Origin of the sequence: Burkholderia sp. MSMB2157WGS (assembly GCF_001532755.1) — a bacterium.
In the GTDB taxonomy this organism is placed as follows: Bacteria; Pseudomonadota; Gammaproteobacteria; order Burkholderiales; family Burkholderiaceae; genus Burkholderia.
The window spans coordinates 115,343-156,839 of the sequence record NZ_LPJG01000047.1 but is presented as its reverse complement, the minus strand read 5'-3'; the positions used below and the strand labels follow the sequence as shown (position 1 = coordinate 156,839).

The following is a 41,497-nucleotide window of genomic DNA, read 5'->3' as shown; positions in this document are numbered from 1 at the left end:
TCGCGACGGCCGCGCCTGCCTTGGCCAGCTCCAGCGCGATTTCCTTGCCGATGCCGCTCGCGGCGCCCGTGACGACTGCGGTCTTGCCATTCAGGTTGCTCATGTTCGAATTCCCGTAGTGAAAGGATTGACAGGGAGAAGGACTACGGACGTGTTACTGGGCCAGGTAATCGTAGACGACTTCGCCGAGGCCCAGCGTCAAATCCGCGACGAGGTGGCGCGCTTCGACGATCTCGAGCACGGGCAGATCGGCCACCGGCGCGAGCGCGTGCGGCGCCAGCTCGAGCGATGCGGGGCCCGTCCACGCGCCCTTCATCTTGATGTCCTGCATGTAATAGCGCACCAGTTCGCAGACGCGTGCGGTGCCGTCGACGTGCGGGATGATCTTCAGCAGGAAATTGGGGCCAGCGAGCCGCTTCGTCTGCTCGTCGATGTCGAGCTCCTTGTGCTTGTAGCCCATCGTGCCGGTCGCGACGCGCACCTTGCCGTAGTCGAGCGTGCCCAGGATGTGATCGGTGTTCACGTGCAGCGTGGGCGACGCGAGCTTCTTCGGGAAACCCCACAGCTCGCGGCCGCCGGCGATCGGCGGGTGATCGTCGAGATACATCGCCAGCGTATAGCCGCCCGCCTGGCCGTTGTATTCGACGGGGATCACCTGGCCGCTTTCGGTGTAATCGCCGAAGCCGGTCGAATCGGCCATGCGGATGAATTCGTAATGCACGAGCGGCTCGGTGACCTGCAGCGGCTCGGGGACGATTTCGCGGAGGCGGTCCGGATCGGTGCGGTACGTGATGATCAGAAACTCACGATCGACGAAACGGTACGGGCCCATCGGGAACGCAGGGCTGGTCAACGGCATCGCAAACGCTTTCGATCGGACATCGCTGGGTTTCATGCGGACTCCTTGTTGTTGATCGCTTCGTGGATGAGTGGTCGTAATCGTATGCCTGTGCGTTGCCGTTGTGCGATGCCGCATCTGGAATTAATTGTTGCCGATTTCGAATAATTCGACGCGTAAATATTGAGATGAACGATGCAAACGGCCTGACGGCACGCCGGCCGGGCGATGGTGGCACGTGTCGATGACGCCATCATGTGAAAAAGGTGAGCCTTTACGGGAGGCGTGGTGAGCTTTTACGGGGACGTTCGCGCGGCAATATGACAATTGTGTGAACTTGTGTTGCAGTGCAGGCTCTAAGTGCGTTCGCCGCTCGGCCTTGGTTCGAGCGACTGCCGCATTAAGCATCGCTTAAGCGGCCACGCCCTAGCATTCGTTCGCCTCCGGCCGGGCAACCGGCCGATCTTTTACGCGCCACGCAACCGGATTCATGCAGAACCTCAATCTCGCCCTCTTTTCCGCCATCAATGCCGGGGGTGCACCGCACCCGGGCGTTGCCCGCCTCGCGATCTTCGCCGCCGACTGGCTCGTCTATGCGCTGCCCGCGATGCTGCTGCTGACCTGGATCGTCGGCGCGCGTCCCGCGCGGCGCCAGGCGATCGAAGCCGGCGTGGGCGTGTGCGTGGCGCTCGTGCTCGCGCAGCTGCTCGGGCACGTGTGGTTCTCGCCGCGCCCGTTCATGGCCGGCGTCGGCACGCAGCTGATTCCGCACGCGCCGGACAGCTCGTTTCCGAGCGATCACATGACGTTCGCGTGGAGCATGGCGGTCGGGCTGCTGCTCGGCGGCACGACGCGGGTCACCGGTTTCGTGATGGCCGCGATGGCCGTCGCGATCGCATGGGGGCGCATCTATGCGGGCGTGCACTGGCCGTTCGACATGGCGGGTGGCGTGCTGGTCGGCACGGCGGGCGCGCTGGCCGCGCACCTGTACGGGCAACGCGTGACCGCGCTGCTCGAACGGCTCGGCGATTTGGTGTACGCGGCCGTGATGGGGCGCCGGCAGGCGCCGTAAGCGAAAGAAAGCGGCAGGACGCGGTCAGCCGGACGAGCCGGCTGTGCGGGCCGATTCGGCCGAGGCGGACGGGCCGCCGCCCGCGTCGTGCAGTTCGGGCGTATCGGCCGGATGCCGCGCGGCATCGCGGTCGCGGGCGCTTTCCGTCAGGATCGCGCACATCGCGACGAACAGCGCGAGAACGACTGCGGCGAGGCCGCAATAACCGGCGATCTTCAGGTGGCGAAGGAAAGGCGAAGCGTGGCTTTCTTTTGTCATGACCGGGCGCTCCTGGGCGGGCTGCGGCGGCTGTCGCCCGACAGCGGCGTCGCAGACGTAGATATATACCAGCCGCGATGCCGATGCCAAGCCCGCCGCTGCGCCGGCGCCACGATTGTTTCAGCCGCCCGGCAAGCGGGCGCGCATCTTCCGGTCAGTCTTCCAGCGTTTCATGCACGGCCGCCGCGCCGCGTTTCCAGTAGGCCGCCGCGCGGATGCGCGACTTGTCGACGCCGCGTTCGCCGGTCAGGTGCTGACGCACCGCGCGCATCGACAGCGCTTCGCCGGCCGCCCAGACGTAGCCGTCGCCGGACGACGGCAGCGGCAGGTCGCGCACGGCATCGAGCAGCGCGTCGCCGTTCGCCGCGTCGGTTTCGGCGCGAAAACGCCAGATTTCATGCACGTCGGCGCGCGTATCGAACGAGATCTGCGCGGTGCGATCCGCGACTTCCAGCACGACCGCCGCCCGCGTGCCGGCCGGCAATTCCTCGAGACGCCGCGCGACGGCCGGCAGCGCCGTATCGTCGCCGATCAGCAGATGCCAGTCGAAATCGGTCGGGACGACGAACGAACCGCGCGGGCCGCCGATGCCGAGCCATTGGCCGACGCGCGCCTGTGCGGCCCATTGCGAGGCAGGGCCCGGATGGTTCAACACGAATTCCAGATCGAGTTCGCGGGCGGCGCGGTCGAAGCGGCGCGGCGTGAAGTCGCGCGCGACCGGCTTGGGTTCGCCTTCCGGAAACTCGGGGCCGTTCGCGCCGAGCGTCGGCAGCGCGGGCCGCTCCGCGCCCGGCGGCGGGAAAAAGACCTTCACGTGATCGTCGAACGATGCGGATTCGAAATCGGCGAGGTCGGGGCCGCCGAGCGTGACGCGCAGCAGATGCGGCGTCACGGTATGCACGCGCAGCACCTGCAGCAGGCGGAACTTGAGGGTGTGGCGCACGCGGGTGACGGTGCGCTCGGACGTGTTCTGCATCGATCCGTTCTCCTTGAGTGGTGGCAGGGCGGCGCGGATCACGCGCCGCCGCCTTCGATTTCGGCCGTCGCGCGGCGCATGATGGCCGCGATGCGGCGCTGTTCGTCGGCATCGGCGGCGCTCTTGTGCAGCAGCGCGCGCTTGAGGGCGAGACGCGCCTCGACGAATTCCGGCAGCCAGCCGGCCTGCGACTCGTCCTGCGCTTCGCTGCCCGCCGATTCGCCGGCGAACGCGCGGCGCATGAATTCCATCTTGCGAGCGAGGTGCGTGAGGCGCGCGAACAGCGTGTCGACGCGCTCGCGCTGCGCGTCGAGATGTGCGCGGCCTGCGTCGGTCAGCGCATAGCGCTTGCGGTTGCCTTCCGCTTGCGACGCGACGAAGCCGACTTCCTCGAGATACGTGAGCGCCGGATACACCATGCCGGGGCTCGGGCTGTAAAAACCGTTCGAGCGCGTGTCGAGCGCCTTGATCAGTTCGTAGCCGTGGCTCGGCTGTTCGGCCACCAGCGCGAGCAGCAGCAGCTGGAGATCGTCGGAGCTGAACTGGCGGCCGCGCGGCATGCCGTCGTCGCCGAAATCGCCAAAGCCGCCGCGCCCGCCCCGGCCGCCGAACGGGCCGCCGCCGCCAAACGGGTCGTGGCCGCGGCGATGGCGGCCGATCGCGTGCAAGACGCCGGCGAACCAGTCAGGGCCGGCATGCGCACCATGACCGTCGCATCGGGCATGGCCGCGGAAGTGGTTGTGTCGCATGATCGTGTCCTATGTATCGTAAAACATATCTAAAGATATATATCGAAAGATAGGGCGTCAAGGAGAATTATTGGGGTGGGATGGGAGTGCGGGGCGGTGCCGATTGGCGCGTTGTCGGGTCTCAATACCCAAAACGGTGTCCGAAGTCGATTCGAAGCCGGTTACGGCCACGCGCTATACCGCGATGCAGGCGCATGGGTAAGAAGGAGCCGGCGAGCTGCCCAACGCGCCGGGCTTGGCGACGTAGCGGTAGCGCCGAGGTGCGCCTCGAACGCTTGAAAACGCACGACAGGGGGGCGATGCGATGGTCATGTGCGTGGTACTGGGCGATCCGCGGCTTCGCGTGGATGCTGCTCCCACGTGCCGGCAGCGTGCTTGCGGATTCAACCGCCCCTTTCCACGAACAGCGGGTCGATATTCGCGTTCAGGCGCTCGGCCCCGCGCCAGGTTCGGCTGTCGACGATTTCGCCGACCATCCCGACGATCATCCGTTTCCCCTCGAGCACCGCTTGCGAATGCGAGCGCGCCGTATTTTCACAGAGCGCCCAGGTGATGCAGGCGCCCCGGATCGGACTCCACGAGATCGACTCTTCCCAAAACGCATTGCCGCTGACCGCGCAACATGGCGTGACGGTGTCGGCGATACCTCGCCGGGCGAGTTCCATCGAGAGATGCATCGCATCGAGTTCGAACAGGATGTCGAGTTCGACGTTGCGACGGGCCATCGCGTGCTCGACGGTCGAGCGGATGACATTCTGTTTTCCCGCCAGCGCGAGTTTGCGATCGCCGAGACGCGCCAACGGCACCGCCTTGTCGGGCCTCAAGCCGGCGTCCCTGGCGCTCACGAGAACGAGGGGCTCCCGAACGAGGGGGGTATGGACATAGCCCTGCGGCGGCGACGCTTCGAACGGGACGATAGCGAGATCCAGCATGCCGGAATGCATGACATCGCGCAGCTCGTGGCTCACGCCCTCGTGAACTCGAAGCCTCACGCGCGGATAGTCGGCGACCAACCGCGCCACGAAATTCGTTGTGAAGAGATTGCGCCAGGACGGTGCAACGCCTATCGCCAACTGGCCCGCGGCGCGGTCGCCGACCTGCTCGACCAAGGCGGTCAACTGCCGAAGAATGGGTCTTGCTCGCTCCGCCAGCAGCATGCCGGCCTCGGTCGGCTGAACGCCGCCGCGCGTTCGCGTAAAGAGCTTCGCGCGAAGTTGATGCTCGAGCAGCGCGATGTGGCGCGACAGCGCCGGCTGGGAGAGCCGCAAGTCGATGGCGGCCTTGTTGATACTGCCGAGTTCGGCCACACGCAAGAAGTACTCGATAAGACGGGAGTCCACTGGCGCCTCCGTGAGTTCCGGCTCGATCCATTGCAGAAGTAAAGCAGGCGTAACGCGGTTATTCAATAAGCGGATAACAGCGATAGAAACTCCACATTATCGGGATAACGAAGCGCTCGCTAGCATTGAAGCAATCGCATACGAGGTCATCGACAGAAACAGCCCCATGGCAGCCCCTTATATCGAGCATTTCAGGAGCCTGTGCCTCCGCAGCAAGGAGGTGACGCTCGCCGCACTCGGCGGGCGGAAGGGTAGCCCGTGACGGCGGCAACCACGACCCATGCCGGTTGGAGCGCCCGCCGCGGCTGGGTCGCGCTCGCCGTCGGCTATCAATGGTTTTACAACGGCGCCAATTTCCTGGCTTTCAAGGTCGCCGGGAACGCGTTGCATCCGCTGATGGTGGCGACATTGCGCTTCTCGCTTGCGGCGCTCGTCGTTGCGCCTTTCGCGCTGGCTCGCTGGCGCCGTTCGCCTGCGTCGGTCCGCGAGTCGGGTGGGGCGGCGTCGATCGGCGTCATCATGCTGGTGGCCAGTCAGGCGCTCGCGATCTGGGGCACGCATTTTCTGCCGGCAGGGGTGGCCGCGGTATTCGGTTCGTCTTCGCCGCTCTTTCTGGCGTTGTTCGCATGGGCGGTGTTTCATCGGCCGCTGAGAGGCCGTCAGGTCGCCGGGGTCGCCATCGGCTTTGCCGGTCTCGCGCTGATGGGTTGGACCTCTGCTACCGGCGGCGACTTCCGCCCGATGGGCGCCGCACTTGCGCTTGCCGGGACGGCCGCGTGGGCAGCCGGATCGCTGCTCGCGCCGCGACTGGCGTTGCCTCGCGACCCCGTCATCGGCCTGGCGATACAGCTGATATCGGCCGGTGCGGTGCTCGGCGCGATCGTCGCGGTGTCGGGGATCGCTGCGACGACGCATCTTGCGCGCGTATCGCCGGCGGCATGGGCTGCACTCGCGTTTCTCGTCGTGGCGAGCACGCTGATCGGTTACGCCGTGTTCCTGACGCTCAACGCCCGGGTCTCGACGACGCTCGCCAACACCTTCAACTATGCGGCGCCGGTGATCGCGCTGGGTCTCTCGGCGCTTTTGCTGCACGAGCCGTTGACGCGCGTGAAGCTGATGGCCGGCGGCATCGCGTTGGTGGGTGTGGCGCTGATGATCGAACGCAAGTAGCCCGGCGAACGGCAGCCCTTTCGCCTTCGGCAACCCTCTGAAATCAACCGGAGCTTCGGATCATGACGGAGACATCTCGACACTCGCTGGTATCGCGCACGCTCGACGTGACGGGTCGGCCGACGCACTATCTCGAGAGCGGGCCGGCCGAGGGACCGCCGATATTTTTTCTGCATGGCTGGCCGAGCTTGAGCTTGATGTGGCGCGCCCAGATGGAGGCCTTTGCCGCCGACGGCTGGCACTGCGTTGCGCCGGATCTGCGCGGCTACGGCGGCTCTTTTGCGCCTGAAGCCCACGACGCCTATACCATCGAGGCCGTTGTGAAGGACATGACCGAACTCCACGATCATCTCGGCGGCGAGCCTGCGATCTGGGTGGGGCACGATTGGGGTAGCGTCGTGGCCGCCGAGTTGTCCGCACGTGAGCGCGAGCGCAGCCGTGGCGTCGTGCTGACGTCGCTGGCCTATCAACCCGACGGGCACGCGCTGAGCACGGTCGTTCCGCTGATCGACCGGACGATTTATCCTGCCGACGCGTATCCCGATGGCCAGTGGGACTACTACCGCTACTACACGACGCATTTCGACGCGGCGGTAGCCGACCTGGATGCGGACCGGACAGCATCGCTGGCGTCGATTTTTCGACCGGGCGACCCTGACGGGATCGGCAAGGTGTCGCCAAATGCGGTCGTCACGCGCAATGGAGGGCGTTTCGGTGCCGCGCATCGTGCGCCGCCGACTCGCCCCGATCCGGCTCTGTGGCCGCCGGCGGACTTCGAAGCGCTGGTAGCGTCGTTCGATACGCATGGCTTCCGTCCCGCCTGCGCGTGGTATCTGAACGATGAGGCCAACATCGCTTACGCACGCAGCGCGCCGGATGGCGGCCGTCTGTTGCAGCCGGTACTGTTCGTCAACGGCGAATTCGATCAGATTTGCAGCATCACCGGAAATCGCCAGGGCGACCCCATGCGTGCGGCATGCGCGGACCTGACCGTGACGACGATGCCGGCGGGACACTGGTTGCCGCTGGAATGCAAGGCCCGGCACATCGAAGCGCTCCGTGCGTGGCTTCGGAGCAAGAACCTTTGATGCAGCGAGACATCGTTCGGCTCGCGAACCGTAAAATGCCGGAATCAGCGCCGGCCGCGACGGCGGCGTCAGGCATGGTCAGCGACACATGGATCCGAAGATGGGCTGGATTGATCGCATCAACGCACGATTGACCCGCTTCGCCCGCCGCCATGAGCCAGCGAGGTACATCGAGCCCGATGGTGTGCGGCTGGTTTTCCCGAACGGCACGGAAAAGCGGCTGCCCTTCGCTGTGCTCGTCGGCGCGCGGGCCGAACTGCGCGACATCTTCGTGGGCGACATCGTTGTCCTGATGCTGCGCTTCGACGACGGCACGCGCGTCGAGTTCGGGCAGGACGATCCGAACTGGTGGGCGCTGATGGAGGGGCTCGACCGCTCAGGCCGCATCGCCAGGCCCTCCGCCGAATGGCAGCCCGAGGTGATCGCCGCCTCGGGCGATTCTGCCGCCATCGACTTGATGTAGCGGACTGGGGATATCGACGTGCTCTGCGCCCCCCTGGCGGCGAGCGGGCGTGCGATGATCCGGTGGATCCGGTGGAAACGGATCGCGATACCTCGTCTTCGCCGCTACCGGCCGGGCCATCCGAGCTTCTGTGCCTGGTCGAGCGAGGCTCGCACGACGAGGCGATGGAAAGGCGCGATCACGCCGAGATAGGCGCGGCCCAGCAGACGATTGTAGAAGACGAGCGTAGTGAGTATCAGTTGCCGGGGCCGATCCTCGGCGGCAGGCTGCACGAGAACCGACACGCGGAAATCGAGATGGGCGTCGTCCTCGCCCAGAATGATCTCGTCTTCGTGCCGTTCGAACACGCGGAAAATACTGAGCCGATCGTCCTTCGCGGCTTTCAGGTCGATCGTCGTTTTAAGGCCGAACGGCCGGACGGCCATGTCGCGAACTCCCTGCAGCATGGCGATCCATTGGGGTTGTCCTGCAAAGACGTATCGAGCGAGAGACTCAGCGTCGTTGCAGGCCGTCGCCGGCAACTCCACCGAAAACGCGTCGACAAAATCGGCGGTGCCGTACGACCGGCTCAGCCTCGAGGTCGCCGGTGGGCCGACCTGCTCGGCCTTTTTCGGTTGCTTCTGCATGCCCACGCTCCATGCACTCAAGTTGTCCGGCTGCCTCGGCGCGCCCCGAATGGACGCAGTCGGGAGAATAAGCGCGACGTGCTCCTGCTCGAGCCGAAGCAAACCCAACGTAGTGGTCCGGCAACGAGCATCGGGCCGGATCACCCCTCCGGCGCGGCCCACCTTTGGCCGCTGACCTCTGCCAGCGCTTCGAATACAGCCGGCGTGCGTTCCAGGCGGGCGATCGTTCGTGCGCCTTCGAGGGCGGCCACCAATGCGGCTGCGGCAGAGGACGCGCGCGCGGGAGCGAAACCGCACCCCCTGAAATGCGCCGCAATAATCGCGGTCGATTCGGCAAATCCGCGCGCCACGCGTTGGGTCAGCTCGGCGTCGAGCGCGGGCAGCTCATTCGCGAGATTCTGCATCAGACATCCATACTGGAAATCGGAATCGACCATTTCGGCCGCGAACGCGCTGAAAAGTCGATGAACGAAATCCAGCGCATCGCCCGCCGTACTCGCCGAGATATCCCGTAAGACAGCCATTCGCTTCGCAACATAGTTGTCGATGGCTTCTTCCGCGAGTTGCGCCTTGCCCCGTGGGAAATGAAAGTAGAACGACCCTTTAGGCGCGCCGCTTTCTTCGAGTATCTGGGTCAAGCCGGTCGCGGTGTAGCCCTGGATGCGGAATAGTCGCTCGGCCGTGGCAATGGCGCGAGCGCGCGCGTCAGTCTTGCGTGTCATGCCGACAAGCTACCACGTTCCGCTTGACGTGGCTATGGTGATCGCCATAGTATGGTGATCACCATATATCGGAGATGAGCGATGTCCCGTTATGCAATCCAGCCATCGGCATCCCGACGAGCGGTGCTGGCGATGGGCGCGGCCGGCCTGGTTGCGGCGTTACTTCGGCCGGCCCGCGCAACCCCTCAGGGAGGAACTGATTTGGGCGCGTCGACATATGGCGAAGGAACGCTTCCCGGCGGGGTTCGCTCACGCATGATCCATGGGGTCAACGGCCTCGATGTCCATGTTCTCGAGGCCGGCTACGAAAGTCCCGGCCGGCCGCTCGCGTTGCTTCTGCACGGCTTTCCGGATCTGGCTTACGGTTGGCGGCACCTTCTCCCGATCCTGGCTGACGCCGGGTATCACGTCGTTGCGCCCGACCAGCGGGGTTTCGGGCGCACCACCGGCTGGGTGAACGACTATGACGCCCCTCTGGAGCCATTCGGTCTCCTGAATATGACGCGCGATGCCCTCGGACTGGTTTCGGCGTTGGGATATCGGCGCACGACGATGCTCGTCGGGCACGACCTCGGCTCGCCGGTCGCGGCCTATTGCGCGCTGGCACGACCGGACGTTTTTCCGTCGGTCGTGCTGATGAGCGCACCGTTTCCCGGGCCGCCGGCCTTTCCGTTCGACACCGCGCAAAGCGACGCACCGTCGGCTCATCCGAACACCGAGAACCAGAAGTTGGCGGCCGCGCTGGCATCGCTCGACCCGCCGAGGGAGTATTACCAGCAATACTTGAGCACACGGCAGGCGAACGACGACATGTGGCACCCGCCTCAAGGCTTGCACGCCTTTCTTCGTGCGTTCTTCCATGTCAAGAGTGCGGACTGGCCGGGAAACAAGCCGTATCCGCTGAAGGCGCGGACCGCCACGGAGCTTGCACGGATGCCCACCTATTACGTGATGGATCTCGGCAAGACGATGCCCCAGACCGTCGCGCCATTCCAGCCGTCCGCCGCCGAGGTCCGGGCCTGCAAGTGGCTCACCGAGCCGGAACTCGCGGTGTACACGGCGGAGTATGGCCGCACGGGATTTCAAGGCGCCCTGCAGGCTTATCGGGTCTTTTCCGATCCTGATCTGAACGCCGAGTTGCGCCTGTTTTCGGGCAAGACCATCGATGTCCCGTCGCTCTTCATTGGCGGAAAGAGCGATTGGGGTACCTATTCGGCGCCGGGCGCGCTCGACCTGATGAGGACGAAGGCGACGACGAGAATGAATCGCATCGAGCTGATCGACGGCGCCGGGCACTGGATTCAGCAGGAGCAACCGGGTCGGCTCGGCGAGTTGCTGCTCGCCTTCGCCAAGGAGGTCGGCGCGGCGGAGCGTGCCGGCGATTAGTTCGGGAGCGGCGGCCGTCATGGCATCGGCTTCCGGCCCCGCGGCCTTCGAACGCCGAGTGAAACGTGAAGGACGACGGACGAACGCAGCGGCCGAACCGGCGGCGCGCGTTCGTCGTCTGCCGCGCGGAGGCCGGAACGCCGGCGGCCCGCGCCGGATCAGAACCGCGTACTGAATCCGATCCGCGCGATCGACTGCAACGCGCCGCTCGACGCGCCGTCCGCGTCCATCACGCCGTTGATCTGCGCGTGGCTGCCGCGGCTTGCGCGTTGATGCACGCCCGCGACGTACACCATCGTGCGCTTGGACAGCCAGTACTGCACGGCAGCGAGCAACTGATGCGCGTGCGCGTTGTCGAGCGTATCGTTGCCTTTCATGTACGTGTAGCTCGCGCCGATCACCCATACCGGCGATGGCCGCCAGGTGGCGCCGGCTTCCGCCGACCACGCGCCCGCGCCGTTCTGCGCGTTGTGCACGGTCGTGAAGAGCGCCTTCCCCGTGACCGTGCCGACCGTGTAGTGCACACCCGCGCCCCAGTTGCGCACGCTGGTGGGCGGCAGGCCGTCGGCCGCGCCGTATTTCTGGTTCGTATAGGCAGCGCCCGCGCCGAACGGCCCGTTGTCGTAGCTGACGCCCGCACTGACCGTGTTGTTCGCGCCGATCGATCCCGCGACGTTGCCGAAGCCGTACAGCGCGCCGAAGGTCAGGCCCGACAGCGACGGGCTCGTGTACTTGACCGAATTCGCGACGCGATTGCTGCCGGCGACGCGGTCCCAGTCGAATGCGCCGGTCGGGTTGTTCGGCAGCGCGAGCCGGTCGAACGGCCCGTTGCGAAAGCCGTACAGACCGACGAGATCCTGCGCGATCTCGTTGCCGCCGGCAGCCAGCGAATCAACCATGAACTCGTACTGGTTGCCGAGTGTCAGCGTGCCGTAACGGTCGTTCTGCAATCCTACATAAGCCGTGCGCGCGAACAGCCCGCCGCCGATGATCGAGCCGTTGCCGAGCGAATACTGGTTGACGAGCCGGAAGATCGCACGCGTGCCTGCGCCGAGATCCTCCTTGCCTTCGAAGCCGAGCAGGTTCGGAAAGAAGATGTTGTCGTCGAATTTTGCGCTGCCGTGGCCGCCTTGATTGCCGACGTAGCTGATGCCGGCATCCATCAGCCCGAACATCGTCACGCTGCTCTGGGCGAGCGCGGCGGCCGGAAGCGTGCAGGCCGCGAGCGCCAGAAAGGTCTTTTTCGTCATCTCCAAAGTGCTCCTCACAGGGTCCGATCGAGCCGGATATTTTTTAGTCGGACTACTGATTGATATGAAGAAACCCGAGCCGGGCGACCCGGCTCGTCGACAGTCGAAGAGCGCCGCGCAATGCGCATCGGCAGGTCGCGTCGATCCGCCGATGCGCCGTGCTCGGCGTGCTAGACCGTCGAATACCCGCCGTCCACCGGTACGATCGCGCCGGTGACGAACGACGCGCCGGGCGAGCACAGGAACAGGATGACTTCCGCGACTTCGTCGGCCGTGCCCCAGCGCCCGAGCGGCGTGCGCTCGAGGATGCGGCGCGACGCCTGCGTGTCGGCCATCAGAGCGCTGCTGAGCGGCGTGTCGATCCAGCCCGGTGCGACCGCGTTCACGCGGATGCCGCGATCGGCCCACGCTTGCGCGAGCGAGCGCGTGAGTTGCGCGATGCCGCCCTTGCTCGCGCTGTACGCGGGCCGGTCCTTGCTGCCGAAGTACGTGTACATCGACGCGACATTGACGATGCTGCCGCCGTTCGCCGCCAGCGCGGGCCGCGCGGCGTCGGATGCGCGCATGACCGACGTCAGGTTCACGTTCAGCACGTGCTCGAACTGGTCCATCCGGTACTCGTCCGCGTGGCGGCTGATGCCGACGCCGTTGACGAGCACGTCGAGCAGCGGCAGCGCGGCGATCGTGCGCGTCAGGGCGGCGCCGTCGGCCACGTCGAGTTCGACGCAGCGGATGCCGGCATGCACGGGCGCATGCGGGCCGGCCGCGTCGAGCCCCAGCGCGACGACCGATGCGCCGGCCTGGGCGAAGCGCAGCGCGGTGCGCGCGCCGATGCCCGAGGTGCCACCCGTCACGACGACCGACTGCCCGTCAAACGCCCACTGACGATTCATGCTCGACACTCCCGGTGGTGGAGGCGCGACGGGCCGGCCGCTGCGCGGGTGAAACGAGAATCTTGATCTGCGTGCGGTCGGCGAGCAGTGCGTCGAAGCCGTCGGCGACGGCATTCTCGAGCGAGACGGTGCGGGTGACGATCGACGTGAGGTCGAGCGCGCCCGACGCGACGATGCGCAGGAGATCTTCGTACGCATGCCGATAGCCGACGCTCGCGGTGAAGGTCAGCTCGTCGTTGACCGCGCGAAACGCGTCGAAACCCGCGTGCGGCATCAGGCCGACCATCACGACGCGGCCGCCCTTGCGCAGTGCCCGCATCGCCGATTCGAACGTGGCCTGCAATCCGGCCGCTTCGAAACTCGTATCGACGCCGAGCCCGCCCGTGGCCGCGCGAATCGCGTCCTGCAACGCGGACGCATCGAGCCCGCGCGCGTCGAACGCATGCGTCGCACCGAAGCGCGTGGCGGCCGCGAGCCGTTCGGGCGACACGTCGACGGCGACGATCGTCGTCGCGCCCTGCAGCTTCGCGAGCATGATCAACAGCAGGCCGATCGGCCCGAGCCCGAACACCGCGCAGGTCTCGCCGAGGCGCAGCTCGCCGCGCCGCAGCGCGTGCAGCGCCACGGCAGCCGGCTCCATCACCGCGGCCTGTTCGAGGCTCACGCCATCGGGCAGGTAATGCAGCATGTAGGCCGGCACGACCGCGAAGTCGGCCATCCCGCCGTCGCCCATCAGCCCGGCGAAGCCCATCGACTCGCACAGGTTGTACGACCCCGAGCGGCAGTACGCGCACTGGCTGCAGCGATACTCGGGCTCGACCGCGACGCGGTCGCCCGTGCGCAGCGTCGTTACGCCTTCGCCGATCTCGACGACGGTGCCGCAGAACTCGTGGCCGAGCGTCAGCGGCGCGGTGCGGCGCGACAGCGGATGCGGCGCGTCGACCGGAATCGCGTGCGGGCCGTCCGCATATTCGTGCAGGTCGCTGCCGCAGATGCCGCAATACGCGACCGCGATGCGCACGTCGCCGGGGCCGACATGCGGCGTGTCGATTTCCACGAGACGGACGTCGCGCGGGCCATGCCATTGAAGTGCGCGCATGTCAGCGTCCTCCGAGGTTCCGCGCATCGAGGCGGCCGGCGGCGGCGCCTGCGAGCGCGCGCTTGCGCAGTACGGCCGGCGCGGTTTCGACGAGGCCGAACGACAGCACGCACGCGAGGACCGCGCCGGCGGTCGACGTCCACATCGCGAACTGCAGGCCGTACCGGTCCGCCGCGAAGCCGGCGACGGTCGGCGCGACGAAGCCGCCGATCAGCTCGCCGGCGCCCATGATCAGCCCGAGCGCGCTCGCGATCGCGTGCGGCGGCACCGTTTCGGCGGGGATCGTCGCCATGAACAGCGTGAAGCAGCCGAGGCCCGTGTACGTGACGAACACGAGCGTGCCGAGCGCCCAGACCGAGCCGACGTGGATCAGCACGACCGGGCACGCGGCCGCGATCAGCGCGAACACGATCATCGTCGGCTTGCGGCCGATCCGGTCGGAGATCGCCGGCACCGCGAAGCCCCAGAACACCCACGCGGCGCCGAGGCAGGTCATCACGACGCCCATGTCGGACGGCGACAGGTGGCGGCTTTCCACGAGGAACACCGGCGCGAACGAGATGATCACGACGAACCACGTGAGGAAGAAGCAACTGATCAGCACGCACAGCAGGATGTTGCGTTCCTTCAGCAGCGCCCAGCGGCTGACCGTCGCGCCGGCGGCGGCCGGTGCCGCGGCGATATCGGCCTGCGCGTGGCGCACGCCGCCGGGCGGTACTTCGCGCACCCAGCGCCAGATGCAGAACGCGATCAGGAAGCCGGGAATGCACGACACGTAGAACGCCTCGCGCCAGCCGTATGCGGTGGCGATGCCGATCACGACCGGCGGGCCGATCATCGCGCCGAGCAGGCCGGCGGCCGAGCCTTGCAGCAGGCCCATGTTCAGCCCGCGGCGGCTCGGCGTCGAACTCTCGACCATCAGCGATTGCGACAGCGGCAGCACGGGGCCTTCGGCGATACCCATCAGCGCGCGAAAAGCGATCAGGCTCGCGAAGCCGCCGACGAGGCCCGACAGCGCCGAGCACACGGAAAAGCCGAGCACGGCCGCGATCAGCAGCGGCTTGCGCGTGCCGCGCGCGTCGGACCATGCGCCGGTGACGGCGCCCGACAGCGCCCACGTGAGCGCGAGCGCGGAAGACACCATGCCGAGCTGCGTGTTCGTCAGGTGCAGCTCGGCCGACATGAACGGAAACAGGAACGACAGCGCGAGGCGGTCGAAGAACACGAAGCCGAACGTCATGAACAGGATCAGCAGCAGCCTGTTCTCGTACGTCCATGCGGGGCGGGAGGAGGACGGGGAAATCATCGCGAGCCTCGCTGCGCGTCAGCGGAACAGCTTCTCGATCGCTTGCGCGCCGAGGCCGACCTTCTCGTAATGCGCCTTGCACATCGCGATGTACGAATGCACGTCGAAGTAGCCGTCGGGATTGCCGGCGTCGTCGAGCCAGATCAGCGGGCCCTTGACGATGAAGAACGCGCGCATCGGCTCGGGGTGATCGAACGCGACGAGCGTGTGGCCTTCGCCCGGCGTCTCGTACACGAAATCGCCGCGCGTCGCGGTCCATTCGTGTTCGAGGTAGCCCCATTTCCCCGACAGCGTGTACGCGAACACCTCGTGCGGGTGATAGTGCCGGTTTACGAGCCCGGCTTCCTTCGCCATCAGGATGTCGCACCATTTGTTCTGCGACGGCGAGATCCACAGCGGCCGCGACGAAACCGTTTCGGTGAACGGAACGTAATAGCGTTCGTCGTCGGTGGCCGCGTTCGGGATGTAGGCTTCGGGCAGCGCATCGGGCTTGAACGGATTGGCAATCGCCGGGATGTTTTGCCAGAATTCGGATACGGCTTTGTCGACCACGGTGTGTCTCCTGGTGTATGGGTGTCGTGGGCTCGACTTTAGCCAGCCGGTGCGCGCCGCTCTTGACTGGGCCGGACGAATTGCTTGACCGCGCCGGACATTGCATCGCACCAAAAACCAGACGGACCATCCCCCAATCCGTGCCGCCGCGCACGACAGGCGCCAGCAGGAGGCGACGTGACGAATTCGACCGTTTTTTCACGCACGCGAGGCTCGACCGCCGACGTGCCGGCGCGCGACAGGATGGCGTACTGGGATGCGTTCAACGCGGCGACGCTGGTCGGCCTGCGCTGCTCGTCGCTGTCGCCGGCCGGGCTCGACGTCGAGAAGACCGACATCGCGCTGCCGGGCCTCGGCATCGCCGACATCAGCGGGCAGGATCACGTGATCGAGCGCAGCCCAGCGCTGGTGCGCCAGTTGCCGAAGGAGTCGCTGTTCGCGTGCCAGATCGTGAGCGGGCGCGCGTATTTCATCCAGCGCGACCGATGCCTGCTCGCGGAAGCCGGCGATGTCGTCGTCTACGACACGCGCGTGCCGTATCTGTTCGGATTCCTGACGCCGATGCGGCAACTGCTGATCGACATCCCGATCGCGACATTCGACGACCGGCTCGATGCGGAACTCGCCGCGCTGCCGCTGCGGATCGCGCCGAAGCCGGGCGCGGGCGCGATGCTCGGCGCGACGTTGCGCGCGAGCGTCGAGCGATTCATGAAGACGCCGGTCGAGCGCGACGCCGAGCGGTTCGCCGAGCACACGCGCACGCTGATCGCGGAGCTCATCGACGCCGAAGTGAACGGTGCGGGTGCGTCGCGCGCGTCGCTGTCGTATCTGCTGACCGCGAAGCAGTACATCGCGACGCATCTCGGCGAACCGGAACTCGGGCCGCAGGCCGTCGCCGATGCGGTCGGGCTGTCGCTGCGGCATCTGGGCCGCCTCTTCGCGGCCGAAGGCGAGTCGATCACGCAGCACATCTGGTCGGAGCGGCTGTCGCACGCGCATCGCGAGCTGACGGATGCGCGGCTGCGCAAGACGAGCATCGGCGAGATCGCGTTTCGCTGGGGGTTTTCGAGCCAGGCGCATTTCAGCCGCGCGATCCGCGAGCGCTACGGCGCGTCGCCGATGGCGCTGCGCGACGCGGTGCGCGCGGCCGCGGAGTGATGCCGGTTTTCCGACGGTTCGGCGGCGCGGTCGACGCAAGCGGCCGTGCGAGTCAAGACATCCGTGCGGCGGTGGAGTCGGCGCTGCCGGTTCACTTCGACGAAGACGACGGCAGCGTGCTCGCCGTCGTCACCGGCTTCAGGGCGCGCTGGCTTCGTCGATTCGGCGGATGTCGTCCTGATCGAGCGTGACGCGGATCGCGTCGCCGAGCACGGCGAGTTGCGCGAGCGACGTCGCGCTCGCGATCGGTGCGGTGATCGTCGGCCGCGCGATCTGCCACGCGAGCGCGATCGCGGCCGGCTGCGTGCCGTGCTTCGCCGACACGGCGTCGAGCGCGGCGAGGATGCGCAGGCCGCGTTCGTTCAGATAGCCGGCGACGCGATCGCCGCGCACGCTCTTCTTCAGGTCGGCCTCGCTGCGGTACTTGCCCGACAGGAAGCCGCTCGCGAGCGCGTAGTAGTTGACGACGCCGAGTTTCAGGTCGCGCACGACCGGCTCGAGATCGCGTTCGTAGTCGGCGCGGTCGAGCAGGTTGTATTCGGGCTGGATGACCTGATAGGCGGGCAGCCCGTCGCGCGCGCTGATCGCGGCGGCCTCGCGCAGGCGCGCGCCGCTGTAGTTCGACGCGCCGATGATGCGCACCTTGCCCGCGTCGATCAGCGTTTGATAGGCGCCGAGCGTTTCTTCGAGCGGGGCCGTGTCGGCCAGATCGCGGTGCGAGAAATACAGGTCGATGTAGTCGGTCTGCAGGCGGCGCAGCGAATCGTCGACGGCTTTCAGGATGTTGTCTTTCGACAGCCCCGCGCGGGCGTCGAGCAGGCCGACCTTGGTCGCGATCACGACCTGCTCGCGCTTGCCCGAGCGCTTCAGCCACTTGCCGATGATCGTTTCCGATTCGCCGCCGTGATTGCCGGGAACCCACGCCGAATAGACGTCGGCCGTGTCGATGAAATTGATGCCGGTGTCGGCGAGCGCGTCGAGCAACGCGAACGATGCGTTTTCGTCGACGGTCCAGCCGAAGACGTTGCCGCCGAACGCGAGCGGCGAAACCTGGATGCTGGAGGTACCGAGGGTGCGATGTGCCATGTTCTGCTCCGATATCTGCAGGGTGACGGGAGGGGACTGCGCGACTGAAGCCGGTCGCGTTGAGACGGCGCAGCGCGTGGCGAGGTTCCGCTGGCGCTGCACCGACCTGCAGGTTTCGTGCTCGGGTGCCGGCATGGCGGACGACGCGACGGGATCGCGGCGGTGCGATCCGTTCGAGCGCCGGTCCGGCACGCACGAAATGTTGTAGTTATTACTGATTTTCGTGAAGGACGAGAGGAAGGCGATGGCCGCCGTGTTCGACGAGGTGGCGCAGGGGCAGGCATTCCGGAGGCGCTGGCGCTGGGGCCGGCGGAGGATTGGCGGCGGATGCAGGAAGCGACTCGAATGAAATCGCCCCGGGATGGCATGGTGCGAAGGCGAGATCACGATTGCGCGCCCGCCCGTCAAGGGCAAGAGCGGCGGCATCGTGCTGGACTTTTTCCCCGACGGCGCGGTGGAAGGCGACAGGGATTCCGGAGTCGACGGCCCGGCCCCGAAGGTGACCCTTTCGAAGCGCGACGCGCGGCGCAAGCTGACCGATCGCGCGAGCCTGAAGGAAATTCCCAGTCCGTTCCATGGGCGCAAGAAGCCGCCCCGGTGGAATTGACGCTGGACGCCTGGCCGGAATCTCTCCCATTCGACGCATCGCGCGATTTCGCGCCGGTCAAGGATTCGATCCGCAGCGGGCACGCTCGATCCGCTGCGGGGCGGGCAATGAAAGGAGGGACCGAAGCCCGGCGGTTCACGGCCGGCTTAGATGGCACGGGCAACGACTACGACCCGAACGACGGAATCGGCCGCGACACTTCCCTCCCTATCGCAACTGCACGGCCGCGAGAAACAGCACCATGCTGCCGATCGCGCCATCCAGCACGCGCCACGCGACGGCCTTGCGGAACCACGGGGCCAGCAATCGCGCGCCATAGCCGAGCCCGACGAACCACACGACGCTGGCCGTCATCGCGCCGATCGCGAACGCGAGCCGCCCGCCTTCCGGCTCGCGCGCGCCGGCCGTGCCGATCAGCAGGAACGTGTCGAGATACACGTGCGGGTTGAGCCACGTGAACGCGAGCGTCATCAGCACGATCGCGAGCGCGCTCTGCGGCGGCGGCGCGACCGCGTCGCCGCGCACGTCGAGCGTGTCGTGGCCCGGCTTGAACGCGCGGCGCAGCGCGTTGATGCCGAACCACGCGAGATACGCGAGGCCGACGTACAGCACCGCATGGACGAAGGTCGGATAGCGTTCGACGAGCACCGATGCGCCGCCGACGCCCGCGCCGATCAGGATCATGTCGGACAGCGCGCACAGCAGCACGATCTTGCCGACGTGCGAGCGCATGATGCCCTGGCGCAGCACGAACGCATTCTGCGCGCCGATGGTGACGATGAGCGACGCACACAGTGCGGCGCCGTGGGAAAAAGCGAGCCAGTTCATGATGAGGGGACAGCCGTGGAAGCGGTAGACGAATGAATCGGGTAGCGCTAGTCTGCGAGCAGCACGGAAATAAGAGAAGCTAAATCACCTAATGCAGATTAAGGAAATCTAATGCTCGACTACGCGTTGCTCGATGCGCTCGCGGCCGTGATCCGCCACGGTTCGTTCGAGCGGGCGGCCAAGGAGCTGAATATCACGCCGTCGGCGGTGTCGCAGCGCGTGAAGCTGCTGGAGGAGCGGGTCGGCAGCGTGCTCGTCAAGCGCGGGCAGCCGTGCGTCGCGACCACGTCGGGCGCGCTGCTGTGCCGGCATACCGAACGCGTGCAGTTGCTGGAAGCCGAACTGGGCGGCCGGATGCCGGCGCTGCCAGGCCAGATCGCGAGCGCGTGGCCGACGTTGCGCGTGGCCGTCAACGACGACAGCGTCGCGACGTGGTTCATCGACGCGGTCGGACCGTTCTGCACGGAACGCGAGACGCTGCTCGACCTCGTGATCGACGATCAGGATTACACGGCCTCGCGCATCCGCGACGGCAGCGTGCAGGGGGCCGTGACCGCGCAGGCGGAGCCGATCCAGGGATGCCGGTCGGAGCGGCTCGGGCGGATTCGCTATCGCGCGGTGTGCGCGCCGGCGTTTTACGCACGTTATTTCGACGCGGGGATCACGCGCGATGCGCTGCGTCGCGCGCCGTGCGTGATGTTCAATCCGAAGGACGGGTTGCAGGCGCGCTTCATCCGGCGCGTGACGCGTGCGGATCTCGATCCGCCGCAGCACTGGATACCGCACGTCGCGGGCTATTTGCGCGCATGCGAAACGGGATTGGGATGGGGGATGTGCCCGGACCGGATGGTCGACCGCCAACTGGCGGCGGGTGAATTGATCGACATGTCGCGCGGGCGAACCATCGACATCGATCTGTACTGGCAGAGCTGGCGTCTGTCGATCGGCTGGCTCGACGATTTCAGCGCGGCGCTGAAGGCGCGTGCCGCGCTGTTTCTCGATTGACCGGCGACGTGACGCAAGCGGCGCGCGCCGTGCGGTGTCAGAGGTGCTGCAGGCCGTCGAAGTCGACGATCTGCACGTGGCGGCCCTGCATTTCGATCAGGCCGCGCTTCTGGAACTTCGACAGCGTGCGGCTGACCGTTTCGAGCGTCATCCCGAGATAGCTGCCGATGTCTTCACGCGTCATCCGCAGGTTGAATTCCGACGGCGAGTAGCCGCGCTTCAGGTAGCGCGACGAGACGTCGAGCAGGAAAGCGGCGACGCGCTCTTCGGCGTTCAGCGAACCGAGCAGCATCGTCTGCGACGTTTCGCGCACGATCTGTTCGCTCATCAGCTTGTGCATGCGCAACTGCATCGAGCCGGCTTCCGAGCACAGCGCCTTGAGCGCGCTGTACGGAATCACGCAGACCGAGCTGTCTTCCAGCGCGACCGCGGTGCGCGGGTGCGTGTCGTCGCAGATGCCGTCGAGGCCGAGCGCTTCGCCGGCGAGGTGCAGGCCCGTGACCTGTTCGCGGCCGTCGTGGCGTGTCGCGACGGTTTTCAGCGAACCGGAGCGCACCGCGTACAGGTTGTCGAATGCGTCGCCTTCGCGGAACAGCGCTTCGCCGCGCTTGACCGGGCGTGCCGCGCAGATGACCGACTCGAGGCGGCTGAGCGCTTCGGGCGCCAGGCCCTGCGGCATGCACAGGTGCCGCATCGCGCACGACGAGCAGTGCGGGGCCTGGCGGGGAGCCCAGCTACCGGCATGGGGCGTGGCGGCGGGGCGGGTGGCGACGGGCGTCAGCATGATCGTTTACTCCGGCGTTGAATCGACGAAATCATTGTCCCACCGCAAGTTGCCGCTGTCGGGTGACAAAACGTCGCGACCGGCCACGCCCGCCGAACGCCGCTCAGGCGGCCGGCTCGTCCGCGTTGGCGGCCGCCGGAATCAGCAATACCGGCAGCGTCGCGTGGCGCACGCATTGTTCGGCGATGCTGCCGAGCACGAGGCGGCGAAAGCCGCGGCGGCCGTGCGTGCCGAGCACGAGCAGATCGGCGCCGAACGTCTTCGCGCCGTCGAGGATCAGTGACGATACGTCGTTGAGCGACGTCGCTTCGTTCAGCCGCGTTTCGCCTTTCACGCCGGCGGCCTGCATCAGCTTCGCGAAATCCTGCGCGAGCGCGTTGCCTTGCGCGACGAGTTGATCGCGCAGCACCGACGGATCGTAGCCGGGCACGTTGTAGTAGATCGCGGCGTTCTCGACGACGTAGAACGGCTGCAGCTCCGCGCCGTGCGCTTTCGCGAGCGCCAGCGCGGCATCGAACGCATGGCGGGACGTGTCGCTGCCGTCGACGGCAACCAGAATACGCTTGTACATAGTGTCTCCGAGTGGCGGGTTGAAACGCAGTCGGCCGGATGGCCGATCGGGCCGGGCAATGCTGCGAGGCAGAGTAAACCAACGGGCACGATCGTGCAGCGAGATGCCCGCCGCGCCGCGCGGCCTCGCCGTTCCTGTCGCCGTCGCGCATGGCCATGCGCGCGACGCATGCCGCACCGCGCGACGCGGGTCGTGTGTTCGGCCGCATCGTCGGCGACAACGCATGCGCACGCATCGATCCGGCACGGCGACCATGCCGATGCGCCGCACGCATCGCCATTCAATCGCAATCGCGCCGGGGCGAGCCATGACTTCGGTCAATGCATGTGCGTCGATGCGATGCGCGACATGCATGACGCCGAATGCCGATGCCCATGCGCGGAATCGTTCGCGCCCGCACCATTCGAGCGCGTATCGGCGCGCGGTCGACTCGCACGCGCCGATTCACGCCATCGATCGACGGCGGCTCGCGAACGAACGATCGATTCAAACGCCGTACCGGTTATCCCGGCGCGACCGTCAACTCGATGACGCGCTCCGGCCGGCGGCCGTGGCCGGGCCAGTACGCGCTGCCGTGCATCCGGTGAACGAGACCGTACGGCGCGTCGACCGCGGGCGGCGTGTCGAAGCCTTTCTCGATCACCCTGTAGCCGGCGCGCAACGCGAACGCCGGATGATTGCCGTCGGCTCGGCTGTCGAAACCGGCGAAGCCGTCGCCGGCTTCCGGCATCGCGTTGACGAGCGACGCGTTGCTGCGCGTGACCTGGTCGGGCGAGATCGGCCCGGCTCCGGCGAGGCGCGACGCTTCGCGGTTCTTGCCGTCGGTGTCGACCGTGCTGTCGTGCGTGTCGTCGTTGTCGAGTTCGATGCTGCGCGGACGCGCGTGCGCTGTTCGAGCGGATGATTCCATCGCGGCTCTCCTGGCGGCGATACGCTCCGGATCAAAGCAAATCCCGTTCCGGGCGCGACGGGAAAAGGCGCGCGGGCGATCGCCGCGGTCGCGCGACGCGCACTGATTTGTCATGATTTATTTCAGCTAGAAGACGCGTTTTCTACAGAGTATGATTCTTTTCCTGCGAAGCGGCGACAGGGGATGAAGTCTCGCCGCCTCTGCCCGCGCCGGGGCGCCGCAGCACCCTTACAGACGGGTAGCGAACAACAAAGCAAGGGACTAGAGGTGGCGGACTCATGCAAGCGACTACTGCCTTCACGCACCGCGGTTATCTGTTGAATTGCGCGCCCGCACGCGCCAGTGACGGTTCGTTCAAGCCCTACGTCGTGATCTCCCGATCGAGCGACGGGGAGCTCGTCGCGAACCGTTTTTTTCCGATCGAGCTCCAGTTCAACGACGAAGGCGACGCGATCGCGCACGCGCGCGACTGGGCCGTACGCTGGATCGACGCGAGCAGCATCTCGATGTGACGCCGTCGCGCCGATGCGGCGTCGGCCGTCCGGCCGATCCCCGGGGTGCCGCCCCCGGACAAGAAACGCGGTAATCTTGCGGAACCCGTCACTTTATTAGCGGCCGTGCAACCGAGCGCGGCTGCCCGCATTGGCCTATGTCGACATCACCCGCCCGTCAGTGGGGCCTCGAAGAAATCGTCGCCGGCTTGCGCGAATCGCGCGAGGAACTCCATCGCACGCGCCATCCGCGCGGCATCCGCGAACTGCCGTCGCGCGATGCGATCTGCAAGATCGTGACCGGCCTGCGCGCGTCGATGTTTCCGACGCACTACGGCGCGCCCGACCTGACCGACGAAAGCGTCGACTACTACGTCGGCCACACGCTCGAAAGCACGCTGCGCATCCTGTCCGAGCAGATCCGCCGCGCGTTGCCGTTCCTGCCGGAGCATGTCGATACGCCGTTCGCCGAGCTCGACGAACGCGCGTTCGAGATCGCGCGCGAATTCGGCCGGCAGTTGCCGGCGATCCGCGCGCTGCTCGTCAGCGACATCCAGGCCGCGTACGCGGGCGATCCGGCCGCGCAGCACATCACCGAGATCCTGCTGTGCTATCCCGGTGTGCTCGCGATGATGCACCATCGGCTCGCGCACGCGCTGCACCAGCTCGGCGTGCCGCTGCTCGCGCGGTTCATCAATGAAATCGCCCATTCGGCGACCGGCATCGACATTCACCCGGGCGCGCAGATCGGCCCGAGCTTCTTCATCGACCACGGCACCGGTGTCGTGATCGGCGAAACCGCGATCATCGGCGAGCGCGTGCGCGTGTATCAGGCCGTCACGCTCGGCGCGAAGAGTTTCCCGGCCGATGGCGACGGCGCGCTGGTGAAGGGCAATGCCCGGCACCCGATCGTCGAGGACGACGTGGTGATCTATGCGGGCGCGACGATTCTCGGCCGCGTGACGATCGGGCGCGGCTCGGTGATCGGCGGCAACGTGTGGCTCACGCACAGCGTGCCGCCCGGCACGAGCGTCGCGCAGGGCAAGGTCCGCGAAGGCGGCAGCGCCGAGAAGCCGTAACGCGGCGGGCGGTTGGCGGCGGGCGGCGGGCGGCGGCGCGCTCGGTTCGAGCGGGCGCGCCGCGCGTGCGTCAGTGCTTGCCGTCCGGCGAGCGGTGCTTGTACAGCACGTCCTGGTCCACGCGGATCAGGTTCTGGCCCGCATCGACGACGAAATCCACGCCGTTGTACGCATTGCCCGTCAGCAGCAGGATCGCGCTCGCGACGTCGTCGGGGCCCGCGATGCGCGCGAGCGGCGTCGATGCGCGGCTCGCGTGTTCGAAGTCGGCCTGCGTCTGGTCGTCGCTCGGCAGCATCAGCCCCGGGAACACCGCATTCACGCGCAGCACCGGCGCGGACGACAGCGCGAGCATCTGCGTGAGGTTGCCGAGCGCGGCCTTCGCGACCGTGTAGCTGAAATGGTCGCGATGGAAGTTTTCCTTGATCTTCTGGTCGACCACGTTCACGACGACACCCTGCGTGCCGGCCGCGCGGGCCCGCTCGTAGAACGCACGCGTGAGCAGGATCGGCGCGCGGCAGTTGACGGCCCATGCCTGGTCGAACGCCGCGAGATCGAAGCTCGGGAAATGGTCCTGCCAGAACACCGACGCGTTGTTGACCAGCACGTCGAGGCGCCCGAAGCGCGCATAGACCCGATCGATCAGCGCGGCGATCTGCGCGGCATCGGACAGGTCGGCCTGCAGCGCCGCGGAATCGTGCCCGCGTTCGGCAAGCGCGCGGGCGGCGGCCTGCGCGGCATCGGCCGAACGGTCGTAGTGCACCGCGGTGCGATAGCCGTGCGCGGCGAAATACTCGGCGAACGCGCGCCCGGCCCGGCGCGCGGCGCCGGTCACGAGCACGACGGGCGCGTGCGCCGTTTGCTTCGTCTGCTCCATCAGGTATTCGTCAGGTTGACCGAGGAAGGATTCGCGACGATCGACAGGAATTCGCGACGCGTCGACGGATCGGTGCGGAACGTGCCGAGCATGCGCGACGTGACCATCTCGACGCCCGGCTTGTGCACGCCGCGCGTCGAGATGCACTGGTGCGCGGCTTCGAGGATCACGCCGACGCCCTTCGGCTGCAGCACGTCGAACAGCGTGTCGGCGATCTGCACGGTCATCTTTTCCTGGATCTGCAGGCGCTTCGCGAACGCGTCGACGAGGCGCGCGAGCTTCGAGATGCCGACGACGCGATGGTTCGGCAGATACGCGACGTGCGCGCGGCCGATGATCGGCACCATGTGGTGCTCGCAGTAGCTCTCGAAGCGGATGTCCTTCAGCACGATCATTTCGTCGTAGCCGTCGACTTCGCTGAACGTGCGCGCGAGGATGTCGCGCGGCTCCAGCGCGTAGCCGGCGAAGAACTGCTCGTAGGCGCGCACGACGCGTGCGGGCGTGTCGAGCAGGCCTTCGCGCGCGGGATCGTCGCCGGCCCAGCGCAGCAGCACGCGCACGGCGTCTTCCGCTTCTTCACGGCTCGGCCGCGAGGCGACCGGCTGGGCCTGTGCGGTTTTCTTTCCCTTACCCATGTAGTGGCTCCATCGAAGGCCGCCTGCGGCGGCCGATATCCGGGCATTGTTTCATGCTTTCGCCGCGCGTGCGTGCGGCCGCCGCGCCCGCTTCCTCACTTCGGCCATTCGTCCTGCTCGTCGTTGAACAGCGACGCGACGACGCCGCGCAGCCACGCGGTGCGCGGGTCGTTGTGATACTTGCGATGCCAGTGCTGCTTCAGGTCGAAGCGCGGCAGCGCGAGCGGCGGCTCGACGGGCACGATGAACGCGTGCTCGGCCGCATACGCATAGCCGATCGCGTGCGGCACCGTCGCGATCAGGTCGGTGCGGCTCAGGATGAACGGCAGGCTCATGAAGTGCGGCGTTTCGAGCACCGCGCGGCGCTGCATGCGCTGCTTCGCCAGATATTTCTCGAGCACTTCCTGGCTGCGCCCTTCGGCGCGCACCACCGCATGCCCGCACGCGAGGAACTGCTCGACCGTGAACGGCGGCGCCTGCTCGAACGGATGGCCGCGCCGCATCAGGCAGACGAACCGGTGCGTGAACAGCCGCTGCTGGAAGAAGTTGTTGCCGTCGAGATCGGGGAAGTAGCCGACTGCGAGATCGATCGACCCGGCTTCGAGGCCGCGGCCGACTTCGTCGTGCGCGAGCGAGACCGAACGCAGGTTCGCGCGCGGCGCAAGCGTCGCGAACGCCTGCAGCAGCTTCGGCAGGAACACGATCTCGCCGACGTCAGACAGCGCGATCGAGAACGTGTGCGTGCTCGCGGCCGGATCGAAATCGTGCGGCGCGACGAGGCCGCGCTCGATCTGCGCGAGCGCGTCTCGGGCGGCCGGCAGCAGCGCGAGCGCGCGCGGCGTCGGCTCCATCCCGCGCGACGTGCGCACGAACAGCGGATCGCCGAAGTACTCGCGCAGCCGGCCGAGCGCCGTGCTCACGCGCGGCTGGCTCACGCCGAGCAAGTCGCCAGCGCGGCTCACGTTGCGCGTGTCGTCGAGGGCGACGAGGTAGGGAATCAGGTTCAGATCGAGCGCATCCATCGTCGGACCAGTATCGCGGAAACGTATACAACTTATCTCGGCAATCGCGTTGCCGCATAGTCGGGAAAGCGCTGAAATGCGTTCACCACTCGAACCAATGTTCAATTTCGCATAGGCCCGAAGTGTGCGCGCAAGCGCCGATCGCGGCCGTCAGGAGACAAACATGCGCACCCAGGTCGCCATCGTCGGCGCCGGCCCGTCCGGCCTTCTGCTGTCCCATCTGCTGCGCCTGCAAGGCGTCGATTCCATCCTCGTCGAAGCGCGTTCGCGCGAATACTGCGAGAACCGCATCCGCGCCGGCGTGCTGGAGCAAGGCACGGTCGACACGCTGAACGAAGCCGGCCTCGGCGAGCGGATGCGCCGCGAAGGGCTCGAACATCACGGCATCGAGCTGCTGTTCGACGGCCAGCGTCATCGCATCGACCTGTCCGGGCTGACCGGCGGGCGCGCGATCACCGTCTACAGCCAGCACGAAGTCGTGCGCGACCTGATCGCGGCCGGCGTCGAACACGGCCATCAAATGCATTTCGAAGTCAGCGACGTCGCGCTGCACGACGTCGAAAGCGAGCGTCCGTTCGTCACGTTCAAGCACGCGGACGGGCGGGCCGATCGCATCGACTGCGACTACATCGCCGGCTGCGACGGCTTCCACGGCATCGCGCGCCAGACGATTCCGGCCGAGCGGCTGAAGACGTTCGAGCGCGTCTACCCGTTCGCGTGGCTCGGCATCCTCGCCGACGCTGCGCCGTCGCTCGACGAGCTCGTGTACGCGCACCACGACAACGGCTTCGCGCTGTTCTCGATGCGCTCGCCCACGGTCACGCGCCTGTACCTGCAGTGCAAGCCGGATGAAGACCTCGCCCAGTGGTCCGACGCACGGATCTGGGACGAACTGCACACGCGCTTCTCGAACGACACCGGCTGGACGCCGACCGAGGGCCGGATCACGCAGAAGAGCGTGACGCCGATGCGCAGCTTCGTGTCGGAAACGATGCAGCACGGGCGCCTGTTCCTCGCCGGCGACGCCGCGCACATCGTGCCGCCGACCGGCGCGAAGGGCATGAACCTCGCGGTGGCCGACGTTCGCGCGCTGTCTCGCGCGCTCGGCGCGCGCTACCGGACGGGCGACGCGACGCCGCTCGACGCCTATTCGGCGACCTGTCTCGAACGCGTATGGCGCGCCGAGCACTTCTCGTACTTCATGACGAACATGCTGCATGCGTCGCCGGACGATTCGCCGTTCGTCAATCGCCTGAAGTTTGCCGAGCTGAAATACGTGACGCGTTCGCGGGCGGCCGCGCAATCGCTCGCCGAAAACTACGTCGGCCTGCCGTTCGACGACGCGACGGCCCCCGAGGCAACCCGCCTTGACAACGCGCTGTGCGCGCCTCTATGATCGGCCCATCGTTCGCTAATCGAATCTAGGTTCGAATAGCGAACAAAAGCCGGGGTCGACGAGGGCCTCCGGCGCGGCACGCGGCACGCGCGTGTCCCCTCGACAGGCCGCGCACGAGCCGCGGGTTCGCATCAGGAAGAGACATGGTCAACAAGATTTTCGAATCGCTTCAGTCGGCGGTTGCCGACGTCCACGATGGCGCGACGATCATGATCGGCGGCTTCGGCACGGCCGGCATGCCGTCCGAGCTGATCGACGCGTTGATCGAACAGGGCGCGCGCGACCTGACGATCGTCAACAACAACGCGGGCAACGGCGAGACGGGTCTCGCGGCGCTCCTGAAGGCGAAAAAGGTGCGCAAGATCATCTGTTCGTTCCCGCGCCAGAGCGATTCGCAGGTGTTCGACGCACTGTACCGCGCGGGCGAGATCGAGCTGGAACTCGTGCCGCAGGGCAACCTCGCGGAGCGCATCCGCGCGGCGGGCGCCGGCATCGGCGGTTTCTTCACGCCGACGGGCTACGGCACCAAGCTCGCGGAAGGCAAGGAAACGCGCGTGATCGACGGCAAGCCGTATGTGTTCGAAACGCCGATCCACGCCGATTTCGCGCTCGTGAAGGCGTACAAGGGCGATCGCTGGGGCAATCTCGTGTACCGCAAGACCGCGCGCAACTTCGGGCCGATCATGGCCAGCGCCGCGAAGGTCGCGATCGTCCAGGTGTCGGAAGTCGTGCCGCTCGGCGCGCTGAACCCGGAGCACATCGTGACGCCGGGCATTTTCGTCCAGCGTGTCGTCGAGGTGCCGCAGGCCGCGCACGCGGCCGAACTGGCCGCCGAACACGCTGCATCGCAAGCCGCCTGATCGCCTTGAGGAAAACCGACATGAAACGACTGACCCGCGATGAAATGGCCAAGCGCGTCGCCCAGGACATCCCCGAAGGCGCGTACGTGAATCTCGGCATCGGCGTGCCGACGCTGGTGGCGAACCACCTCGATCCGGCCAAGGAAATCTTCCTGCACAGCGAGAACGGCCTGCTCGGCATGGGCCCGGCGCCCGCGCCCGGCGAGGAAGACGACGAACTGATCAACGCCGGCAAGCAGCACGTGACGCTGCTCACCGGCGGCGCCTATTTCCACCACTCGGATTCGTTCGCGATGATGCGCGGCGGCCACCTCGACTACTGCGTGCTCGGCGCGTTCCAGGTGTCGGCTGCCGGCGACCTCGCGAACTGGCACACGGGCGCGCCCGATGCGATTCCGGCCGTCGGCGGCGCGATGGACCTCGCGATCGGCGCGAAGCAGGTGTTCGTGATGATGGAGCACCTGACGAAGCAGGGCGAGAGCAAGATCGTCGCGCAGTGCTCGTATCCGGTCACCGGCGTGCAATGCGTGAGCCGCATCTACACCGATCTCGCGGTGCTCGACGTGACGGCCGACGGCCTCGCGGTGAACGAGATCTTCACCGACCTGTCGTTCGACGAGCTGCAGAAGCTGACCGGCGTGCCGCTGATCGACGCGACGCAGAAGGCCGCCGCCTGAACGGCAAGCATGCCGGTGCGCGCTTTCGAGCGCACGCCGGCGCGCTTGGGTAGACAATAGGCGCACGCCGTTTCCCCATTCCGATGCCATGCTCGAAGACAGCGCCCGCCTGACCTCCCTGATCTGCGGCACCGAGCCGCTCAACCGGATCTGGTCGCCCCGCGCGACGATCCAGCGAATGCTCGACGTCGAGGCCGCGCTCGCCCGCGCGCTTGCCGCGCAGCAGGTGATTCCCGCCGCCGCGGTCGCGCCGATCGAACGCGCGTGCGACGCCGGCCGGCTCGACGCCGACGCGCTCGCGCACGGCGCGGCGCTCGGCGGCAATCTCGCGATTCCGCTCGTCAAGCAACTCACCGCGCAAGTAAAGGCCGACGACCCCGAGGCCGCGAAGTTCGTCCACTGGGGCGCGACGAGCCAGGACATCATCGATACCGCGACCGTGCTGCAGTTGCACGACACGCTCGACGCGCTCGAACCGATGCTCGACGAAGCCTGTGCGTCGCTCGCGGCGCTCGCGCGCGCCCATCGCGCGACGCCGATGATCGGCCGCACGTGGCTGCAGCAGGCGCTGCCCATTACGCTCGGCCTCAAATTCGCTCAATGGCTCGATGCGCTGCTGCGCCATCGCGCACGTTTTGCCGAGTTGCGCGAACGTGTGCTCGTGCTGCAGTTCGGCGGCGCCGCCGGCACGCTCGCAAGCCTGCGCGAACATGCAGCCGGCGTGAGCGCCGCGCTCGCGGCCGACCTGAAGCTCGCGGTGCCGGCCGTGCCGTGGCATACGCAGCGCGACCGCATCGCGGAAGCCGCGTCGTGTTTCGGGATGCTGATCGGTACGCTCGGCAAGATCGCGCGCGACGTGTCGCTGCAGATGCAGACCGAAGTCGGCGAGCTCGGCGAACCGGCCGCCGCCGGCAAGGGCGGTTCGTCGACGATGCCGCACAAGCGCAACCCGGTCGGCTGCGCGGCCGTGCTGACGGCCGCGGTGCGTGCGCCGGGCCTCGTTGCGACCGTGTTCGCGGGGATGGTGCAGGAGCACGAGCGCGCACTCGGCGGCTGGCAGGCCGAATGGGATGCGTTGCCCGATCTCGCGCGCCTGGCGGGCGGCGCGCTCGCGCAGATCGCGCAGATCGTCGCGGGCCTCGACGTGAATACGGAGCGCCTCGCCGCGAACCTCGACCTCACGCACGGGCTGATCCTCGGCGAAGCCGTGATGCTCGCGCTCGGCGACCGCATCGGCCGGCTCGATGCGCACCACGTCGTCGAGCACGCGTCGAAGGAAGCCGTGCGCACCGGGGCGACGCTGTTCGACGTGCTCGCCGCCGATGCGACCGTGTCGGCCCACCTGTCGCGCGACGCGCTCGCGCGGCTGCTCGATCCCGCACATTACGTCGGCGAAGCGCAGGCCTATGTCGACGCCGTGCTCGCGCTGCATGCGGGTGCGAAACAACCAGGAGAACATTGATGCCTTTCGCCACTGTCAACGGCGTGACACTGCATTACCGGATCGACCGTGCCGCACGCGACGACGCGCCGTGGCTCGTCTTCTCGAATTCGCTCGGCGCCGACCTGCAGATGTGGGCGCCGCAGATCCGCCCGCTTGCCCAGCACTTCAACATCCTGCGCTACGACACCCGCGGCCACGGCCACTCCGACGCGCCGGCCGGTTCGTACACGATCGAGCAACTGGCGGGCGACGTAATCGGCCTGCTCGACCACGTCGGCATCGAGTGCGCGCATTTCTGCGGCATCTCGATGGGCGGGCTGACCGGCGCCGCGCTGGCCGCACGCTACCCGTCGCGCATCGTGCGCGCGGTCCTGTCGAATACCGCCGCGAAGATCGGTTCGCCGGAAGTGTGGGCGCCGCGTGCGCAGAAGGCGCGCGCCGAAGGCATGGCCGCGCTCGCCGACGCCGTGCTGCCGCGCTGGTTCACCGACGCATTCGTCGAACGCGAGCCGCGCCTGTTCGATGCGATCCGCGACACCTTCGTACATACCGACAAGGACGGCTACGCGGCCAACTGCGACGCGCTGAACGCGGCCGATCTGCGCGAGGAAGTGAAGGGCATCGCGTTGCCGGTGCTCGTCGTGACCGGCGCGAAGGACATGTCGACGCCGCCCGACCAGGGCCGCGCGCTTGCCGCCGCGATTCCCGGTGCGCTGCACGTCGAATTCGACGCCGCGCACATTTCGAACATCGAATGCACCGCCGGCTTCAACCGCGCGCTGCTCGATTTCCTGATTGCGTGAGGTGCCGGCGATGGATGACCAGGAACGTTATGAAGCAGGGATGAAGGTGCGTCGCGCCGTGCTCGGCGACGCGCACGTCGACCGTTCGCTCGAGAACCGCACCGAGGTGACCGACGAATTCCAGAACCTGATCACGCGTTATGCGTGGGGCGAGATCTGGACCCGCGACGGGCTGCCGCGCCATACGCGCAGCCTGTTGACCATCGCGATGATGGTGGCGTTGAACCGCGGCGAGGAACTGGCGCTGCACCTGCGTGCTGCGCGCAACAACGGCGTGACGCGCGACGAGATCAAGGAAGTGCTGCTGCAGACCGCGATCTATTGCGGCGTGCCGGCCGCGAATTCCGCGTTCCATCTCGCGGACAAGATCTTCAAGGAGCAAGATGCAGCCGGTTAAAGGCCGGCGGTGATCCGATCGGGCGGCCCGCCGAGGTTGGCGGGCCGTCGTCGATGAAGAACGCACCGGCAGCGAATCGGTGCGTGAACGAAGGAAAGGCGCGGCCACGAGGCCGCGCTTGTTGCATATATCAACGTTGCATGGGACCGGAAGGCGCCGACGCGCGCATTTCGGCCGACAAGGAGACAAGCGATGAATCGCGCACCCGTGGTCGATGTCCAGACCTTCATCAACGAGCAGCCGTTCGGCGGCTTTCAATGGCTCGTTTTCCTCATGTGTTTCGTGATCGTGCTGCTCGACGGCTTCGATACGGCCGCGATCGGCTTCATCGCGCCGTCGCTGCTCGGCGAATGGAACCTGACCAAGCCCGATCTCGCGCCCGTGCTCAGCGCCGCACTGTTCGGCCTCGCGTGCGGTGCGCTCGTGTCCGGCCCGCTGTCCGACCGGCTCGGCCGCCGCTCGCTGCTGCTCGGCTCGGTGTTCCTGTTCGGCGCCGCGTGCCTGATGTCCGCGTTCTCGAACACGATCGGACACCTGACGATCCTGCGTTTCGTCACCGGCGTCGGGCTCGGCGCCGCGATGCCGAACGCGGTCACGATGATGGGCGAATTCTGCCCGGACAAGCGCCGCGCGACCGTGATCAACCTGATGTTCTGCGGCTTTCCGCTCGGCGCCGCGTTCGGCGGTTTCCTCGCCGCATGGATGATTCCGCATTTCGGCTGGCGCAGCGTGCTGGTGCTCGGCGGCGTGACGCCGCTGCTGCTCGCCGTGCTGTTGCTGCTGAAGATGCCGGAATCGGTGCGCTTCATGGTCGCGAACGGCCAGGGCATCGACAGGATCCGCGCGACGCTCGCGCGCATCTCGCGCGACGCGCTGAACGCCGGTTCGTTCGCGTTGACCGAAGCCGCGCCGCAGACCGGCGGCAAGGGCCTCGGCGTCGTGCTGTCGCGCTCGTACATCGTCGGCTCGGTGATGCTGTGGCTCGCCTACTTCATGGGGCTCGTGATCTTCTACGCGTCGATCAACTGGATGCCGATCTTGCTGAAGGATGCGGGCCTGACGCCGAAGAGCGCGACGCTGATCTCGGCGCTGTTCCCGCTCGGTGGGGTGGGCGCCGTGCTGTGCGGCGTGCTGATGGACCGCTTCAACGCGAATCGCGTGATCGCCGTGTGCTATGCGCTGACGGCTGTGAGCGTGTATGCGATCGGGCAGGCGGCCGGCAACGTCGGGCTGCTGGTGCTGGTCGTGTTCGTGGCCGGCGTGCTGATGAACACCGCGCAGTCGTCGATGCCGGCGCTGGCCGCCGCGTTCTATCCGACCGAAGGGCGCGGCACGGGTGTCGCATGGATGCTCGGCGTCGGCCGGTTCGGCGGGATCGCCGGGTCGTTCCTCGTCGCCGAACTGACGCGCCGGCACTTCTCGTTCGCAGGGGTGTTCGCGACGATTGCCGTCGCGGGCGTACTCGCGTGCGTCGCGCTGCTGATCAAGCAGATGGCGCGGCCGCACGGCGTTGTGCAGCCGGCAGGCAAGATCGAGTCGCTCGGGCATTGAGCGGCGTTCGGGCCGGGCGATGCACCGGCCCCGAGCATGATCGATTCAGGCCGGTCGCACGCCGACCGACCGGCGCGCGACGACAGACCGGGCCGCGTTCGCGGCCCGTCGACATTCCGGCCGTCGCACCGTTACTCCTCCGCGTCGTGCTCCTTGACGAAGTTGCGCAGGTACGCGCGCAACGCGGCTTCCCGGCCGCGATGATCGTCGTGGTTCGCGGCGCCCATTTCTTCCTCGTCGCCGAACAGCGTCGGCGGCGCGCAGTACGTGCCGACTTCGATGTTCTCGCGCAGCACGCGGATATCGTGCGTGAGCGGGTGATACTCGGCGATCCAGTGCATTCCTTCGATGTACTCGCCCGTTCTCAGCATTGGCTTCATCGGCAATCTCCATGCAGAGCGGCGGTGCAACCGCCGAAGCGGTTGCATGCGCCCGTACCGAAAGGGTACGCCTGCCTCACGTGAAGCTCAACGGGCGGGCTTACGAGGGTTCAGCGCGGCAGCAGGTGCGCGACGAGCGGGTACAGCGACAGGAACAGCAGCACGGCCATCGTCACGTTGAAGATGCGCAGCGCGCGGGGATTCGACAGGAAGCGCCGCAGGCCGAGGCCGAACGCGGCCCACAGGCAGATGCACGGGAAGCCGATCAGGATGAACACGACGGACATCCAGGCGGCGTTCATTCCGTAGTCGGCGGACAGGCGGATCGTCGTCGCGGCGGTCAGCACCATCATCCATGCCTTCGGGTTGACCCACTGGAACGCGGCGGCTTCGATGAACGTCATCGGGCGCGGCTTGGCGCCGTGCGCCTTCACTTCGCCGGACGTACCGATCCGCCAGGCGAGGTACAACAGGTACGCGACGCTCGCGGCTTCGAGGATCGTGTACAGCAGCGGCAGGCGCTTGAACGCTTCGCCGAGGCCGAAGCCGACGCAGAGCATCAGGATCGCGACGCCGATGCTGATGCCGAACAGGTGCGGCATCGTGCGGCGGAAACCGAAGTTGACGCCCGACGCGAGCAGCATCGTGTTGTTGGGGCCGGGCGTGATCGACGTGACGAGCGCGAACAGCATGCCGGCGGGCAACGCGCTGAGGGTGAGGAATTCCATCGCGGATTCTCCATTCGGTTCGAGGCTGGGATGGAGATCAGTTTAGCGACGGTTTTCTGTACAGTACCGGTACAGTTGGCTTGACGAATGCCGGTACGGGGAGGGGCGAGTGCGTGACGGCGACCGTCAGTGCTACGCGGGTACCCGGCAGGGTTCTGCCTATCACAGGCGAACGATAGGCCGCTAACGTTCTTGCGATTCGTTGGGCCCAGACGTCCCAGCGGGCGGCAATGGGCGATTCGCAATCTCTATCGCTTCAGTTTGCGGCACACCCAAGGTCTGCAACAGGGATGAAGCTGCGCGCTCGGCAAAGCCGTTCTGACTGTACCCGATCATGTTCAACATGTCGGTAACCGGCTTCTCGTCCGCATCGAATCGGAGCTCGATCGCAATGGCGGTCAGTACCGCACCCCCGACCGTGATCACGCTCATCAGCGGGTCACTTGCCGAGAATCTCCCCGCGAGGATGCCTTTCTGAATATCCCTCAACAACCTGGGTCCGAGGCCGCGGCTGAGCGCTCGCATGGACAACCCTTCGCGGAGGAGAAATTGTCCCCAAACCGGCTCACTTCTGGCTCGCAGCAACGTATGGCGCAGCGATACAGAAATGATCTCGGCGGGGTCGGTGAGGTTGCCTGCGATGCGGTCCAGGGTATCCGCGAACTCCTCGAACACGATTTCCAAAACCGCGGCATGAATCGCTTCTTTCGATTCGAAGTGGTTGTAGAACGACCCGAACCCCACGTCCGCGGCTTCCGTAATTTCATTGATCGCGACGCCTTCCATCCCCTTTTGCGCCATGAGTACAAAGGCGGCATCCAGCAGGCGCGCCCGCGTCTCGCGCTTTCGGCGCGCGCCTCGAGGCTCGCGAACCTCAGGGCTCGACGGCCCTTGCCCGTTCGAGAAGACGGCCGGCGACGGTGTTCTGGTGCGACGGGAAGAAGTGTTGGGCATCGGCGTGCGCATGGATTCGGTGTTTGAGTATACGTTCGAACGTCAAAATTGACAAAATCATCAATTATGATTTCAATGTCATAAAGGCGGCCGGCAGTGGCCAGTCTCAAGAACTGGAGATGGAACGGTGGTGGAGACAAACCTGACGTGCGAGCCGGGCGTCCATGAAGGCAACGACGGCATGAGCTCTTCGGGCGGCCGCGACTTGCCGTCGGATGTAGACGTGCTCGTGGTGGGCTGCGGTCCCGTCGGCGCGGCGATCGGTGCGCTTCTTGGCCGGGACGGCGTGCGCGTGCTTGTCGTCGACAGGGCAGCGGAGATCTTCATGGCGCCACGTGCGATCGCGCTCGACAACGACGCGCTTCGCATCCTGCAGTACATCGGGGTGAACGAAGCCGACCTCGATACGGTGGCGATCCCGTACGTCCGGATGCGCTCTCCCTGGTTCGGAGAGTTCGGGCGCATCAATACGCTGGGGAGCATCGATGGCCATCCGAAGCTCGTGACGTTCTATCAACCGGACCTGGAGCGATGCTTGCGTTCGCGACTAGCCGCGCACCGCACGGCCCGAATGGCGCTCGGTGTGACGCTCGTCTCGCTCGACGAGCACGCCGATTACGTCGCCGCCACGCTCGACAGCGGGCCGGGCGCACGGCACGTCGTGCGCGCCCGCTACGTCGTCGGTGCCGACGGCGCCAGCTCGATCGTGCGCCAGCTGATCGGACAGGATTTCAAGGGCAAGACGTTCGCGGAGGACTGGTTGATCGTCGACGCGCGAAACGTGCGCCGACCCATCGACCATGTCGAGTTCATCTGTGACCATCGGCGGCCAACGCCTCATATGACCGCACCCGGGGGGCGCGAGCGTTGGGAGTTCATGCTCCATCCCGACGAGACGCGAGAAGAAATGGAATCCGACGAACGCATCCGCGAACTGCTCGCGCCGTGGGGCGGCATCGAGGACATGGTGATCGAACGCAAGGCCGTGTACCGTTTTCATGCCCGAACCGTCACGACGTTCAGCAAAGGGCGCGTTTTTCTCGCGGGTGACGCCGCCCATATCACTCCGCCGTTCGTTGGCCAGGGGCTCGTCGCCGGCCTGCGCGATGCCGCGAATCTCGGCTGGAAACTGGCGTGGGTCGTCAAAGGCCACGCAATCCCGAAAATCCTGGATTCCTACGATCAGGAACGACGACCGCACGCCAAGGCGATGATCGGCGTCGCGAAATTCATGGGCAAGCTCGTGATGCCGCGAAACGCCGGGATCGCGTTGTTCACGCATGGTCTGATGCGATTGACGCGGCTCGTTCCGCCGCTACGAAATCACTTCGACGAACTCGGGATCAAGCCGAAGAATGCGTTCCGGAGCGGTCTGTTCGTCCCCGGCCATTCGTCCACGCGGCTCGTGCGCGGCGCAGCCCTGCCGCAGGGATGGCTGCGCAGGCACGATGGGACGATCCGCCTGAGCGACGACGTGTTCGGTAGTGGTCTCGCGCTGATCGGATTCGGGCGGGATCCAGGCGTCGAACTCGACGCCGGCGCGCGAGCCGCGCTGATCGCGGCGGGCGGTGTCGTGGTGCAGGTCGTGCACCGCGGGCAGCGCCTTCATCGCATCGAGGACGACGGATGGGAGGACCTGGACGGTACGTTCATGCCGGGTGTCGTGCGGTTTGGCTGGGCGGCCGTGATTCGGCCGGACAAAACGGTCCTGCACGAAGGCCCGGTGGCCGACTCGACCCGTCTGGTTCTCGAATCCCTGCGATTGCTTGGTGCACGCACCTCGTTTTCGTCGCTGTCCGATCACATTGCCCAGCCGATTTCCTGAGGCCCCCATGAAGCTCACGACTGCACAACCCGCACGGAGTCCCCAGCCGACGACGAAGGCTCGGGCGCTTTCCTATTTGATGTTCGAGCGTCCCGATCTCGAACGGGCCGAACGATTTCTCAACGATTTCGGCCTGCGAACGGTATCCCGTGACGGCGAATATCTGTTTCTCCGAGGCACGGCCGCCACACCGTTCTGCTATGTCGTCCGGCAGGCTGAAAAAAATCGTTTCGTCGGCTTCGGGCTTGAAGTTGACGGTATCGACGCACTGCAAAAGCTTGCCGACGTGCCGGGCGCGTCGGACGTGGAGCCGTCGCCGTGGCCCGGAGGCGGCCATCGCGTCACGCTCGTCGATCCGTCGGGTTTTCGTGTCGACGCGGTCGCGGGACAAGCGCGGGCCGGCGCCCTGCCGCACCGGTCGGCGTTAGCGTTCAACTCGCCCGATTCCATCGTTCGCGTGAACGATACCCAGCGTGCGCCGCTGGCGGCGCCGGAAGTGATTCGCCTCGGTCATGTCGTGCTCGAACTCGCCGATTTCCAGGCGACTTGCGCGTGGTACACGTCTCACTTCGGTTTCATCCCGAGCGACGTTCAGGTGTTGCCGGATGGATCGCCCGCCGTCGCGTTCTTGCGGCTCGATCGCGGGGCGACCCCCACGGATCACCATACGCTGGCATTGGCACAGGGATTCGCAGCGCTTTACAGCCACTCGGCATTCGAGCTGGTGGACGCGGACGCCGTCGGGATCGGGCAGCGTGTGTTGAGCGAAAAAGGATGGACGCACGCATGGGGGATGGGTCGTCACATTCTCGGCAGCCAGGTCTTCGACTATTGGCAGGACCCTTGGGGCGACAAGCACGAACACTATTGCGATGGGGACATGTTCACGGCGGACGTGGCGACGGGCATCCACGAAGTCAGCCGTGAAGCGATGTCGCAGTGGGGCCCCCGGATGCCGCGCAGCTTCACCAAACCGAAGATCACCGCCGCAAGCATCGCATCGCTGATCCGAAACCTCCGGGCTAGTCCGGACGTCACGTTTGCGAAGCTGCGCACGCTCGCGAAGCTGTTTGCGTGACCTTCATCTTCACTCAGACCTGTTCGAGGCATCTTCATGGCATTGCACGTCTTGCACTACCGGCATCAGCGGCGCGCCCAATGGGGCGTGGTGAGGCACCACCGGATCACGCCGATACCGGGCGACTACCCGACGACCGGCGAATTCGTGCGAGCACATCGGATCGATGACCTCGCCGCGCTCGACGGAGAAACGATTCGCGAATCGGACGTCGAGTGGCTGTCGCCGGTCACGCGCAATCAACGGTTCGTTTGCCAGGGCGCCAACTATCGCCAGCACATGATCGAGTCCGGCATGAATCCGGATGCGAAGTCATTCAACATGATCTTCACGAAGGCGACGAGCTGCATCGTCGCCGCCGATTCCGACGTCATCCGGCCGCAACATGTGCGGTTTCTGGACTACGAGATCGAACTGGGGCTCGTGCTTCGCCGCGATATCACGTCCCGGCAAGCCATCACGGACACGAACCTGCACGAGTACGTGGCGGGCCTCGTGATCGTCAACGACTATTCCGCACGCGATATCCAGATTCCTCAAATGCAGTTTTACAAGGGAAAAAGCTATCGGACGTTCGGGCCCGTGGGGCCGTATCTGTGCCTGCTGGATTCAAGCGATATCGCGCGGCTGCGCGCGCTGACACTGACGCTGACCGTGAACGGGGAAGTGCGCCAGAGCGATTCGACCGCGAACCTCGTGTACGGTCCGGCCGAAACGCTCACGGAGCTTTCGGGGGTTCAGGATCTGAACGCCGGTGACTTGCTTGCAACGGGCACGCCGTCCGGATGCGCGCTCAGCATTCCGTCGCCGGCGAAGCAACGGGTTGCCGCGTTGCTGCCGGAGCACATGAAGTGGCGGATCTTCGCGAAGGTTCAGGCCGCGCGCCCGCAGTACCTGAAGGCCGGGGATCTGGTCGAGTCGCGGATCCGGAGCAGGGACGGGGCAATCGACCTCGGTGTGCAACGCAACCGAATCGTGGACGAGCTCGCATGAACGCCATCGCAACCGAAGCGGACGTGCTTCGGATCGAAAACCAGGGGCCGCCCGCCGACCTCCCGGCCAGCACTTACGAGATGATCGGCCGTGGTGCGGCGATCGACCCGACCGCGCCGGCCTTGTCATTTTTCCTGCGCGCCGACGATCATCGCAAGCCATTGCGCTGGAACTATGCGGCGCTTCTGCGGGATATCACCCGCGCCGCGAACATGTTTTCACGCCTCGGTATCGATCGCCACTCGGTGGTCGCCTACGTGCTGCCGAATTTGCCGGAAACGCATTTCGTCATCTGGGGAGGCGAAGCGGCCGGGATCGTGTGCGCGATCAATCCGTTGCTGGAGGGGCCGGCGATCGCATCGCTGCTCAAGGCCGCAAACGCAAAGGTGCTGGTGACGCTGGCGCCTTTTCCGGGAACGGATATCTGGTCGAAGATCCAGCCCATCCTGAGCGAGGTGCCATCGCTGCAAAGCCTCGTCCTGATCGATCTGGCCGAGCGTGTGCAGGGGTGGCGCCGAATTGCCGCCCGCGCGATGCAGCGTCGAGAATGCAAACGGTTGCACGGGCGCGCGGGCGTGCGCGGTGCCGTTCCGCGCCACGTCGAGATCCATGACTTCGACAGTGCGATGTCGCGTGAATCCGGCGATTCGCTGCTGAGCCCACGGCGTTTTGAAGCCGACGACATATCGTCTTACTTCTGTACGGGCGGCACGACGGGATTGCCGAAAATCGCGATTCGCCGGCACGGCAACGAGGTGGCCAATGCCTGGAGCGTCGGGCAGGTCGTCGGCGCCGGGATGGGCCCGGGGAAGACCGTGTTCTGCGGACTGCCGCTGTTCCATGTCAATGCCGTGCTGGCAACCGGCCTGGTGCCGTTCTCGCGCGGCGCACATGTGGTGCTGGGTACGCCACAGGGCTATCGCGGCGACGGCGTCGTCAAACGATTCTGGGAAATCGTCGAGCACCACAGGATCAATTTCTTCAGCGCGGTGCCGACCTTGTATTCGGCGTTGCTCGACGTGCCCGTCGACGGCCGGAACATCGACTCGCTGGAATATGGACTTTGCGGTGCCGCGCCGATGCCCGTGGAAGTATTTCGCCTGTTCCAGGATCGCACCGGGGTCCGGATCCTCGAAGGCTACGGGCTCACCGAGGGCGCATGCGTAAGCAGCGTCAATCCGCCAGGCGGCGAACGGCGTCTCGGTTCGATCGGCTTGCGCATCCCCGGCCAAATGATGAAGGCGGTGATACTCGACGACGCCGGCCGCTACGTGCGCGATTGCGTCGAGAACGAAGTCGGTGTGCTGACGATTTCCGGGCCGAACGTGTTCGCGGGCTATCTTCAGGAAGATCAGAACAAGAGCCTGTGGCTCGATCTCGGCGACGGCCGGCAGTGGCTCAACACCGGGGATCTCGCGCGCCGCGATGCCCAAGGCTACTTCTGGCTCACGGGCCGCCGCAAGGAGCTCATCATCCGGGGAGGTCACAATATCGATCCGGCGACGATCGAAGAACCGCTGCACCGCCACCCGGCAGTGCAAATCGCTGCGGCAATCGGACGTCCCGACGTGCA

General features: G+C 66.5%; 45 protein-coding genes (1 of these 45 only partly in view). 21 read left to right on the top strand and 24 right to left on the bottom strand.

Annotated features, from left to right (window positions below; genetic code table 11):
* The coding region (locus WT53_RS33695; RefSeq protein WP_143155811.1) for an SDR family NAD(P)-dependent oxidoreductase at positions 1-103 on the bottom strand (103 nt) is incomplete at its 3' end.
* Between the two features lie 51 nt (positions 104-154).
* Entirely contained in the window at positions 155-895 is a 741-nt protein-coding gene (locus WT53_RS28480) for an acetoacetate decarboxylase (protein ID WP_006485181.1), read from the bottom strand.
* Between the two features lie 433 nt (positions 896-1,328).
* On the opposite strand from WT53_RS28480, the gene WT53_RS28475 reads away from it, so the two are divergent.
* Positions 1,329-1,910, top strand: a complete 582-nt coding sequence (locus tag WT53_RS28475) for an undecaprenyl-diphosphatase (protein WP_060262414.1) — start codon at positions 1,329-1,331, stop codon at positions 1,908-1,910.
* A 24-nt stretch (positions 1,911-1,934) separates the two neighbouring features.
* Here WT53_RS28475 and WT53_RS28470 read toward each other — a convergent pair whose 3' ends face one another.
* From WT53_RS28470 to WT53_RS28455, 4 genes are all read right to left on the bottom strand, one after another.
* Positions 1,935-2,168: a hypothetical protein gene (locus WT53_RS28470; protein WP_034205794.1), complete on the bottom strand. Its 234-nt coding sequence runs from the start codon at positions 2,166-2,168 to the stop codon at positions 1,935-1,937.
* Between the two features lie 154 nt (positions 2,169-2,322).
* Complete coding sequence (locus WT53_RS28465; RefSeq protein WP_034205793.1) at positions 2,323-3,144, bottom strand: siderophore-interacting protein; 822 nt, start codon at positions 3,142-3,144, stop codon at positions 2,323-2,325.
* Between the two features lie 38 nt (positions 3,145-3,182).
* Positions 3,183-3,893: a PadR family transcriptional regulator gene (locus tag WT53_RS28460; protein ID WP_060262411.1), complete on the bottom strand. Its 711-nt coding sequence runs from the start codon at positions 3,891-3,893 to the stop codon at positions 3,183-3,185.
* Between the two features lie 383 nt (positions 3,894-4,276).
* Positions 4,277-5,233, bottom strand: coding sequence for a LysR substrate-binding domain-containing protein (locus tag WT53_RS28455; RefSeq protein ID WP_052100168.1), 957 nt, complete (start codon positions 5,231-5,233; stop codon positions 4,277-4,279).
* Positions 5,234-5,491: 258 nt separating this feature from the next.
* Between WT53_RS28455 and WT53_RS28450 the strand changes: the two genes are divergently transcribed.
* The 3 genes from WT53_RS28450 (at position 5,492) to WT53_RS28440 (ending at position 7,954) form a co-directional block, all read left to right on the top strand.
* A complete protein-coding gene (locus WT53_RS28450) occupies positions 5,492-6,403 on the top strand; it encodes a DMT family transporter (protein ID WP_034205791.1) in 912 nt (303 codons plus the stop codon).
* Between the two features lie 62 nt (positions 6,404-6,465).
* Positions 6,466-7,491, top strand: a complete 1,026-nt coding sequence (locus tag WT53_RS28445) for an alpha/beta hydrolase (protein ID WP_034205790.1) — start codon at positions 6,466-6,468, stop codon at positions 7,489-7,491.
* A gap of 88 nt (positions 7,492-7,579) precedes the next feature.
* Positions 7,580-7,954 carry a hypothetical protein gene (locus WT53_RS28440; RefSeq protein ID WP_155294402.1) on the top strand — a complete coding sequence of 125 codons (375 nt, stop codon included), beginning with the start codon at positions 7,580-7,582 and terminating at the stop codon, positions 7,952-7,954.
* Between the two features lie 104 nt (positions 7,955-8,058).
* On the opposite strand, the gene WT53_RS28435 is transcribed toward WT53_RS28440, so the two are convergent.
* Both WT53_RS28435 and WT53_RS28430 read right to left on the bottom strand, forming a co-directional pair.
* The gene (locus WT53_RS28435) at positions 8,059-8,580 is read right to left on the bottom strand and encodes a DUF2867 domain-containing protein (RefSeq protein WP_034206290.1); all 522 of its coding nucleotides are present in this window, start codon (positions 8,578-8,580) and stop codon (positions 8,059-8,061) included.
* A gap of 140 nt (positions 8,581-8,720) precedes the next feature.
* Positions 8,721-9,302 (bottom strand): TetR/AcrR family transcriptional regulator, encoded by a 582-nt coding sequence (locus tag WT53_RS28430; RefSeq protein ID WP_034205788.1) that lies wholly within the window; start codon positions 9,300-9,302, stop codon positions 8,721-8,723.
* 255 nt (positions 9,303-9,557) lie between these two features.
* On the opposite strand from WT53_RS28430, the gene WT53_RS28425 reads away from it, so the two are divergent.
* A complete protein-coding gene (locus WT53_RS28425) occupies positions 9,558-10,688 on the top strand; it encodes an alpha/beta fold hydrolase (protein WP_034205787.1) in 1,131 nt (376 codons plus the stop codon).
* Between the two features lie 158 nt (positions 10,689-10,846).
* On the opposite strand, the gene WT53_RS28420 is transcribed toward WT53_RS28425, so the two are convergent.
* The 5 genes from WT53_RS28420 to WT53_RS28400 form a co-directional block, all read right to left on the bottom strand.
* Positions 10,847-11,938 carry a porin gene (locus WT53_RS28420; RefSeq protein WP_034205786.1) on the bottom strand — a complete coding sequence of 364 codons (1,092 nt, stop codon included), beginning with the start codon at positions 11,936-11,938 and terminating at the stop codon, positions 10,847-10,849.
* A gap of 170 nt (positions 11,939-12,108) precedes the next feature.
* A complete protein-coding gene (locus WT53_RS28415; RefSeq protein WP_034205785.1) occupies positions 12,109-12,831 on the bottom strand; it encodes an SDR family NAD(P)-dependent oxidoreductase in 723 nt (240 codons plus the stop codon).
* The gene (locus WT53_RS28410; RefSeq protein ID WP_034205784.1) at positions 12,809-13,930 is read right to left on the bottom strand and encodes a 2,3-butanediol dehydrogenase; all 1,122 of its coding nucleotides are present in this window, start codon (positions 13,928-13,930) and stop codon (positions 12,809-12,811) included. Before WT53_RS28410 ends, WT53_RS28415 begins: the two co-directional genes overlap by 23 nt.
* Position 13,931: 1 nt before the next feature.
* Positions 13,932-15,236: an MFS transporter gene (locus WT53_RS28405; RefSeq protein WP_034205783.1), complete on the bottom strand. Its 1,305-nt coding sequence runs from the start codon at positions 15,234-15,236 to the stop codon at positions 13,932-13,934.
* 18 nt (positions 15,237-15,254) lie between these two features.
* The gene (locus tag WT53_RS28400; protein ID WP_034205782.1) at positions 15,255-15,788 is read right to left on the bottom strand and encodes a 2,4'-dihydroxyacetophenone dioxygenase family protein; all 534 of its coding nucleotides are present in this window, start codon (positions 15,786-15,788) and stop codon (positions 15,255-15,257) included.
* A gap of 177 nt (positions 15,789-15,965) precedes the next feature.
* On the opposite strand from WT53_RS28400, the gene WT53_RS28395 reads away from it, so the two are divergent.
* Positions 15,966-16,946 carry a helix-turn-helix domain-containing protein gene (locus WT53_RS28395; RefSeq protein WP_034205781.1) on the top strand — a complete coding sequence of 327 codons (981 nt, stop codon included), beginning with the start codon at positions 15,966-15,968 and terminating at the stop codon, positions 16,944-16,946.
* A gap of 138 nt (positions 16,947-17,084) precedes the next feature.
* On the opposite strand, the gene WT53_RS28390 is transcribed toward WT53_RS28395, so the two are convergent.
* The gene (locus WT53_RS28390) at positions 17,085-18,032 is read right to left on the bottom strand and encodes an aldo/keto reductase (protein ID WP_034205780.1); all 948 of its coding nucleotides are present in this window, start codon (positions 18,030-18,032) and stop codon (positions 17,085-17,087) included.
* A 361-nt stretch (positions 18,033-18,393) separates the two neighbouring features.
* On the opposite strand from WT53_RS28390, the gene WT53_RS28380 reads away from it, so the two are divergent.
* Complete coding sequence (locus WT53_RS28380; protein ID WP_230624862.1) at positions 18,394-18,639, top strand: hypothetical protein; 246 nt, start codon at positions 18,394-18,396, stop codon at positions 18,637-18,639.
* A 207-nt stretch (positions 18,640-18,846) separates the two neighbouring features.
* Here the strand turns inward: WT53_RS28380 and WT53_RS28375 are convergent, their stop codons facing one another.
* Entirely contained in the window at positions 18,847-19,467 is a 621-nt protein-coding gene (locus tag WT53_RS28375; protein WP_034205778.1) for a LysE/ArgO family amino acid transporter, read from the bottom strand.
* 111 nt (positions 19,468-19,578) lie between these two features.
* Between WT53_RS28375 and WT53_RS28370 the strand changes: the two genes are divergently transcribed.
* Positions 19,579-20,472, top strand: coding sequence for a LysR family transcriptional regulator ArgP (locus WT53_RS28370; RefSeq protein ID WP_034205777.1), 894 nt, complete (start codon positions 19,579-19,581; stop codon positions 20,470-20,472).
* A 37-nt stretch (positions 20,473-20,509) separates the two neighbouring features.
* Here WT53_RS28370 and fnr read toward each other — a convergent pair whose 3' ends face one another.
* The 3 genes from fnr to WT53_RS28355 form a co-directional block, all read right to left on the bottom strand.
* Positions 20,510-21,256, bottom strand: a complete 747-nt coding sequence (gene fnr / locus WT53_RS28365; RefSeq protein WP_027809557.1) for a fumarate/nitrate reduction transcriptional regulator Fnr — start codon at positions 21,254-21,256, stop codon at positions 20,510-20,512.
* Positions 21,257-21,359: 103 nt separating this feature from the next.
* Positions 21,360-21,827: a universal stress protein gene (locus WT53_RS28360; protein WP_034205776.1), complete on the bottom strand. Its 468-nt coding sequence runs from the start codon at positions 21,825-21,827 to the stop codon at positions 21,360-21,362.
* A gap of 502 nt (positions 21,828-22,329) precedes the next feature.
* Positions 22,330-22,737, bottom strand: a complete 408-nt coding sequence (locus WT53_RS28355) for a DUF3005 domain-containing protein (protein WP_034205775.1) — start codon at positions 22,735-22,737, stop codon at positions 22,330-22,332.
* Positions 22,738-23,015: 278 nt separating this feature from the next.
* Here WT53_RS28355 and WT53_RS28350 point away from each other — a divergent pair, with 278 nt between their 5' ends.
* Both WT53_RS28350 and epsC read left to right on the top strand, forming a co-directional pair.
* Positions 23,016-23,249 carry a hypothetical protein gene (locus WT53_RS28350; RefSeq protein ID WP_006480138.1) on the top strand — a complete coding sequence of 78 codons (234 nt, stop codon included), beginning with the start codon at positions 23,016-23,018 and terminating at the stop codon, positions 23,247-23,249.
* A gap of 137 nt (positions 23,250-23,386) precedes the next feature.
* On the top strand, positions 23,387-24,307 hold the full coding sequence (gene epsC, locus WT53_RS28345) for a serine O-acetyltransferase EpsC (RefSeq protein WP_006482285.1): 921 nt from the start codon (positions 23,387-23,389) through the stop codon (positions 24,305-24,307).
* A gap of 70 nt (positions 24,308-24,377) precedes the next feature.
* Here epsC and WT53_RS28340 read toward each other — a convergent pair whose 3' ends face one another.
* The 3 genes from WT53_RS28340 to WT53_RS28330 all read right to left on the bottom strand — a co-directional run bounded on the left by WT53_RS28340 (position 24,378) and on the right by WT53_RS28330 (position 26,838).
* Entirely contained in the window at positions 24,378-25,181 is an 804-nt protein-coding gene (locus WT53_RS28340) for an SDR family oxidoreductase (RefSeq protein WP_034205774.1), read from the bottom strand.
* Complete coding sequence (folE, locus tag WT53_RS28335; RefSeq protein WP_034205773.1) at positions 25,181-25,816, bottom strand: GTP cyclohydrolase I FolE; 636 nt, start codon at positions 25,814-25,816, stop codon at positions 25,181-25,183. Before folE ends, WT53_RS28340 begins: the two co-directional genes overlap by 1 nt.
* Before the next feature lie 95 nt (positions 25,817-25,911).
* Positions 25,912-26,838 (bottom strand): LysR family transcriptional regulator, encoded by a 927-nt coding sequence (locus tag WT53_RS28330; protein ID WP_034205772.1) that lies wholly within the window; start codon positions 26,836-26,838, stop codon positions 25,912-25,914.
* A gap of 163 nt (positions 26,839-27,001) precedes the next feature.
* On the opposite strand from WT53_RS28330, the gene pobA reads away from it, so the two are divergent.
* The 7 genes from pobA to WT53_RS28295 all read left to right on the top strand — a co-directional run bounded on the left by pobA (position 27,002) and on the right by WT53_RS28295 (position 33,966).
* A complete protein-coding gene (pobA, locus tag WT53_RS28325) occupies positions 27,002-28,234 on the top strand; it encodes a 4-hydroxybenzoate 3-monooxygenase (RefSeq protein WP_034205771.1) in 1,233 nt (410 codons plus the stop codon).
* 143 nt (positions 28,235-28,377) lie between these two features.
* A complete protein-coding gene (locus WT53_RS28320) occupies positions 28,378-29,094 on the top strand; it encodes a 3-oxoacid CoA-transferase subunit A (RefSeq protein WP_034205770.1) in 717 nt (238 codons plus the stop codon).
* A 20-nt stretch (positions 29,095-29,114) separates the two neighbouring features.
* Complete coding sequence (locus tag WT53_RS28315; protein WP_034205769.1) at positions 29,115-29,771, top strand: CoA transferase subunit B; 657 nt, start codon at positions 29,115-29,117, stop codon at positions 29,769-29,771.
* Positions 29,772-29,859: 88 nt separating this feature from the next.
* Entirely contained in the window at positions 29,860-31,233 is a 1,374-nt protein-coding gene (locus WT53_RS28310; RefSeq protein ID WP_060262409.1) for a 3-carboxy-cis,cis-muconate cycloisomerase, read from the top strand.
* Positions 31,233-32,018 carry a 3-oxoadipate enol-lactonase gene (pcaD, locus tag WT53_RS28305; RefSeq protein WP_034205767.1) on the top strand — a complete coding sequence of 262 codons (786 nt, stop codon included), beginning with the start codon at positions 31,233-31,235 and terminating at the stop codon, positions 32,016-32,018. The genes WT53_RS28310 and pcaD overlap by 1 nt, the downstream gene beginning before the upstream one ends.
* 10 nt (positions 32,019-32,028) lie before the next feature.
* Positions 32,029-32,415: a 4-carboxymuconolactone decarboxylase gene (pcaC, locus tag WT53_RS28300; protein ID WP_034206288.1), complete on the top strand. Its 387-nt coding sequence runs from the start codon at positions 32,029-32,031 to the stop codon at positions 32,413-32,415.
* A 192-nt stretch (positions 32,416-32,607) separates the two neighbouring features.
* The gene (locus WT53_RS28295) at positions 32,608-33,966 is read left to right on the top strand and encodes an MFS transporter (RefSeq protein ID WP_034205766.1); all 1,359 of its coding nucleotides are present in this window, start codon (positions 32,608-32,610) and stop codon (positions 33,964-33,966) included.
* Positions 33,967-34,097: 131 nt separating this feature from the next.
* On the opposite strand, the gene WT53_RS28290 is transcribed toward WT53_RS28295, so the two are convergent.
* From WT53_RS28290 to WT53_RS28280, 3 genes are all read right to left on the bottom strand, one after another.
* Positions 34,098-34,346, bottom strand: a complete 249-nt coding sequence (locus WT53_RS28290) for a hypothetical protein (RefSeq protein WP_034205765.1) — start codon at positions 34,344-34,346, stop codon at positions 34,098-34,100.
* A gap of 110 nt (positions 34,347-34,456) precedes the next feature.
* Positions 34,457-35,074 (bottom strand): LysE family translocator, encoded by a 618-nt coding sequence (locus WT53_RS28285; protein WP_060262406.1) that lies wholly within the window; start codon positions 35,072-35,074, stop codon positions 34,457-34,459.
* Between the two features lie 183 nt (positions 35,075-35,257).
* Entirely contained in the window at positions 35,258-36,040 is a 783-nt protein-coding gene (locus WT53_RS28280; RefSeq protein ID WP_082727539.1) for a TetR/AcrR family transcriptional regulator, read from the bottom strand.
* A 118-nt stretch (positions 36,041-36,158) separates the two neighbouring features.
* On the opposite strand from WT53_RS28280, the gene WT53_RS28275 reads away from it, so the two are divergent.
* The 4 genes in view from WT53_RS28275 to WT53_RS28260 are tightly spaced (at most 36 nt apart) and all read left to right on the top strand, a layout consistent with a single transcriptional unit that may run on beyond the window.
* Positions 36,159-37,853: a bifunctional 3-(3-hydroxy-phenyl)propionate/3-hydroxycinnamic acid hydroxylase gene (locus WT53_RS28275; RefSeq protein WP_060262402.1), complete on the top strand. Its 1,695-nt coding sequence runs from the start codon at positions 36,159-36,161 to the stop codon at positions 37,851-37,853.
* 7 nt (positions 37,854-37,860) lie between these two features.
* Positions 37,861-38,931 carry a VOC family protein gene (locus WT53_RS28270; RefSeq protein ID WP_034205761.1) on the top strand — a complete coding sequence of 357 codons (1,071 nt, stop codon included), beginning with the start codon at positions 37,861-37,863 and terminating at the stop codon, positions 38,929-38,931.
* A 36-nt stretch (positions 38,932-38,967) separates the two neighbouring features.
* Positions 38,968-39,924: a fumarylacetoacetate hydrolase family protein gene (locus tag WT53_RS28265; protein ID WP_034205760.1), complete on the top strand. Its 957-nt coding sequence runs from the start codon at positions 38,968-38,970 to the stop codon at positions 39,922-39,924.
* Positions 39,921-41,497, top strand: partial view of an acyl-CoA synthetase gene (locus WT53_RS28260; protein ID WP_034205759.1) — the 5' portion only. It continues 385 nt past the right edge of the window; 1,577 of the gene's 1,962 nt are visible here — the first part of the coding sequence; the start codon lies at positions 39,921-39,923; the stop codon falls past the right edge of the window. The genes WT53_RS28265 and WT53_RS28260 overlap by 4 nt, the downstream gene beginning before the upstream one ends.

Excerpts from the sequence above, each read along its gene's own strand:
- WT53_RS28430 (WP_034205788.1), bottom strand. The coding sequence starts at position 9,302 with ATGACACGCAAGACTGACGCGCGCGCTCGCGCCATTGCCACGGCCGAG.
- WT53_RS28355 (WP_034205775.1), bottom strand. The coding sequence starts at position 22,737 with ATGGAATCATCCGCTCGAACAGCGCACGCGCGTCCGCGCAGCATCGAA.
- WT53_RS28380 (WP_230624862.1), top strand. The coding sequence starts at position 18,394 with ATGGCATGGTGCGAAGGCGAGATCACGATTGCGCGCCCGCCCGTCAAG.
- WT53_RS28295 (WP_034205766.1), top strand. The coding sequence starts at position 32,608 with ATGAATCGCGCACCCGTGGTCGATGTCCAGACCTTCATCAACGAGCAG.
- WT53_RS28350 (WP_006480138.1), top strand. The coding sequence starts at position 23,016 with ATGCAAGCGACTACTGCCTTCACGCACCGCGGTTATCTGTTGAATTGC.
- WT53_RS28270 (WP_034205761.1), top strand. The coding sequence starts at position 37,861 with ATGAAGCTCACGACTGCACAACCCGCACGGAGTCCCCAGCCGACGACG.
- epsC (WP_006482285.1), top strand. The coding sequence starts at position 23,387 with ATGTCGACATCACCCGCCCGTCAGTGGGGCCTCGAAGAAATCGTCGCC.
- fnr (WP_027809557.1), bottom strand. The coding sequence starts at position 21,256 with ATGCTGACGCCCGTCGCCACCCGCCCCGCCGCCACGCCCCATGCCGGT.
- WT53_RS28375 (WP_034205778.1), bottom strand. The coding sequence starts at position 19,467 with ATGAACTGGCTCGCTTTTTCCCACGGCGCCGCACTGTGTGCGTCGCTC.
- WT53_RS28475 (WP_060262414.1), top strand. The coding sequence starts at position 1,329 with ATGCAGAACCTCAATCTCGCCCTCTTTTCCGCCATCAATGCCGGGGGT.
- folE (WP_034205773.1), bottom strand. The coding sequence starts at position 25,816 with ATGGGTAAGGGAAAGAAAACCGCACAGGCCCAGCCGGTCGCCTCGCGG.
- WT53_RS28310 (WP_060262409.1), top strand. The coding sequence starts at position 29,860 with ATGCTCGAAGACAGCGCCCGCCTGACCTCCCTGATCTGCGGCACCGAG.
- WT53_RS28480 (WP_006485181.1), bottom strand. The coding sequence starts at position 895 with ATGAAACCCAGCGATGTCCGATCGAAAGCGTTTGCGATGCCGTTGACC.
- WT53_RS28265 (WP_034205760.1), top strand. The coding sequence starts at position 38,968 with ATGGCATTGCACGTCTTGCACTACCGGCATCAGCGGCGCGCCCAATGG.
- WT53_RS28460 (WP_060262411.1), bottom strand. The coding sequence starts at position 3,893 with ATGCGACACAACCACTTCCGCGGCCATGCCCGATGCGACGGTCATGGT.
- WT53_RS28370 (WP_034205777.1), top strand. The coding sequence starts at position 19,579 with ATGCTCGACTACGCGTTGCTCGATGCGCTCGCGGCCGTGATCCGCCAC.
- WT53_RS28405 (WP_034205783.1), bottom strand. The coding sequence starts at position 15,236 with ATGATTTCCCCGTCCTCCTCCCGCCCCGCATGGACGTACGAGAACAGG.
- WT53_RS28435 (WP_034206290.1), bottom strand. The coding sequence starts at position 8,580 with ATGCAGAAGCAACCGAAAAAGGCCGAGCAGGTCGGCCCACCGGCGACC.
- WT53_RS28340 (WP_034205774.1), bottom strand. The coding sequence starts at position 25,181 with ATGGAGCAGACGAAGCAAACGGCGCACGCGCCCGTCGTGCTCGTGACC.
- WT53_RS28410 (WP_034205784.1), bottom strand. The coding sequence starts at position 13,930 with ATGCGCGCACTTCAATGGCATGGCCCGCGCGACGTCCGTCTCGTGGAA.
- WT53_RS28360 (WP_034205776.1), bottom strand. The coding sequence starts at position 21,827 with ATGTACAAGCGTATTCTGGTTGCCGTCGACGGCAGCGACACGTCCCGC.
- WT53_RS28415 (WP_034205785.1), bottom strand. The coding sequence starts at position 12,831 with ATGAATCGTCAGTGGGCGTTTGACGGGCAGTCGGTCGTCGTGACGGGT.
- WT53_RS28290 (WP_034205765.1), bottom strand. The coding sequence starts at position 34,346 with ATGAAGCCAATGCTGAGAACGGGCGAGTACATCGAAGGAATGCACTGG.
- WT53_RS28390 (WP_034205780.1), bottom strand. The coding sequence starts at position 18,032 with ATGGCACATCGCACCCTCGGTACCTCCAGCATCCAGGTTTCGCCGCTC.
- WT53_RS28440 (WP_155294402.1), top strand. The coding sequence starts at position 7,580 with ATGGATCCGAAGATGGGCTGGATTGATCGCATCAACGCACGATTGACC.
- WT53_RS28470 (WP_034205794.1), bottom strand. The coding sequence starts at position 2,168 with ATGACAAAAGAAAGCCACGCTTCGCCTTTCCTTCGCCACCTGAAGATC.
- WT53_RS28330 (WP_034205772.1), bottom strand. The coding sequence starts at position 26,838 with ATGGATGCGCTCGATCTGAACCTGATTCCCTACCTCGTCGCCCTCGAC.
- WT53_RS28425 (WP_034205787.1), top strand. The coding sequence starts at position 9,558 with ATGATCCATGGGGTCAACGGCCTCGATGTCCATGTTCTCGAGGCCGGC.
- WT53_RS28465 (WP_034205793.1), bottom strand. The coding sequence starts at position 3,144 with ATGCAGAACACGTCCGAGCGCACCGTCACCCGCGTGCGCCACACCCTC.
- pobA (WP_034205771.1), top strand. The coding sequence starts at position 27,002 with ATGCGCACCCAGGTCGCCATCGTCGGCGCCGGCCCGTCCGGCCTTCTG.
- pcaD (WP_034205767.1), top strand. The coding sequence starts at position 31,233 with ATGCCTTTCGCCACTGTCAACGGCGTGACACTGCATTACCGGATCGAC.
- WT53_RS28280 (WP_082727539.1), bottom strand. The coding sequence starts at position 36,040 with ATGCGCACGCCGATGCCCAACACTTCTTCCCGTCGCACCAGAACACCG.
- WT53_RS28420 (WP_034205786.1), bottom strand. The coding sequence starts at position 11,938 with ATGACGAAAAAGACCTTTCTGGCGCTCGCGGCCTGCACGCTTCCGGCC.
- WT53_RS28445 (WP_034205790.1), top strand. The coding sequence starts at position 6,466 with ATGACGGAGACATCTCGACACTCGCTGGTATCGCGCACGCTCGACGTG.
- pcaC (WP_034206288.1), top strand. The coding sequence starts at position 32,029 with ATGGATGACCAGGAACGTTATGAAGCAGGGATGAAGGTGCGTCGCGCC.
- WT53_RS28315 (WP_034205769.1), top strand. The coding sequence starts at position 29,115 with ATGAAACGACTGACCCGCGATGAAATGGCCAAGCGCGTCGCCCAGGAC.
- WT53_RS28285 (WP_060262406.1), bottom strand. The coding sequence starts at position 35,074 with ATGGAATTCCTCACCCTCAGCGCGTTGCCCGCCGGCATGCTGTTCGCG.
- WT53_RS28320 (WP_034205770.1), top strand. The coding sequence starts at position 28,378 with ATGGTCAACAAGATTTTCGAATCGCTTCAGTCGGCGGTTGCCGACGTC.